This window comes from Pseudovibrio flavus, from assembly GCF_009711345.1.
In the GTDB taxonomy this organism is placed as follows: Bacteria; Pseudomonadota; Alphaproteobacteria; order Rhizobiales; family Stappiaceae; genus Pseudovibrio; species Pseudovibrio flavus.
Window position 1 is genome coordinate 45042 of sequence record NZ_SMMA01000065.1, and the last position, 57671, is coordinate 102712.

Here is a 57671-nt window from a genome sequence, read left to right on the forward strand (position 1 = left end):
TTTCGGTCGCCAGATGGACGGTCGCCGAATGGTTTGCGATCACCAAATGCCTTGCGCTCGCCAAACGGCTTACGATCGCCAAATGGGTTGGAGCGACGCTCTTCGCGCTCGCCGCCAGCAGAGCGCTCTGCTTTATTGAACTTTGCGCGCTTCTGGGAGGAAAGAACAGCTTCAGCGTCTTTCGCGCTCATCCAGCCGCCACCAGCTCCGCCGGTACGCTTCTTACGCTCTTTCTTTACAGGACCTGCATTGTCAGGGTTGGACTGGTGCAGAATAGGTGCGTCGAAATCAAGATCAGCATCGGCAATCAGTTTTTCGCCAAGCTGGTCGCGCAGCACACGGCCACGGATCTCGCGAACTTCACCAATACCAAGGTCACCCAGCTGGAATGGACCGAAGGAAATACGGATCAGGCGGTTCACAGCAAGGCCAAGGTGCTCAAGCAGGCGCTTGACTTCGCGGTTCTTACCTTCACGCAGGCCAATCGTGAGCCAGACGTTCTCGCCCTTTTCGCTGTCCAGTGTCGCTTCAACGCCGCCGTACAGGATGCCGTCAATCGCCACACCGTCTTTCAGGGTGTCGAGCTGAGCTTGGGTCACTTTACCAAATGCGCGTACGCGGTAACGGCGCAGCCAGCCGGTGGCAGGCAATTCGATAACGCGGGAAAGGCCACCATCATTGGTCAGCAGCAGCAGACCTTCGGTGTTGATGTCCAAACGGCCAACAGTCACAACGCGTGGCAGGTCTTTTGGCAGAACTGAAAAGACAGTCTGACGGCCTTCCGGGTCGGAGTTGGTGGTCACAGTGCCTTTAGGCTTGTGGAACAGCCACAGGCGGGTGCGCTCTTTCTGAGGAAGCGCTTCACCATCGACAACAATCTTGTCTTTCGCGGTAACAGTCATGGCAGGGGTGGTCAGCACGGTGCCGTTTACAGCAACGCGGCCAGCTTCAATCCATGCTTCTGCTTCACGACGGGAGCACAGGCCAGCGCGGGCAATTGCCTTGGCAATGCGTTCGCCGGAAACCACTACAGCAGAGTCGTCTGCTTCAACAGCGTCTTTGCGCGGCTTTGCGCTTCTTGCAGGCTTACCTGCGAATTTGGATTTGTTTGGATAAGGTTTTTTTGCGCCGTCTTTGAACGGAGCTGCGGGCTTTTTCGCCATGTGTCTTGCCTACTTCTCAGAGGTAATGCCACGCTTCGAATAAGGGATCAGCGGCCTTGTGGGATCAGTTTGGTCCGCGGTCGTTCGAGCGTTGGTCTTGTTCTTTATAAAATCAAACTTGCCGCGTCATAGCAGAGTAATTCGTTTTAGCAAACGTTCTAGACACGCATTCGCGGAAAAAATAATTTTTCGTGGCTCAAAGAGGTAAATCTCTGCTAACAGCAGGGCCGTTAAACTGATGCCCAAAGCCAGTCTTGAAGGACCTTTATGAAAAAGACCGCCACACGATCCGGCTTCATGGAACTTGCCCTAGAACAAGCGCGTCGCGCTGAAGAACGGGGCGAGGTGCCGATCGGCTGCGTGATCGTAAAAGACGGGCAAGTGCTGGCAGCAGATGGCAACCGCACAATCGAGCTGAACGACCCTACGGCCCACGCAGAAGTGCTCGCCATTCGCCGCGCTGGCGAGGCGCTGGGTTCGCAGCGGCTGGAAGGGTGCGATCTCTATGTAACGCTGGAGCCGTGCCCCATGTGTGCAGCAGCGATTTCCTTCGCCCGCATTCGCCGTCTTTATTATGGGGCAGGAGATGAAAAGGGTGGGGCAGTTGACCACGGTGTCCGGTTTTACTCTTCGCCCACCTGCCACCACGCGCCGGAAGTTTATTCCGGACTGGCAGAACCCGACAGCGTCGCCATGCTGCGCTCCTTCTTTAAAGGAAGGCGCAAGGACTAGAACTGGCTCTCATCCAGTTCTAGACAAGGGCATAGGCAAGAGATCTACGCACAGCGATATATGCACGAGAAAGCAAAGCCAACGGATATAAACACCAAGAGCCAGCTTACGCTAGGCTTAGCTAGGCAACGCATGGTGAGGGGTTTAGCCCTTCGGCAAAGGACGTTCTTCCAATTTAAATTGCAAAGATAAGTGGATACACTTAATTCTGTTCTCTGGGGATTTGGGTGCTCTGACGTTGGTCAGATTACCCGAGCAGCTCGCAAGGAGCTAAAGGAGGTAGGGTCAGGTGTTTCGCTCGTTTTTTGGAAATGTCCGCTGGTTGCATTGGTCGCTGCTTGGGTCTTTGATGATCCTTGGGGTGACGTGGTACAAGGTGCAGCTAGACGTTGATATCAACGAATGGTTCGGCAGCTTTTACGACCTTATCCAGAAAGCCCTCAGCGAGCCGGGCTCTGTCGGCTTTGACGAGTACATGAGCGAGCTGTTCACCTTCGCGGAGATCGCTGGCCTTTACATTGTCATTGCGGTGCTGCTGGACTTCTATATCCAGCACTTCATCTTCCGCTGGCGCACAGCCATGAACGATTACTACATGCAGCACTGGCATCTGGTGCGCCATATCGAAGGCGCTTCCCAGCGTGTGCAGGAAGATACCATGCGCTTTGCCCGCATTATGGAAGGGCTGGGTATCTCGTTCATGCGCTCTATCATGACGCTGATTGCCTTCCTGCCTATTCTCTGGACGCTGTCTGCCGATATTACCGAGCTGCCTTGGATCGGCCACGTTGAGCATGCGCTGGTGTTTGTAGCCATTTTATTTGCGTTGTTTGGCACTGTTCTATTGGCCGTGGTTGGCATCAAGTTGCCGGGCCTGGAGTTCCAGAACCAGAAGGTAGAAGCGGCCTATCGTAAAGAGCTGGTATTTGGCGAGGACCATGAGCACCGTGCTGACCCGAAATCGGTCAAGGAGCTGTTTGGTGATGTGCGCACCAACTACTTCCGCCTGTACCTGCATTACATGTACTTCGGCGTTGCTAAGTGGTCCTACCTGCAGTTCGGTGCAATCGTGCCATACCTTGCACTGGGTCCGACCATTATTTCCGGCGTGATTACCCTTGGCCTGATGCAGCAGATTATCCGTGCGTTCTCTCGCGTGGAAAGCTCGTTCCAGTTCCTCGTCAATTCATGGACGACCATCGTGGAGCTGATGTCGGTCTACAAGCGCCTTCGCGCCTTTGAAAAGAACATCCAGTCCCATCGTCAGGGGCAGGGATCTGTAGAGAGCTACTCGGCTGGCTAATAAAGCACAGCCGGTAACCAGCGGCCTAGAGGGGGGATGATGGCTGGTCGGGCGCAAGGCTTATGGCAATGCGTCCCGACCGGCTGTCGGTTGTCTCTACAACTGCGCAGCCAGCCTCGGCCAATTCCTGCGCTGCACGTATAATCAGCGCATGCTCAACACCAAGCTCTTTCGCGATCCGGCGCGAGTTTCCAGATAAGCCCCCACGCAGCCCGTAAAGAATAAGCAGCGCTAGACCATCAAGCATTGGATACTCTGCTTTAAGCGCAGCCAGAGCCTGTTCAACGTTCTCGTCAATCATGCGGTTTGCGCAGGTTCACTACGGGTGATCGTCACCGGAATGGACTTTGACGTGGGCGTGTAAGAGCCTTCACCGCGTGCATAGAGCGGAACAAGAACGTTCGTTTCTGGATAGTAAGAGGCGACGCAGCCCACCGGAATTTCAAAGGGCGCGATAACGAAGCGGCGGGCGACACGCTCCTGTCCATCTTCGCTCACAGTGCGCATATCCACCAGATCGCCTTTCACAAGGCCAAGGCGCTCCATATCAGCTTCACACATAAACACCACATGCCTCAGGCCTTTCACGCCGCGATAGCGATCATTCATGGCGTAAACGGTAGTGTTGTACTGATCGTGAGAGCGGATCGTCTGAAGCGTAAAGGTTGGCTCTTTGCTGGCAAGTGTGCGCTGATAAACGGTCTGGGCCGGAAGCGCTGCGGCGCAGAACTCTGCTCGCCCGCTGTGTGTTTTCCATTTGCGCTGGGCGGCGCTGTTGCCAAGGTAGAAGCCGCGTGGAACCCGCACCCGCTCATTATAGCCAGCAAAGCCCGGCACGGTCTTTTCAATGAGAACGCGAATATCATCGTAATTGGCGATGAGGCTATCCCAGTCCACCAACTCTGACCCCACTGTCGCTTTGGCGATGCCTGCCACAATGGCTGGCTCTGAAAGCAGGTGCTCGCTAGCCGGTGGATTGATGCCAGCCGAACCATGAACCATGGACATGGAATCTTCCACGCTCACGAGCTGGCGACCGCTGGCTTGTTCGTCAAACTCGGTGCGGCCAAGACACGGCAGAATGTAGGAGGCCTTACCCGTAATCAGGTGACCACGATTAAGTTTGGTGGCGATGTTTACGGTTAGAGCGCAGTTGCGTAGCGCTTTTTCCACGACCGCAGTATCGGGCGTTGCGCGGGCAAAGTTGCCGCCCATACCGATGAACACCTTCGCGGTTCCATCGCGCATCGCTTCAATCGCTTGCACGGTGTTGAGGCCGTGACTACGCGGCGCTTTGAACGGATAGAGCTTTTCAAGATTATCAAGGAACCAACTCGGCGGCTGTTCATTAATGCCGACAGTACGGTCACCCTGCACGTTGGAGTGGCCGCGAACAGGACACGCTCCAGCGCCTTCCTTGCCGATGTTGCCGCGTAGCAGCAGAAGGTTGGCAAGCTCACGAATGGTAACAACAGAATGGGCGTGCTGGGTAATGCCCATAGCCCATGTGAAGATCGTTGCACTGGATTGAACATAGATAAGCGCTGCATCTTCAATCTGCTGTTTAGTAAGACCAGACTGCTCTTCAATGTGCGACCATGTTGTTTGCTCAACGGCGGCTTCATAATCCTCAAAACCATTGGTGTGCTCGGCAATGAAAGCGCGGTCGATGGTGCCGTTCTGCAAAATACGCTCGGCATCCCATGCAAAGATAGCCTTTGCCATGCCGCGCAGCATAGCCATGTCGCCGCCAAGCTTCGGGGTGAAGTAGCTGGTCGCGATAGGGCGGGAGCCACCAGTTAGCATCTCCAACTTGTTTTTAGGATCAGAAAAGCGCTCTAGCCCACGCTCTTTAAGCGGGTTAACCGCCACAATGCGTGCGCCGCGCTCATGTGCTTCACGTAACGATGTAAGCATACGAGGGTGGTTGGTGCCCGGGTTCTGCCCAAAAACAAAGATTGCCTCGGCCTTTTCAAAGTCCTCAAGGCGCACTGTTCCCTTGCCGATGCCAATAGAAGCGCCAAGGGCTACGCCGCTGGCCTCGTGGCACATGTTAGAGCAATCAGGGAAGTTGTTGGTGCCAAAGACACGGCCAAACAATTGGTAAAGGTAGGCGGCCTCATTGGAGGTGCGGCCAGAGGTGTAAAAGAGCGCTTCATCAGGGCTATCCAGCGCTTTGAGGTGCTTGCCGATATCCTCGAAGGCTTTTGCCCAGCTCACCGCTTCATAGTGACCAGAAACAGGATTGTAACGCATCGGCTGGGTTAAACGACCGGCGCTTTCAAGTTCCATATCGGAAAAGCGCAGCAGATCTCTAACGCTATGCTTGGCAAAAAAGGCTGGTGTAACGCGCTTGTCTGTCGCTTCCCATGCAACAGCTTTCACGCCGTTTTCGCAGAACTCGAAGGAAGAGCCATGCTCTGGGTCGCCCCAAGCACAACCTGGACAATCAAACCCGTCCGGCTGATTGGATTTGGAAACGGTATAAGCCCCTGTAACTGGGTTAGTGGTGCGCCATAGTACCTGAGCGCAGCTTTTTAGCGCGCCCCAGCCGCCCGCTGCCCCTTTGTAAGTCTTTAACTGATCACGACTTTGCATGTGATCCTCTCCCTTGAAAAAGACAGCCGTTTCCTACCCTGCAATTATGTTATGCATTGATTTTATTATAGTAAACAAGCGTGCGACCCCGATGGGTCGAAATTAGATTGACCCCGCTCTGCTTGGCAAGCTTAACGGAAAGGTCGCTTGGCATAGCCATAACAACAAGCGCTCCCACACCTGTTACGGCAACCTTTTGCACCAGATCAGCACTGCACCGGCTAGTGGTCATGGCAAATTCGATGGTGCACTGCGCTCGCAAGGCCGCGCCTAATGCCTTGTCCAATGCGTTATGGCGACCAATGTCTTCGCGCAGGTAAATATCGCCATTTAAAGCTTTCACCAGTGCGCAGTGCAGCCCGCCACCATAACGCTTGCTTAGCGTCTGCCCCGCTTCTAATTCGCTTCCCGCTGCCTCGATATGGAGCGGGCTGGGGAGGGGCGAGGTAGTTAGTTGTGGAAGAGGCCTCATAGCTGCAGCAAGGCTATCAACGCCGCAAAGGCCGCATCCAGCCGTTGCTGTCTGCGCTCTCCTGCGTTTCAAGGCCGTAAAGAAATGATCGTCGCTAATTGACAGATCAACGCTGTAACCCAGCTCCCCGTGCTCAACCTGCTTTATTGCAGAAATGGCGGTGAAGTGAGGCACGATACCCTCGCTAACCGCGTAGCCGACGGCAAGGTCTTCAAGGTCCTGCGGGGTTGCCATAAGCACGGCAAAGCCTTCGCCATTCAATGTGATAGCAACAGCTGCTTCCGGTGGCAGCTCACTGGGTGCTACACTCTCTGCAAAGTCTTGCTCGGGTACTTGAACCATAATTCTTTTCTGTATTCCTCTAGGAGGAGGACTTTCCGTCCTTTAGCTTTTCCTCAATGTGCTCGGCGAGCTGACGTTTTACCGCTTCACGCATGGGAGTAGTGGTCGCCAGAATCTCGTCTGTGCGCAGGAAATCCAGAACCTGAAAGTCATCGATAGGAGGACGGATGAGAAGGTCTGGGCTGCGTTCTTTCAGCTTTTCCTGCACGATAGTCTGCATGAGAATTTGCATGGCGCCAAATAAACTATCGGTTGGTGTTGGAAACTGACGTCCGTCCCGCTGTGTTGGTATGCCCACAACATCAACGGCAATAACTATATCACATTCTTCCGGCAGACGGTCGAAGGGCAGCGGGTTTACTACGCCGCCATCGATCAGCAGCTTCTCTCCGCGAACAACAGGCCTGAACAGGAACGGGATCGCGATACTTCCCGCAATCGCGCTAAGAAGCGGGCCAGTGGTTAAATCCACCTCGCTGGCGGTGTAATAGTCTGCTGCAATGGCTGTGAACGGGATCTTCATCTGGGTAAAGGACGCAGGCAGGACCTCTCCTGCAAAAATCTCCAGAACCTCCTGCGAATCCAGCTGCACAGGATTGGGAACAAACAGGTCCGAGAATTTGCGTGGACGCAATTGCCAGAGCTTGCCCAGCACCTGATTTCGCTTTCCGAAGGTTGCGCTTACGTATTCACGGATGTCGTTTCCACTCATGCCGCCGCAGTATCCAGCGCCGATTAAAGAGCCGATGGATGTGCCGGTTACAGCGTAGGGTGTAATCCCCAACTCATCGAGAGCTTCAAGCACCGGAATATGGGAAAGGCCACGGGCTCCACCGCCCCCTAGGGCAACACCGACTCGGATTTCGCTCATGAATGTATCCCCGTTTTACCTTTGATCGGGTGCCTTAGAATAGGTTTATGTCCTTTTAAAAACAAAGCTATCGCTATTTTACGGCAATGCTTGGTTGCAAACTGCCTTTGGTAACTATTACATTAATTTTACCTACGGGATTTTAAGTATCAAGGTGGTGGGAGCGGAAACGTTTGGTTGGGCTGGTAACAAGCTGGGCAGGGAAGGGTGCACATTTGGAGCATTTCGAGCTTGCCGAGTTCTTTGCCAGTAACCCCACTGCCGAGAGTGCCTTCAACAAATATCGACAGCTGCTGAACCGCTTCGACTTTTGGGGCGGCATGTACGGACTTGCACCGGAAAAAAGCCCCGGCAGTACTGAGGAGGCCATGCGCCTCCTGAGCAACTACTCCGAGAGCTTTATGAGGGAATACGTCCATTATGAGTTACTCGTCACTGATCCGCTGGCGCAGCACTGTATCGCTGGGCGAACGACGCCTCTCTCATGGTGTATCGAAGGGTTCCGGCCAGAAGGAAAACAGCAGGATATTCTCGCAGATCTGATGAAAGCAGAAGGGGAGCTGAATTCTGAAGGTCAGGTGCGGGGTGTTGCCTTTTCGGTGGGGCCTCCAGACCAATACGGGCTGGGCGGTGTTTCGCTCATGTCAGCGGCCAAGACACAAGAGGAGCTAAACCGGCAGCTTGAGGCATCTTGGGAGCAAGTCCAAGGGCTCGCTAACATGCTTCATGCCTACATGATCCAGCCTTCTATCACCCAGTCTCTTGTCGGTCTGACTACAAGAGAGCTGGAATGCCTGCATTGGCTTGCCGCTGGTATGAACGTTCAACAGATTGCAGACCGGCTAGGGCGGGCTGATGCAACCATACAGAACCATATTGCTACTGCCTCTCGTAAACTAAGGGCAAACAACCGCACACAAGCTGTTTCAAGAGCAATGCTCTTGGGGCTGATAAATTTGTAAAATGACAATAAAGGTGAAGAAACACGCATGGATGACCAACTGCTCGGCAAAGAAAACCGTCTTGATCTCACGATGGATAAGCCCATGGACCTTCATCAGGTCTGGCAGCAGTTTTGTACTCATCTAGACTATTATGGCTTCAACTATGTGGCTTACGGCGTTCTTCCGCCCAGCGATCGCAACGCAAACTCGCGCTCCGGTTTTTGGCTTTCCACGTTCCCTGAAGCATGGGTCAGCGGCTACGTGGAGCAGCGCGTCTTCGCAAGTGATCCGATTATGGACTACTGGGCAGGGCCGCTGCTCACGCCCTATCTGTGGGACTTTAATCAAAAGAACCTGAGTAATCCGGATATAGCAAAGTTCCGCACTCAGGCGGCAGATTATGGCATGCGCTTTGGCATATCGCTCAAGCTTGGCTGGCTACGGGGCGGCATAAAGTCAACGCTGATACTGGCCTTTGACCAAATGGACGAGGAAGCGTTCCAGCAGCATCTGCGCCTTAACCTTGAACGCGTCGAAGCGTTGGCCGAACAATTTTACACTACGATCACAAGGCCCGGCATGCTCAACCAGCTTGTAAGGTTAACTGCAAGAGAAATGGATTGTTTGAAAGGTGCAGCGCTAGGCCATTCAAGCGAGCAGATTGGCAAGATCCTTGGTATCTCCAAAAAAACTGCTGAACGGCATTTGTTGAGCGCCTCTCAAAAACTGAAGGCATCAACCCGCACCAATGCGGTAGCCAAGGCAATTCAGATGCGCCTCATAAATCCATAGGTGGACGAAAGTCTAAGATTGACTGGTTGAAATTGCCTAGTTGCACAATTGCCCTAACGGACGTTTGATAGGGCGTGGATTTCGAGGGTCGAGATGCTTGAAACGCCATATATCGCGGCATACTCAAGGCGATAGTATTCCTGCATCATTATTTTTGAGATGCGTAATGGGTTTTTAAAGAAACTTGCCCAACCCCTCCAGCAAGTCTGGAGGGGTCTTTTTTTGGGGCAAATTACTCGCCGTCGCGAGCCAGAGCGCGCCACGCAATATCTTTGCGGCAGAAACCTTCCGGCCAGTCGATCTTGTCAATCGCAGCATAGGCTTTCTCGCGTGCTTCACGCACTGTATTGCCGCGAGCGGTGATGTTCAATACGCGGCCACCATTGGCAACCAGCTGACCATCCACCATCTTGGTGCCGGCGTGGAAAATCTCAACGTCCGGATCGCTTGCAGCTTCTTCCAAGCCGTTAATCGCGCTGCCTTTTTTATAGTCGCCCGGGTAACCGTTTGCGGCCATCACAACAGTTAGAGCAGGCTGGTCGTGCCACTCAACTTCCAACTGATCGAGGTTACCTTCAGCGGTTGCCAGCAGAACAGGTAGTACATCGCTCTTCAGGCGCAGCATGAGAACCTGACACTCGGGATCGCCAAAGCGCACGTTGTATTCGATCAGCTTTGGACCACTGCTGGTGATCATGAGACCGGCATAAAGCACGCCCTTGAACGGGTAGCCCTGCGCCTTCATGTCTGCAACGGTTGGCTTGATGATCTCTTCCATCACCTGCGCAATGATTGCATCGGTCATAACAGGGGCAGGGGAGTAAGCACCCATACCGCCGGTGTTAGGGCCTTCGTCACCATCAAACGCACGTTTGTGGTCTTGTGCTGTTGCCAGAGGCAGAACGTTCTCGCCATCGGAAAGTACAAAGAAGCTGGCTTCCTCACCTTCCATGAATTCTTCAATCACAACCTCTGCACCGGCATCACCAAATGCACCGTCAAAGCACTGGTCGATAGCAGACAGAGCGTCTTCTTCGGTCATGGCAATGAACACGCCTTTACCGGCTGCAAGGCCGTCTGCCTTAACAACAATCGGCGCACCGGTTTTCGCAATGTAGGCTTTTGCAGCAGCAGCATTATCAAAACGGCCATAAGCAGCGGTTGGAACGCCAGCGCGGGTGCACATTTCTTTGGTAAAGGCCTTGGAGCCTTCCAGCTGTGCAGCAGCGGCAGATGGGCCGAATGCACGCAGACCAGCAAGCGCCAGAGCATCGGCAAGACCATCTACAAGCGGAGCCTCTGGACCGATGACAACGAAGACAATGCCTTTTTCTTCGCAAAAGTCGATAACCGCGCGGTGGTCGCTCACATCAAGAGCTACGCATTCGGCAACAGCAGCCATGCCCGCGTTACCCGGAGCAACGTAAAGCTTGTTCAAGCTAGGAGACTGGGAAAGCGCCCATGCCAGCGCGTGTTCGCGTCCGCCGGATCCGATCAAAAGTACGTTCATTGGTTACGACCCTTAAGGTGGAAGAGGGTGACAGAGTGGGTGACAGAGCGTCCTCACTTTTGTGGAGCCTCTTACAGGAAAGGGGCGCAGGCGTAAACGCCAAACGCGAAAGGAATGGCACGAATGCAATCTGTATCACCCAGTGTTGTGGCGGTTAATCCAATGCAGATGGAACGCTTTCTGGCGACAGTGAAACTTCTGCGAGATCTTGGTGGTGATCCGCTGGAAGAAGAGCAATTGGAGGCACTGCGATCTCTCCTTGTGGATGCTTCATTAGGGCAGGCTTGGTTGGTAGAATTGGGGCTGGGAAACATCGGCTATGCAGTGGCCAGTTTCATGCAGGATATTGAGGCTGGTGGTCGCATCGCACTGGTTACCAACATTCAGGTGCTCGCCGAGTACGCCAGTGTGGAGCTGTTTCGCCTCATCATTGCCGGTATTGAGCGGGACCTGTCCGCCTATGCCATTAAAGCGGTGGGAACGGCACTTTTTGAGCCGCAAAAAGAGCTTATGCAGGTTTTTGCGGAGCAGGGCTTCTTGACGGACTGCGGCTTCTTTACGAAAAAGACCATAAGCTCGAATTGGAAAATCCCAGGTTTATAACGAAAGCGAAGGCAGCATGTTCAAGGCGCATGATACCGGCCCTGTCGCCGATGCGGTGAAAAAGCATTGGGTGGACACCAAGCTTCCATCAGGTCTGCGCCCTTATGCAAGGCTTGCCCGCTGGGAACGGCCTATCGGCTGGTGGCTGCTTTTGTGGCCATGCTGGTGGTCTGTCGGCCTTGCAACAGTTGCCAGTGGCGCAGTCGTGCCTAACCTTTGGTACCTGTTCCTGTTCTTCGTCGGCGCAGTTGCTATGCGCGGGGCGGGCTGTACTTATAACGATCTGGTTGATGTCGATATCGACGCGCAGGTGGAACGTACACGTTCGCGTCCGATTCCATCGGGACAGGTTACCCGCTTTCAGGCAAAGTTCTTCCTGATCCTGCAAGCACTGGCGGGGCTTTTGGTGCTGCTTCAGTTCAACACCTTTGCCATTTTGCTTGGTGTCGGTTCCTTAGGCGTGGTGGCGGCTTATCCATTTATGAAGCGTATCACCAACTGGCCTCAGCTTGTTCTTGGACTGGCGTTCTCTTGGGGCGCGCTTATGGGCTGGGCGGCGGTGTTTGGCTCGCTCTCCCTTGCTCCACTGCTGCTCTATGTGGGTGGGATTCTCTGGACCATCGGCTACGACACGATCTATGCCCATCAGGATAAAGAGGATGATGCCATTGTCGGCATTGGCTCAACGGCGCAACTCTTTGCTGGCCGCACCAAGCAGGCGCTTGTCATTTTGTATGGCGGGGCGATAGCACTATTTGCGGCAGCGATGTTTGCGGCAGGGGCGGTAGGGCCAGCTTATATCGGGGCTTTGCTGGCTGCTGCGCACATGGGCTGGCAAATCAAGACCATTGATATCGACAATCCAGACCAGTGTCTGGCGTTGTTCAAGTCCAACACCAAAGTGGGCTGGCTGATCTTCCTTGGCCTCGTGGCAGATGCAGCGCTTCAAGCGCTCATCTAAAACACGAAGGGATTAACGAGCGCAGGCACTGCGGTGAACGGTGTTGGCCAGTTCAAGATTGCCGCTGCTTCTCTTTACGAGAAAGCGTGGACGGCGGCCTGTAAGCGAAGCCATTTTACGGCGCGGTGCAGGATTGCCGATAATCACCTCATTTGGCGCACTGCCTACCTTCTTCAAAGGGCCATGAGCCTCTTTGATGAAAAGGGGAAGACCAAGCTGACGCGACCATAAAAGCCACTCTGCAACGATGTTGTCGAGGTTATCGGCCGTATGCAGGCAAACACAGTAATTTGGGTTTTCGTGGGATAGCTGAAGCGTCGCACGGCATTCACCGCTCGTTTCGTCTTCAGTCGCACTGGCCACAACACCGGTAAACTCTGAAAGTGGAATTGGAGTGTGGTAGCGAACGCCGCAAACACTACGCTCTACAACCAGTACACCCTTGGATTTAACCAGTCGCGCAGTTGGAGTGCGAAGAATACCCTTCTTCGAATCTATATGACCTTCTGCCGCTTTGCTGGTTTGACTTCCGGCAGAGGTGCGAACCCGATCCGCACCTCTGTGTCCGGAAGGACAAAGATTTTGACGCCCTGACATGTTGCCCCGTTATTTCAAGTTGCAGTCATTTTTGACCGCCTTTGTTATGGGTAAATGTCTATCAGCGGGCTATGGGGATTCACTTAAGAAATAGAGTTAAATTTCTGTTGTTTTTAAGAGGGTTAGCAAATGGTAAGCGAGGCGTTGACGATTTGGTAAACATGACGCCCGCACTGCCCTTTCGTTAACGGCGATACTTAGGAAATTTGAAAGCTCGCTGCGTAGTAAAGCTTGCCCCGCACCTAGATACCTCTTACATCCTAAACTGTGATTTTATGGAGAAGTAGCTGTGACCACTGAAACCTACGACAAGTCCAAGCTGGAAGAACGGGCACTCCGGCTTGTTGAAGCGGCCAAAAAAGCAGGCGCAGATGCTGCAGATGCTGTAGCGGTGACCGGCTCTTCCCTGTCTGTCTCTGTTCGTGAAGGTAAGGTGGAAGACACCGAGCGCTCTGAAGGTGAAGACTTCACCCTGCGCGTGTTCCTTGGCAAAAAGGTCGCCAGCATCTCCACCAACTCCTTTGAGGATGTTGAGGCACTGGCAGAGCGCGCCGTTGCCATGGCAAAGGTTATTCCCGAAGACCCATATGCGGGCCTTGCCGATGAAGACCTGCTTCTCAAGAAAATTCCAGAACTTGATCTGCTCGACCCGCGCATCGTGCTGGCAGATGAGCTTAAAGACTTAGCGCTGGAAGCTGAAGAAGCGGCAATGGCCGTTGAAGGCGTTACCAAATCTGGCGGCGCAGGTGCCAGTTGGGGGCAGTCCGGCCTCGTACTGGCGACCAGTCACGGTTTTGTAGGCGCTTATAGCCGTTCCCGTTCCGGCTTCTCCGTTACCGCAATTGCGGGCGAAGGTACCAATATGGAGCGCGACTACGAGTTCGATTCCCGCACATATTGGGATGAGCTGTCCAGTGCCAAAGAAGTAGGCCGCAAAGCCGGTGAGCGCACCGTTATGCGCATGAACCCGCAGCAGCTCAGCACCCGTAAAGCGATGGTGCTTTATGAACCTCGCGCGGCTCGCTCCATCGTTGGCCATCTGGCAGGCGCAATCAATGGCGCAAGCATTGCCCGCGGCACCAGCTTCTTGAAAGACAAGATGGGCCAGCAGATCTTTGCAGATGGCATTGTAATCTCTGATGATCCGTTCAAGCCAAAAGGCGGCGGCACTTCTCCGTTCGACGGCGAGGGCGTTGCAGCCCAGTATCTTGAACTGGTCTCCAATGGTATATTGAGCCACTGGTTGCTTGATTGTGCATCGGCTCGCGAGCTTGGCCTTGTAACCAATGGCCGCGCACGCCGCTCCGGTTCTACGACCTCTCCGGGCACAACCAACCTCACACTCCATGCTGGCGAGAAGTCACTTGAGGACATGCTCTCCGAAATGGGCGAGGGCCTTTGGGTAACCGACCTTATCGGCCACGGCGCAAACGGTATTACCGGCGACTATTCACGCGGTGCAGCTGGTTTCTGGATTGAAAACGGCAAGATTGCCTATCCAGTGAGCGAAATCACCATTGCTGGTAATATGAAGGACATGTTCATGAACCTCACTCCGGCCAGTGATCTGGATGACCGGTATGCGGTTGCTACTCCAACACTTGCCATTGAAGGGCTGACGATTGCCGGAAGTTGATCAAAAACAACAACAAGAAGATATCGACTTAATGCAGCGTGCCGCCCTTGAGGGCGGGCGCATTGCAATGTCCTTCTTTAAAAACAATCCAGACAACTGGATGAAAGAAGGGGACTCGCCTGTTTCCGAGGCTGATCTGGCTGTCGATAATTATCTGAAATCGACACTCATGGGATCGCGCCCCGATTACGGCTGGTTGTCAGAGGAAAGCGAAGACGATCCGGTTCGGCTGGAAAAGTCCCGCGTCTTCATCGTTGATCCTATCGACGGTACCCGCGCCTATCTGGAACAGCGCACAGAATGGTGCCTTTCCCTTGCCGTGGTGGAAAACGGCCTGCCGGTTGCCGGTGTTATCTATGCTCCGGCCCGTGAGGAACTCTTTACCGCTTTGAAAGGGCAGGGAGCCTTCTTGAACGGCGAGCGTATTTATGTTTCCGATCAGGAAGAGCTGAAGGGTACGCGGATCATTGGCCCTATCGGCTACTATTCACGGCCGGAAGCGCAGGCGGAAGGTGTGATCGATATTCCTTACCTGCGTTCCCTTGCATATCGTTTTGCAATGGTAGCGTGTGGCCGCATTGATGCTTCTGTCGCAAGGGCACGCGCTCGCGACTGGGACCTCGCCGCAGTGGACCTGATTATTTCAGAGGCTGGCGGACAGCTGGTATCTGTGGAAGGGCATTCACTTTCCTATAATAATTTGTCTACAAAGCACCCTGCACTGGTGGCATCTCCTGCAAGACTCTTTAAAAAACTACAGAGAATCACGAAGGTGTAATCCACGCATCGTGGTTCCCGTGGAGCGAGTACTCCGCCAGAGATTTGCTCGCGGAAATTTGTCAAAGGCAATTCTGGAGACTTTCAAGTGAGTGGGCAGGAAAATAACAAACAACTTCTTCACCTCGTATTTGGTGGGGAGCTGGACAATCCAAACTCTGTAGAATTCCGGGATTTGGAAAAGCTCGACATTGTTGGCATTTATCCAAACTATGCGACCGCGCATGCTGCTTGGAAATCCAAAGCTCAAAGCACGGTAGATAACGCACATATGCGATACTTTATCGTGCATATGCACCGCCTACTGGACCCTCAGGCAGAATAAGGGTATCAAGCGCCGTTGATGGCGCGGTGCGCCCAGATCTCAAAGGGTGAGACTTATAAAAAATGTTTAAAAAATTGGGCCGCCATCCTTTAACCATCAAGTTCATCGGCAACTCTTTAGCGTGGTATTTGCGCTTCGTACGCCGAACAAGCAAGTTTACGATTGATCCGCCCGACTTCTTCAGCAGTGGCCGGGTGGAAGCGCCATATATTGTTAGTATGTGGCACGGTCAGCACTTCATGATGCCGTTTGCCCGCCCAGATGGCTGGGACGTACGCGTTATGATCTCCCGTAGTGCTGATGGTGAAATCAACGCGATCGCTGCGGAAAAACTCGGCCTTGGGCTGGTGCGTGCATCAGGCTCCCAGCAGGGCCGTCAGATTTCCAAGCGCGGTGGCATGCGCGGTTTTATTGAAGCCCTACGCTGCCTGAAAGAAGGCGCAACCTTTGCAATGACCGCCGACGTACCGAAAGGTCCTGCGCGAAAGTCGGGTAAAGGTATCATCCAGCTGGCAAAATACTCCGGCCGTCCGATCATTCCAGTTGCTATGGCAACAAGCCGTCACTACGATTTTAATAGTTGGGACAAGGCGAGTCTTAACCTGCCTTTCAGCCATCTATGCCTATGCATGGGTGAGCCGATTTATGTCTCCGAGGATGCAAGTGATGAGGAAATCGACGCGCTGCGTGAACAGCTGGACACTGCCATGAACGCTGTAACCGACAGAGCCTACGGAATTGCAAAAGGGCGTATCAAGTAAATGCCTTCAATTTTGCTGGCTCTTTACCGCGGATTGGGCGAAGTCTCCAATCCGCTTTTGAATGCTATTCATTCGCGCCGTGTTCAGCGTGGAAAGGAAGACCCTTCCCGCAAGAACGAGCGGTTTGGAAGAGCCGATATCGCACGTCCTGATGGAGCGCTCATCTGGATTCACGCCGCAAGCGTTGGCGAAACCATGACGGTGCTGCCCCTTGCGCAAAACGTTCTCGGCCAAGGCTACAAGGTGCTGCTGACAACCGGCACACTGACCTCTGCCGATACGGTTGCCCGTGCTGGCATTGAGGGGCTGATCCACCAGTTTGTACCTTACGATACCGCCCCATGCGTGCGCCGTTTCCTCGACCATTGGAAGCCGGACCTTGCGATTACCGTAGAATCCGAAATCTGGCCAGTTATCTTCTCTGAATTGAAAAACAGGGAAATTCCGCTCGCTATTATCAATGGCCGGATTTCCAAAAAGACTTTCAAGGGTTGGAAACGACTGCCGCCGTTTACAAAAGCGGTGCTTGGCGGCGTTCGTGTTGTGCTTGCCCAGTCGGCCCGCGATGGTGCGCGTTTCAAATCTCTCGGAGTTCCTCATGTTCGCTCGGTAGGCAACATCAAGTTTGATGGTGCCAGCCTTGATGTGAACGAGAAGATGCTTGGCGAATTCCAGTCCGGCATTGGTGAACGTCCTGTTTGGTTGGCAGCAAGCACGCATCCGGGCGAAGAAGAACTCGTGATGCAGGCCCATCTTGCATTGAAGCAGAAATACCCTGACTTGCTGACTATCATCGTCCCGCGCCATCCGGCACGCGGCGCTCTTTTGCGCAGCGAGATTGAGGATAAGGGCGTAACAGTTGCACAACGCTCCAAGGGCGAAGCCATCAGTGACGATATCGGCGTTTACCTTGCCGATACTCTTGGCGAACTGGGTGTCTTCTTCAAGCTATGCTCAATCGTGTTTATGGGTGGCTCTCTGGTTCCCGTCGGTGGCCATAACATTTTGGAGCCTGCCCAGTTTGACTGTGCAATCTTGAGTGGACGCGAAGTCGCCAACAATGCCGCGCTTTTCAAGGCTTTTGAAAACGCCGAGGCAATTGTTATGGTCGACGATGCAGGTGAGCTGTCTCGGGAAGTGGACGAGCTTCTCTCAAATCCCGAGAGCGTTAAGGCTTATGCAAGCTCTGCGCGTAAACTGTTTGATGCTGGTCGCGGTGCACTGGCCCGTACCTGTGACGCGCTTGCGCCGTATCTGCCCAAGCTCGATGCTTGAAGTCTATGCCCGTAACGGCTGGAAGGTCGTTGCAGGCGGGACCATAAAGGCTCTGTAATAAACGAGGCATGTGGACATGAAGGCACCTGACTTCTGGTGGACACCAAAGCTGGAATGGCAATCGGCACTGCTGGCGCCCGTTGGGGCTGTCTATGGCTTTGTCTCGGCCTTCAGAATGGCACGTCCTGCCCGTTATAGCTCCAAGCTTCCGGTTATCTGTATCGGCAACTTCACAGTTGGCGGCACTGGTAAGACGCCGTTTGCCATCGCCCTGTTCCAGCAGATGAAAGAGCGTGGCTATAAGCCATCCTTCCTCCTTCGCGGTTACGGCGGAACCATTCGCGGCCCTGTTCGCGTTGATCCAGATAAGCACCGTGCGGAACTGGTTGGCGATGAGGCGATGTTGCTTGCCCGTGTTGGCCCGACTGTCGTTTGTGCAGATCGTCCCGCTGGTGCCAAACTGCTTGAGAGCCAAGAGGATGTAGACCTCATTCTCATGGACGATGGCTTCCAGAACCCGTCCTTGCGAAAGGACTTCTCCATTGTTCTTGTTGATGCCGCGGTTGGCACAGGCAACAACCACTGTCTGCCTGCAGGACCACTACGTGCTCCGCTTGCTCCGCAGGCCAGTAAAGCCGATGCAATCGTTCTGGTAGGTGAGGGCAATCAGGCTGTTGAAGCGCTGCGTGTGGCGTCCTCCTACGGACTAACAGCTCATAAGGCGCATATAGAACCGCTCTTCGCTGACAGCATTGAAGGCGAGCGTGTGATCGCTTTTGCCGGAATTGGCCGTCCGCAGAAGTTCTTTGCATCTGTGCGCATGTCAGGGGCCGAGTTGGTTGAAGCGCTGCCGTTCCCTGACCATCACCCATTTACGAGTGAAGAAGCAGATCAAATTCTCAAGACCGCTGAGTTGAAAGACCTGATGCCGGTAACCACCGCCAAGGACTTTGTTCGCCTTAAAGGGCACAAGGACAGAACACTGCAAGAGCTTGCCAGCAAGTCAGCAGTGCTTGATGTCTTTATGCAGCTGGATGAGCCTGACGATCTTATCGAGGAAATAGAAAAGGCCCTTGGAAGACATCACACCGGCAAATAACTTGCCAAACGTGGTGATGCCTCAGGGCCTTTAAATCTCTAAGCTTTGAAAGCTGGTAAGCAGCGAGTTACGCCTGCTTGTCGTTGCGCACGTATGCTTCGTGAGCAGCAGCTGCATCCACATAAGCTTCCTGACGCGATACGCTCCAGTACTTCAAATCATCCAGCTGAATGGTCTGGCCGGTTACAGCACACCGAACGAAAGTACCCGGTACATCAACGTGATAGTCACCATCCAGGTAAACGATCTTGGCTTCTCTAGGCAATTGCGTGTTGTCAAAACGGTTCATTGTTATAGTTCCGGTTCCGGTTGGTGTTCCGTGCTAATAAAGGGGGATGCCCCAAAAAGCCAGCAATTGTTTAACGAGCGGTATCCAACGGTCCTAAGAGCCTTTTGCAGCTGGTTGCGCTTCCGCTGTCATCAGCGAACTCTCGCTATCAACTGGCTGACCGGCTCTGTCTGCCATGGATCGCAGCGTCACCCTTATCACCACAAGCGCTGCAATACCAAACACTATACCGCCGATTGCTTGGCCTGCAAGAACACCATTAGCACCGAAATAGTGACCGCCAACCCATGTGAACGGGATGGTGCCAAGCGTTGCCCGTGCCCAGTTGAAGGCGGTGGAATAAAGCGGATAGCCCAGATTGTTGAAGGCCGCATTTGAAACAAACAGTGCGCCGTTGAAGATAAAACCGGCAGCAGCAAAAGTGCAGAAGAAGGCGATCAGAGAGCGGCTGTCGCCTTCAGCATTGAAGACGGCGGCAATCGGGTCTTGCAGTATGGCAAGCAGTCCCCATGCGAGGAGCGAGTATGCGAGCACGAAGATGATGGAGTCGCGCATGGTTCTGGAAAGGCGCGTGTAAAGGCCCGCACCAAGGTTCTGCCCCAGAATTGGGCCAACCGCACCTGAGAGCGCAAACAGAGCACAAAACGCCACCGGAATGATGCGGCCTACAACGGCCCAGCCGGCAACAGCTTCATCCCCAAATGCGGCGATTTCTGAGGTGACCCACGCATTGCCAACCGGTGTTGATATGTTGGTTAGAACGGCAGGAACTGCCACGTAGAGCAAGGCCCGCCCGTCTGTCCAGACGTTTGCAAGCGAAGGCATTGCAACCATCTTGTGCACAGCAAAGCAGGCATAGACGCCCATACCAGCCATAATGAAACGGGCGAGAACCGAGGCGATGGCTGCTCCGTTGATGCCCATGTCCAACCAGAAGATAAATATTGGATCAAGCACTGCCGTCGCCGCGCCCGCCACCAAAGTAAGGGTCATTGCTCGCCGTGCATCACCCTTTGCTCGCAAAAGAGCAGACATTGCCATACCAAGACACATAAGCGGCAACGACGGCATTACGATCTGAAGAAACTCCAGAGCATAGCGGTGTGTGTCGCCGTAGGCGCCAAGTGCGGATAGCAGCCCGCCAAGGAACGGGAAGACACAGGCGACGAATATGCCAGAGAGGAAGAAGGAGACGAGCAGGGCAAGACCAGCCATTTGCTTCGCGCTATGCCCTTCGCCTGCACCAATGCGGCGCGATACAGTCGCACTTGCTGCAATAGAAAGGCCGATGCCAATAGCGGTGTTGAAGAAGATAATCGTGCCTGCATACCCGATTGCAGCTGCCAGCTCCTGCGTGCCAAGCTGGGAAATGTAAAACAGGTTTGCGAAGTCCACGAGGAAGACCGAAATCAGCCCGATCGTGCCTGTAGAGGTCATTACCAAGACATGACGCATTGTCGAGCCTTGGGTGAACTTTGCCGAATGGGCCGGTTTTGCGGTCATTTACGTCCTATCTGCTTTTTGTCTGCCGTCGCCGCTAAAGCGGGATGATCCGTATTCAGCGCTTCTAGTACGCGGCAGTCATGTACGTGCCCCTCGCATGCTTGCTCCAGCACACTCTTCAGCTCATCCCGTAATACGGTGAGGCGGCGGATCTGGTCTTCAATTTTGGCCAGATGCTCGCGGGCGATGTTATCGGCGCTGGCGCAAAATGCACCGGGCTCGGCGCTAAGCTGCAACAGGCTTTGAATTTTCTGCAGCGAGAAACCCATGTCACGGCTATGGCGAATGAATGTGAGCTGCTTGAGATGGGTTTCGTCATAACGACGCTGCCCACCCTCGGTACGAGGTGGAGCGGCTATGAGGCCCTTTTCCTCGTAGTGACGAATAGTCTGCACACTTGTGCCAGTCCGCTTTGCAAGATCACCAATCGAATAGTCGTGGGACATTTCTAACCTCGGTCCAAACGTAGAGCGGATGAATAGCGCCTACGCTATTCCAAGTGCAACAAAAAGCACAGCATCTAAGATGGTGTGTTTTCGTCGTCCTCAGTACGAGGGGTGATCTTGTGCAAGGTTTCTGTGCCGGCAAAGAAGTCCCCTTCAAGCTGCATTGCCAGTCGCTTGCTGTCGCGCTCGCGCACATCCGCCTCGATTGCGTCAATACGGTCTTGCGGTAGTCCCAGATGTTCTAGGGCGGTGCGGCCAAACACAACACTACTTTCGAATGTCTCACGGATCTGGAAGTCAACGCCCATGCGAGTTAGATCCAGCGCGTGCGCTCGGTCTGTTGCGCGGCAGAACAGAGCAACATCAGGGAGCTCCTGCCTGATCTGCGAAATTGCCGCCTTCATAACGCTATCATTTTCGATGCAAAGGGCGATGAGAGCAGCATTGCCAGCCCCAGCGGCTTTCAAAACATCAGGGCGGGTTGCATCACCAAAGTAGATTTTGAAACCGAGCTTTTTGGCATAGGCGATACGGTCTGGCCGGTTGTCGAGAGCGGTTACAGAAACGCCTTCGGAGGTCAGCATCTGCGCGACCATCATACCAAAGCGGCCAAAGCCCACGATGAGAACACTTGGTGTTACATCTTCAAAAGAGTCGATCTGATCAGAAGGGACACCCGCCTTTTTCATCTTTGCAGCAAGCCATTCAAGGATGTTGCCTGCAACTGGAGTTAGCAGCATGGTGATGATGACGGTGGCGCTCAAAATGTTTGCGGTAAGCTCTGGCAGAATGCCGAGCGCCAATGCAGCAGTAAACAGCACAAAGGCGAACTCGCCGCCTTGCGGCAAGGTAACGGCAACACGAAGACTGTCGGAGTTGGAAGAGCCAAACGCTCTCGCCAAAGCCCACAAGATCGCGCCTTTAGTGAACATCAACACGATGACCGCAAGAAGGACGGTCTGCCAGTTGTCCCAGATAAGATCAAACTGCAGGGCCATGCCAACGGCCATGAAGAACAGACCCATCAGCAGAGAGCGGAACGGCTCGATATCTGCTTCAAGGGTATGGCGATAGCTGGATTCAGCCAGCATCACGCCGGAAAGGAACGCCCCAAGCGCCATTGAAAGGCCAACAACGGACATAAGACCGGCACTGCCAAGCGCAACGAGTAGGGCTGCAGCCAGCATAACTTCGCGTGCGCGTGTCGCTGCCAGAATTTGGAAAAGCGGAGAGATGAGATAGCGGCCAGCGACGATAACCGAGGCAACGGCGCCAACAACCAGCGCGACTTCGTAGATAACATCGAGCGTTGTACGGGCACTCTCACCAGGTGCCATCAAACCTACGATGGCAAGAAGCGGCACAATGGCAATGTCCTGAAACAGCAAGATGCCAAAGGAGCGCTGACCGTAGTTGGTACCCAGATGGCCGCGTTCCTGCAAAAGCTGAAGGGCAAAGGCGGTTGATGACAACGCAAGGCCAAAACCTGCCACAAAGGCTACCTGAGTGCTTAGGCCAACGTAAAGGCCAATACCGGTAAGAACCGCGCCGGAAATAAGAACCTGACTGGAGCCAAGGCCGAAGATATCCCGCTTCATCGTCCAGAGCTTGCGCGGGTCGAGCTCAAGACCGATGATGAAGAGCAAAAGCACTACGCCCAGCTCCGCAAAGCCGAGAATTTGTTCTGGTTCGGAAAAGAAATTCAGCACATACGGGCCAAGAATGATACCGGCTGCAAGATAGCCGACGACAGAGCCCAACCCGATGCGTTTGAAAAGTGGAACGGCAAGAACTGCTGCTGCAAGCAGCATAATAAGCTCGGCGAAAAACGGCGGCAGGTGGGGCTCAGGCATGTAGTTTCCCGTAGGTGGATCTTAGGGTTGTTTAAACGATTCCACATGAAGCGCAAATTGCATCATATGGCGAACGCACCAAGGCGCCCAAGCATTGCAAAAAGGGCACAGTATCGCTCTGTGCCCTGTTCTTTACAGCTCTAGTCCCAGTTCCTTTATCGCAGCCTTTAGCCCTGCTGCACTTTGGAAGACATGACCGGAAAGACTTGCTGAAATAGCGCCTTCAACGTTCTCAGCCAGATCGTCAATGAAAAGGCAGCGCTCTGGGGCGTGTCCATAGCGTTCGCATAGGACGCGGTAAATTTCAGGGTTTGGCTTGGCAAGCCCGAGCTCTGCAGAAATGTGTAGGTTCTCGCCAAAAATCTCGACTGCTTCAGGCGCGCATAGCTCCCAATGGTCCTGCAAGATAATGCAGTTATTGGTAAGGATCGCCGTATCAACGATCTCGCTGAGCTGGGAGGCGATGGAAAGCACACTCGGGCGAGGGCGCATCATAGAGCGGCGGATCTGCCCCCACTGCAAGGAGGTAATCGGATAGCCGAGATGCTCGCTATAGCCTTTGAGGTAATCTTCTGTGTTATCCGGCTTGCCTTCATCGGCGCCTTCTTCAAAACCACCTGCGGCATAGATAGCCTGATGAACTTCATCAGGTGTTTTGCCGCTTAGTTTGGAAAGCGCTTGCAAGCGCACAGGACGGTTAAAGTCGTAAAGGACATCGTCCATATCGAAGATTACAAAATCAATAGCCATAGTTCTTGTCCGTCGAACCTGTTTCACACGGTCCGTTGCATTCAAAAGATAAAGAAGGGGCCCGAGTGTTCCTTGGGCCCCTAAAAAATTCGGTTTCGGGCGGTTGCCTTATCAGGTTGCTGTGCCGCCAACTGTCATTGCGTTAATGCGCATGGAAGGCTGACCAACGCCAACAGGAACGCCCTGACCGGCCTTGCCGCAAGTTCCGATGCCCGGATCAAGCTTCAAATCGTTACCGATCATGCTCACACGGGTTAGGGCGTCTGGACCATTGCCAATAAGCATAGCGCCCTTAACCGGAGCGCCAACCTTGCCGTTCTCAACGCGGTACGCCTCGGTGCAGGAGAACACGAACTTGCCAGAGGTGATATCAACCTGACCACCGCCAAAGGAAACAGCGTAGATACCGTCTTTGACGCTCTCCAGAATTTCTTGCGGGTCCTTGTCGCCGTTCTCCATGATCGTATTGGTCATGCGCGGCATTGGCTGATGTGCGAAAGACTCGCGGCGACCGTTGCCGGTCGGCTTCATGCCCATCAGGCGAGCGTTCTGGCGGTCCTGCATGTAGCCCACAAGAATACCGTCTTCGATAAGCGGTGTGCGGTTGGTCGGGGTGCCTTCATCGTCAACGGAAAGGGAACCACGACGATCAGCAATCGTGCCGTCATCAACGATGGTCACGCCCTTTGCTGCAACGCGCTCACCCATAAGGCCAGCGAAAGCAGAGGTCTTTTTGCGGTTGAAGTCACCTTCAAGGCCATGGCCAACAGCTTCGTGAAGCAGAATGCCCGGCCAGCCAGCGCCCAGCACGATATCGAACGTACCAGCAGGAGCCGGAACCGCGTCAAGATTCACAAGGGCCTGTCGTAAAGCCTCATCCGCTGCGGCTTGCCATGTGGTTTCGGCAACAAACTCGCCAAAACCCTCACGGCCGCCCATGCCATGGCTGCCCGATTCCTGACGATCGCCTGAACCGGCCACGATAGAAACGTTGAGGCGAACCAGTGGGCGCACATCTTTAATACGGTGTCCGTTGGCGCGAAGGATATCGACAACCTTCCAGCTACCAACGATGGAAACGGATACCTGCTTAACACGCGGGTCTTTTGCGCGGGCATAAGCGTCAATCTTCTGGAGAAGCTGAACCTTCTCTTCAAAGCTAGGGCTGCCGATTGGATTTTCGTCGGTGTAGAGTTTGCGGTTAGTGCGCTGTGGAGCTTCAGCATAAGTGCCGGTGTGGCCGCTTTTTACAGAAGACACGGCATCAACGGCGCGGCGCAAGGAGCCTTCGGAAATCTCGCCGGAGTGAGCATAGCCGGTTGCTTCACCAACTACGGTGCGCAGGCCAAAGCCCTGACCACTGTTGAAGCTGGAGCTTTTCAGACGGCCGTTATCAAAGACCAGTCCTTCGCTCTCGGAATATTCCAGATACAACTCGCCGTCGTCTGCTCCTTGAAACGCCTCGGAGATGATGGAGCGGGCTTTTTCTTCACCCAATCCGCTGGTTTCAAGAAGATCTACGGGCTGTTGTGTCATCTTGTTTCTAGCTCCTGTGAGGCGCACGCCCCGCGCTGTCCTGCGAGGATTCGGGCTTCCGCAAATGATTAGTCACCCTGTCATGTGCAACTTTGATCAGGTGAATGCAAGTAGCATAGTGGCAGCAGCAATGAGCACAACACCACTAATTTTTTGAAGGATATGGGCAGTTTGCCCATCTTCTGCAAGGCTACGAGCACTTGCGCTAGCTAGGGCCATTACACTGTCGATGCAAAACGCTAGGGCAAGGTACGTTACCGCCAGAATGGTGAGTTGCGGCTCAGCCGGAAGGGAAGTTGTCATAAATTGCGGAAAGAGTGCTGCGAGAAAAATAAGTGTCTTGGGGTTTGAAAGACCCACGAGAAACCCACCAGCAAAATGGCGTGAGCCAGACAGAGCGGGCTTCTGAATACTCTGCTTCTTCAAGAGTGCAGTGATGCCAAGATAGAGCAGGTAGGCCGCCCCGCCGTACCGTATAGCTTCAAAAACAAGGGGCGCTTGCTGAACAACCCAACCAAGGCCAAGCGTTACGACGATGATCTGCAACAACTGCGCGATTGTGGCACCAACAACAGTGAGAAGGCCCGCGCTAAACCCGTGGGAGAGGGATTGGCCGATGATGAGGATCATATTCGGTCCCGGCGTGATCATCAGCAGGCTAACGGCCAGAACAAACGCAAGATAGAGCCCGATATCAATCACAGTAGCCTCACCAAGGGTAAAGCGTCAGTTTTGTAGATGCCTTCAGATTCGACAACTCAAAAGGCAATAAAAAAGGGCCGGAAACCCGACCCTTTCAAAACTCTTGGAGGCTTGAGCGCTTATTTCAGCTGCGCATAGCCTTCTTTAAAGCCTTCAAGTGCAATCGGAATGCCGATGCCTTCTTCCGGTGTCTGGAAGATGATGAAGGTCGCAAGCTTGCCGGTGGTCAGGTGGGTGAGCAGGTCATCCTGCATCATCACTTCTGCTACACAGCCGTTTGGCAGACAGCGCACAAAGGCAGCGCGGCCGATATCCTTGTCGTCAATGCGAAGGCCAAGGCCGGATGGCAGCAGCACACCGAGCGGAGCCAGAACACGCATAATGTCTGCCTGCTTGTCGGCTGTTTTCAGCACGATAACGGTAAGGCCAACGTTGTCACGGTCTTCTGCAGTCACGTTTTGGATAAGTGCGCACTGTTCTGATGGCGCGCCTGGAGGTGTGTCGCAACGTAGCTGCCAGTCATTATAGACGGAACGAACCTCACCCTGCGCCATTGCTGGGAAGGTGATGCCAACGCTCAAAACCGCTGTTGTTGCAAGTGCCACGACAAGGCGTGAGAAGCGGGTAACTAGATCCAAACGAACTTCCTCCGTTCGACGCTCAACCTGTGAATGCCAAGCAATGACGAATCAATAGGGATTAGTAAATGATTGTGCCCGCGAGCTTTCCAGCTTCCGTTGAAAATGGAAAGTCGCATTTACACCTTAACGACATAATTCCATCAACATGGGTTTTTAAGCGAAAAATCTCCCTATCCCGTGAAAAGTATCCTTAAGTTTCGTGGATTGTTGCGCTGCGCATGCGTGAAAGTACCTTAGGTAGCATTGCTAGCGTGGCCAACTTGTGGTTTCTCTCCAGAACATTGATACATATCAAAATAACGTGCGACCAAACGTCGCTTCGACCTACGTGGAATCGCGTATTTCCCGTATGTGAGCTAGAGTGTCGCAGGGTTAAATTTGATCTTGGCCGTCGTGTCGCGCGTAGCGGGACGCAAGAAATCCGTGAAGTCGGCGAGTAGTTCGCCGCTACCAGCGGCCTAAAAAACGGAATGAGGGAGCGCAAAAGTGACGAAGCTCTGGGAACGTCACATGAGAACACTAGCAACAGTCTTTGGGCTTGTTGGCGCGCTTGTGTTTTCTGCTGGCATTGCATCAGCTGCACAGCCGGAACCTTGGCAGATGGGCTTTCAGCCTGCTGCAACCGAGGTGATGGAATTTGTTCACTGGTTCAATAATTTTACATTGATCATTATCACCGCCGTAACGCTGTTTGTTCTGGCGCTGCTTATTTATTGTGTGGTGCGCTTCTCCAAGCGTAACAACCCGGAGGCTTCTAAAACCTCCCATAACACCATGATTGAGGTTGTGTGGACTGTCGTTCCAATCCTCATTCTGGTGGTTATTGCAGTTCCGTCCTTCCGCTTGCTGTTCATGCAGCAGGTCATCCCGCAGTACGACATGGTTATCAAGGCTACTGGTTACCAGTGGTACTGGGGCTATGAGTACGTTGACGAGGGCATGGAAGATGTCGCGTTTGACGCGATCATGCTGTCCGACGAAGAGCGTGCCGAGAAGATGGCCTCTGAAGGCCTGACTGAAAAAGACGTGCCGCGCCTTCTGGCGACCGATTACAACATGGTCGTGCCAGTTGATACCACCGTTCTGGTTCAGGTTACTGCTGGCGACGTAATCCACGCATTCGCAATGCCTGCCTTTGGTGTGAAGATTGATGCTGTTCCGGGCCGTTTGAACCAGACTTGGTTCCGCGCCGAGCGCACCGGCATCTACTACGGCCAGTGTTCTGAGCTCTGCGGTAAAGACCACGCCTTCATGCCAATCGCTGTTCAGGTTGTAACCAAAGAGCAGTACGCGGTTTGGGCAGAAGCAGCCAAATCCGACGTTGACGAAGCAAACGCCAAGCTTGCAGCCCTGATCAAGAAAGAGAAGGTCGCAGCAGCTAAGGGTGCGGACGACACCCTGACCGTGGCGGCTTCCAACTAACTGGCATTACCGAATTGCTGCGCCGGGTCCAAATGGGGCCGATCCGGCGCACCTTTGAAATTTGATGAGGGAGTAAAGCAATGGCCGCGTCTGACGCCCATGCACATGACCACCCGACAGGCTGGACACGGTGGGTCTATTCCACCAACCACAAGGATATCGGCATCCTTTACCTGATCTTCGCGATCATGGCCGGTATCATCGGTGGTGCTCTATCTGTTGGTATTCGTATGGAACTTCAGGATCCGGGGATGCAGTTCTTCTCCGATCCGCACATGTTCAACGTATTCACCACCTCGCACGCGCTTATCATGATCTTCTTCATGGTTATGCCTGCGCTTATCGGTGGCTTCGCGAACTACTTTGTTCCGATCATGATCGGTGCGCCTGATATGGCGTTCCCGCGCATGAACAACATTTCCTTCTGGCTTCTGCCGCCAGCGTTCATCCTGTTGCTGATGTCCCTGTTCGTACCGGGTCCTCCAGGTGCAAACGGTGTTGGTGGTGGCTGGACGATTTATCCGCCGCTGTCCACCTCCGGTCAGCCTGGTCCGGCTATGGACTTTGCAATCCTGTCTCTTCACGTTGCAGGTGCATCCTCCATTCTTGGCGCGATCAACTTCATCACCACCATCTTCAACATGCGTGCGCCGGGTATGACCCTGCACAAGATGCCTCTGTTCGTATGGTCAGTTCTGGTTACTGTGTTCCTGCTACTGCTCTCCCTGCCTGTTCTGGCTGGCGCGATCACCATGCTGCTCACAGACCGTAACTTCGGCACCACCTTCTTTGAAGCTGCTGGTGGCGGTGACCCTATTCTGTTCCAGCACCTGTTCTGGTTCTTCGGTCACCCTGAAGTGTACATCCTGATCCTGCCAGCATTCGGCATCATCTCGCACATCATCTCCACCTTCTCCAATAAGCCTGTGTTTGGTTACATCGGCATGGCATACGCAATGGTTGCCATTGGTGTTGTTGGCTTTGTTGTGTGGGCGCACCACATGTTCACCGTTGGTCTTTCCGTTGAAACACAGGCGTACTTCCTGTTCGCTACTATGGTGATTGCGGTTCCGACAGGGGTGAAGATCTTCTCTTGGATCGCGACCATGTGGGGAGGTTCCATTTCCTTTACCACGCCAATGATCTGGGCAATCGGCTTCATCTTCCTGTTCACCGTTGGTGGTGTAACCGGTGTGCAGCTGGCAAATGCTGGTCTCGACCGCGCTCTGCATGACACATACTACGTGGTAGCTCACTTCCACTACGTTCTGTCTCTGGGTGCTGTGTTCGCGATTTTTGCGGCTTGGTACTACTGGTTCCCTAAGTTCTCTGGCTACATGTACTCCCAGTGGCTGGGCAACCTGCACTTCTTCGTAACCTTCATCGGTGTGAACCTCGTGTTCTTCCCTCAGCACTTCCTGGGTCTTGCTGGCATGCCACGCCGCTATGCTGACTACCCAGATGCTTACTGGGGCTGGAACTACGTTTCCTCCATCGGTTCTTACATCTCCGCATTCGCTGTCTTCATCTTCCTCTACTGCGTACTGGAAGCCTTCATGAAGAAGCGCGTTGCTGGCGATAACCCATGGGGCGTTGGTGCGAACACTCTGGAGTGGACCTTGAGCTCTCCTCCTCCGTTCCACCAATTCGAGACACTGCCGAAGATCAAGTAAGCAAAGTTTGACGGAACAAGAGGAAGGCGCATCCGGTGCCTTCCTCCAATAAGAGCGAAAACGCCGAGCAAGCAAAAATGAGAACCTGCCACCGAAGGCAAGGTCACAGCTCCAATCAGGGAAGGGGCTGAAAGAGTTGAGGGGACGCACATGACGCTCATGGAGCAAACAGAAACAATTGCTGAAACCGGCGGGCACGGTGAAGTACGCGATTACATCGCGCTGTTAAAACCGCGTGTCATGTCGCTTGTCATCTTTACCGCTCTTGTGGGCGTGGTGCTTGCACCAACAACACAGCACCCTGTTCTGTCTTTCGTTGCGCTTCTGTGCATTGCTATTGGCGCTGGTGCATCGGGTGCGCTGAATATGTGGTGGGATGCTGACATCGACCGCATTATGAGTCGCACGCAAAATCGCCCGATCCCTGCAGGCAAAGTTACACCGCAAGAAGCCCTTGCGTTTGGCCTTACTCTCTCCGGCGGATCAGTCGTTACGCTTGGTCTTGCAACCAATTGGGTTGCCGCAGGCTTGTTGGCCTTCACTATTTTCTTCTACGTGGTCATCTACACCATGTGGCTTAAGCGCAGCACGCCGCAGAACATCGTTATCGGTGGTGCCGCTGGCGCGCTTCCTCCCGTTGTTGGCTGGGCAGCTGTTACCGGCACCGTCAGCATCGAGAGCATCGCACTCTTTATGATCATCTTCGCATGGACGCCGCCTCACTTCTGGGCGCTGGCTCTGTTCAAGAACGATGACTACAAGGCCGCGAAAATTCCTATGCTTCCGGTGGCTGCTGGCGAGACAGCGACGCGCCACCAGATCCTACTTTATTCTGTAATTTTGATGCCTATTGGCGTGTCTCCATACCTGCTCGGTTATGCGGGTATTGGATACGGGGTTCTTTCCACCGTCGCTGGCCTAGGCTTCCTCTATTACGCCGTGCAGGTGTGGCGCACCCGTGAAGGTGATGCAGCCCACAAGGCAGCAGTGAAGCTCTTCAAGTTCTCTCTGCTTTATCTGTCCGGCTTGTTCGCAGCTCTTCTTATCGAGCACCTCTTGGGACTGGGAGTTTAATAATGACAACTGAGAAAAACGTTCTCTCACAAGACCAGATTAAAAAGCGCCGTGGCCGTTCTATGGCGATTGCCATCAGCCTCGGCCTGCTTGTCGCTCTGTTCTACTTGGTGACCATCATCAAGCTGGGTCCGGGCATTATGGACCGTCCGCTTTAATCGTGACGAATGGACTTGATGGAACACCATGAGCAGCACTAGCAACAACCAGCAGAACAAAAACGGCAAAGTCGCGCTTATTTGCGTTGGCATCTTTGCTGGTATGCTGGGCGCGGCCTTCGCCGCCGTGCCGCTTTATGATTTGTTCTGCCGTGTTACCGGTTACGGTGGCACGACCCAGCGCGCTGATGAGGCATCGCAGACCATTTTGGACCGCGAGATCATCGTGCGCTTTGATGCGAACACCAACAGCGATCTACCTTGGGACTTTGGCCCAAAGCAGAAGGTTGTGCGCGTCAAACTAGGGCAGATGGCAGAGGTTGCTTACGAGGCCCGCAATTTAGCGAGCGCCAAGACCACCGGCACCTCTACGTTTAATGTTTCGCCTAGTGAAATGGGCGGTTATTTCAACAAGATCGACTGCTTCTGCTTCACCGAGCAGCCTTTGGCCTCTGGTGAATCAATAGACATGCCGGTCCTGTTTTTTATCGATCCTGAGATGGATAAGGACGAAGACCTTCGTCACATTAAGGAAGTCACGCTTTCCTATACATTTTTTAAAGTCGACGCAGAAGAACAGACCGCCGCTGTAGAAGCGCCGGACGCATCATCTGCGCCAAACAAGCTTTAGGTTTTTCTTCAGGCGGAAAAACCCCAGAGGATTTGGGAGCAATTGAATGGCCGAGGCACATAAAAAGAACCACGATTACCATATTATAGATCCGAGCCCCTGGCCGTTTCTCGGATCAATGGGCGCACTTGTACTTGCAATCGGTTCGATCGCGTTCATGCGTTCGTCCAACGGCGATAGCCTAGGCTTCTTTCCATACGTGAACGAAGCTGGCGAAAGCGTCTATGGTATCGACCTGACCGGTTGGGGCCTGTTTGCGATTGGCCTTGCCATCGTGCTTTACACCATGTTCTGCTGGTGGCGCGATACCGTTAAGGAATCCCGCGAAGGGCATCACACCCGCGTTGTTTCTTTGCACCTGCGCTATGGCATGCTGCTGTTCATCGCTTCTGAAGTGATGTTCTTCGTTGCGTGGTTCTGGGCGTTCTTTGATGCATCCCTGTTCGCAGGTGAGGCTATTCAGGTAGACCGTGTTGCCCACACAGGCGGCGTATGGCCTCCGCAAGGCGTTGAGACCTTTGATCCTTGGCACCTGCCGCTGCTCAACACCCTTATCCTGCTTCTGTCCGGTACTGCTGTAACTTGGGCGCACCATGCTCTCATTCACAATGACCGTGAAGGTTTGAAGTGGGGTCTGATCGCAACCGTTGCCTTGGGTATTATCTTCTCTGCACTGCAGGCCTACGAATACTCCCACGCCGCGTTTGGTTTCTCTGAAAACATCTACGGCGCGACCTTCTTTATGGCCACCGGCTTCCACGGCTTCCACGTAATCGTAGGTACCATCTTCCTGTTCGTCTGCTTTATGCGCGTGCTTGCAGGCCACTTCTCGCCAAACAAACACTTCGGTTTTGAGGCAGCAGCTTGGTACTGGCACTTCGTTGATGTTGTATGGCTGTTCCTGTTTGCCGCTGTTTACATCTGGGGTGGCTAAGCACTAGTTGCTTGGATTTACACAGAAACTACAGGTAAAGGCGGCGCGTGCCGCCTTTATTGTTTCAAGATTGTTTCTTTCCAAAAACAAGAACTCTGGGTTGTTCGCAGAGTGCCAATAGAATGCGAGAGATGGAAAAGAATAACGAGATGTCACTGGCCCGAATTGTTGGCATTGGTCTACGCGGAAAATGTCCTTTCTGCGGGCAAAGCTCCATATTCAAAGGTTATTTGACGTTGCGTTCTCATTGCCCTAGCTGCGGGTCATCGCTAGAGAGTGCCGATCCGGGCGATGGCCCAGCCGTATTCATTATTATGTTCCTTGGCTTTGTCATCGTTGGCGGCGTGCTGTTGGTTGAAATGGCCTATCAGCCGCCGATGTGGCTGCATCTGGTCATTTGGCTTCCGCTTACAATCATTTTGTCATTGGTAGTTTTACGCCCTTTAAAGGGATTAATTATTGCCCTCCAATTCTTTAACAAGGCGTCTGAGGGGAAACGCGATGAGTGAAAACAAAGAAACACCCGATCGTGAAGAGAACGATACTCCTGAACATGACGATAACGTTCAAGTGGAGTTTGATCCTACAAAACAGCTAGACGATCTAGAGTTTCAGGAAGCGATAGAAGCCGATTTTGCCGGAAAAGATACGGATGAGGACGCTGAAGCCTCTGAGGGTGAAAAGCCCGTGCCTTTCTGGAGAAAGCACCTGATCCTCAATATTTGCGTTCTGGTTTCCTTCGCGTTTCTTACGAGCCTCGGTATTTGGCAACTCCAGCGCCTTGCATGGAAGAACCAGCTTGTCGAGTTTGCAACCACTCGCGCTGTCCAGCCGCCTGTAGCACCGCCTGCTCCCGATGAGTGGGAGGGCCTCTCCAACGAAGATATCGACTACTTGCCGGTTAAAGTCACCGGCCAGTTCCTCATGGGTGAGCTTTTCTATTTCGACACGCTGGTAAAGCCGAAAGGGCCGCTTGGCGGGCAGGGATACTTCCTCTTCCAACCGTTTGTGACGGAAGATCATTGGATCTTGATGGTGAACCGCGGCTTCATTCCGCTGGATCGGCGGGAGTTCAAAACCCGCCTTGGTTCGCATCCGCCTAAGGAAACCGTAACGATCACGGGCCTTGCGCGTAGGGCGGAAGTGCCAAGCATGTTTACGCCTGAGCCAAACAACAAGACAGGTGAATGGTACGCCCGCGAACCGGTTAAGATGGGTAGTGCTCTGGGTTTTCAGGAATTCCCGATTGCGCCTTACTCCGTTGATCTCACGGAGAACCTGAATGAGTCTGGCGGCCTGCCGCAGGCCGGTGAAACGCGCATGACGTTCCGCAATAATCACCTGCAATATGCTGCTACTTGGTTCGGTCTCGCGCTAACGCTTCTAGCCGTTTACATCGCTTACATTCTTACCCTGCGCAAAGCCGCACGGCAGGAAGCTGGTGAAGAAGATGACGATGACGAAGACTTTGATGATGATGAAGAATACGCAGACCCACGTCTGACACCTCCGCCGGATTATGAGGATGATGATCCAAAGGGTGCCAAGCGTAAAAGCTAGCTCTAAGAGCAATCAGGGTGTGCATGCATTTTAAGGCAGATCACCCAAATAGAACCAGCGAGTTTGATGGCAGGGGCAAGCCCCTGCCATTTTTTTGTCAGGCCTTACAGAGCCTTGAGAATTTCGTCAGCGCCGGAAACTTCCATAACAGATGGATTTTCTTCGACGTTGAGCACCTTCACGGTGCCGTTGTCCAGCAGCATGGAATAGCGCTTGGAGCGTACACCTAGACCGACTGCGGAGATGTCGATGTCTAGGCCAACAGCCTTGGTCAGTTCTCCGTTCGCGTCGGAAAGGAACTTGATCTTGCCTTTGGTATCACTGGATTCTTCCCACGCGTGCATAACAAACGGGTCGTTTACAGATACCACCGCAATCATATCAACGCCTTTGGCGAGGATTTCGTCAGCATGGTCGCGATAAGACGGAACGTGGCTCGCGCTACAGGTCGGCGTAAACGCGCCGGGAACCGCGAAAAGAACAACCTTCTTGCCTGCGAAAAGATCGGAGCTACTCACAGCCTCCGGTCCACTGGAACCCAGCACAAAAAGGGTTGCTGATGGAAGCGTTTCTCCAACTTTAATCGTCATGGAATACTCCTGAATTGAATGGGGGTGCTGGTTTGGGAGCACCGAAAAACCACACTCTTACGATTCCAGAGATTACGTAGATCGGCGTAAAGAGGAAGGGGTAAAATAAAAAAAGGGAGGCTAAAGAGCCTCCGCAAATCCTTTCGGTAGGGTAATTTCCTGCGTTTCCTCAAAGGTTCTCTGCCCGCTTACCAAGGTCATAACAAGGTCTAGCGTGTTACCTTCATGGGCAAGGCCGTTCATTGGAAGCTGCCATGTGGCAACGTCGCCCTTAACGCCCTTGAGTTTGGGAACGCCGTGATAGGACATTGGTGGCCCTTCAACAAACAGGGCAGGGTCGGTGTCACCCTCTTGCACCTTGCTGGTGAACTCCAGAACAGGTTCCTTGCCGTTTTTGGAAAGGCTGACCGTAATCTGGTTGTCTCCCGCTTCATGGGCTTGAGGAATACTCTTTAGCGCATCGTAAAACAGGGCATCAGAAGCTGTATCCTTCTTTCCTGCGGATGGAAGGGTAGTTGATAGCTCCGTTGATACGGGCACGCAGACCTTCTCGCAGATGCCAAAATCCATTTTGGCAACAACAACCGCTGGCCGCTTGTCGCTCTTGCGCTCTATGCGAACAGGGAGGGTCACTTTGTCCTTGTAGACGATGCTGCGGGAAAAACCGTCGAAGTACTCCTGCGGTGCAGGGAACATAAGCTGCGCATCTGTCAGATTGGTCGATGAGGAAAAATCCACCTCAGTCGGCACACCAGCTTCACCGGGGTAACGCCAGTACATGTGCCAGCCCGGTTTTAGCTCGAACTGGAATGCGGCTAGATAGCTACCATCGGCCTCTGGAGCACTGGCGCGGACAAGGCGAACCTGACCACCTTCAATAGGGGTCCAGTCTGTGCCAAATGTTTCCACAGCCTGCGCTTGGGTGGCGAGGGGAAGTGCAATGATCGCAAAAAGTGCTGTTTTGAGTGGATTTATCATCCTCTTTCCATAGACCAAACCACCAATACTCCAAAATGACATTCTGCCGCGTGGCTTCACAACTTCGAGAGGGACACAGAATTTACCTTGTATGTGTGCATCTTCCTAAAATCTCTGAAGTTCATTTGCAATGTGCTGTCAGGTAGGTAGGCTATAGCAAAGTTCGCTAAGTGCCACAGGAGAGATCGCCGCATGGATAATGGCGACCCAACTACCTACATGGACGGGCAATATCTGATAGCGATGCCGACGATGGAAGACGGGCGCTTCGCGCACACGGTCGTCTATCTGTGCGCCCACTCCGAAGAGGGGGCCATGGGCATTGTGCTGAACCAGAAAGCCACCAACATCACTTTCGATCAACTGTTGGAACAGCTTAACCTCCTACCCGAGGACGATCCGTTAATTCTGCCGCTAAACCTCCGCCAGATGGAAGTCCATCGCGGTGGGCCGGTGGATACGGGTCGGGGCTTTGTTCTGCATTCCGATGATTTCTATCTGGAAAGTTCCTCGCTCCCGATCCGTGATGGTGTTTGCTTAACTGCGACTGTCGAGATCCTGAGGGCGCTTGCAGAAGGGCGCGGTCCTGCTCAGGCTATGCTGGCGCTTGGCTATGCAGGTTGGGCACCGGGACAGTTGGAGGCGGAGATACAGGCAAACGGCTGGCTCACTTGTGAAGCTGACCCCACTTTGATCTTCGATAGCGATATTGAGAACAAGTGGTCAAAAGCCCTAGGCATCCTTGGTATCGATCCGGGCATGCTATCGTCGCAAGCTGGTCACGCTTGATCTGCGAAACTCACCCTCCATACGTTGAAAGCCCGTAGAGGCGCACGCAATAGGGCATAATTGAGCCAATTAGTAGCCTTTGGCCTGTAAAAGAACAGGTATTGCGGGCGTTCAATCCCTTGCAACAAAGGGCGCAGACGTTTAGTTTGCGCTCACTTAATTACGGGCGGATTTGCGCCCGAAAGACACCTTCATCAAAAGGGTTATTGCAAGTGAGATACGTAAGTACGCGAGGCGAAGCACCAGAACTGAACTTTTCAGAGGTTCTGCTCACAGGTCTAGCGCGCGATGGTGGCCTGTATGTACCAAAAGAGTGGCCACAGCTTTCTAAAGACCAGATCGCATCTATGGCTGGCAAAAGCTATGCCGAGATTGCTTTTGAGGTAATTTCTCCATTCGTTGGCGATGCAATTCCTGAAACTGCGCTGAAAACAATGATCGGCGAGGCCTACGCGACCTTTGCACACGATGCGGTTACACCGCTTGTGCAGACGGGCGCGAATACCTTTGTGCTGGAACTGTTCCACGGCCCGACCCTTGCGTTTAAAGACGTTGCAATGCAGCTGCTTGGCCGCTTGATGGACTATGTGCTGGCAGAGCAGGGCAAACGCGCAACCATCGTTGGCGCGACCTCCGGTGATACCGGCGGCGCTGCTATCGAGGCATTCCGTGGCCGCGAGCGGACTGATGTTGTAATTCTCTTCCCAGAAGGGCGCGTATCTCCGGTGCAGCAGCACCAGATGACCACCTGCAAGGAAGAAAACATTCACGCACTGGCCCTCAAAGGCAACTTTGATGATTGTCAGGCGATCCTGAAAGACCTGTTCAACAACTTCCCGTTCCGCGAGAAGGTGGCTCTGGCTGGTGTTAACTCCATCAACTGGGCTCGCATCGTGGCGCAGGTGGTTTACTACTTCACCTCCGCGACTGCTCTTGGCGCGCCGCACCGTGAAGTATCCTTCACCGTTCCAACCGGTAACTTCGGCGACATCTTTGCAGGCTATGTAGCCTACAAGATGGGCCTTCCTATCAAGAAGCTGGTTATCGCAACCAACACCAACGACATTCTCGCCCGCACCATGGAAAGCGGCCGTTATGAAACACGTGGTGTAGTGCCAACCATCTCTCCATCCATGGACATTCAGGTTTCTTCCAACTTCGAACGCCTTCTGTTCGAAGCGCAGGACCGTGATGGCGAAACTGTACGCCGCCAGATGGATAGCCTGAAGCAGTCCGGCTCCTTCGATATTCCTGAAAAGGCTTTGGCAGACATTAAGCTGATGTTCGGCGCAGGTCGCTGTGACGAAGAGCAGACCTCTGCAACCATTAAGGAAACGCTGGCTGAAACCGGCTACCTGTTGGACCCGCACACAGCAACTGCTGTTAAGGTTGCCAAGGAAAACGAAGAGCAGGGCGTGCCGATGATCGTTCTGTCTACCGCTCATCCTGCTAAGTTCCCTGATGCAGTGGAAGCGGCAAGCGGCATTCGTCCGGCTCTGCCTCTGCACCTTGCAGACCTTCTTGACCGTGAAGAGCGTTTCACCGTTCTACCGGCAGAAACCAAGGCAGTTGAAGAATACGTGGAAGCCAATGCCCGTGCTGTAAAGGCAGGCGCATAACATGGCAGTAAAAACAACGGTTCTCGAAAACGGCCTGACTGTCGTCACTGATCATATGGAGCACCTGAAGACCTCCGCGCTCGGCGTGTGGGTGAAAGCGGGTTCTCGTTCGGAAGGGGTGAGCCAGAACGGCGTCACCCATCTTCTGGAGCATATGGCTTTCAAGGGCACCAAGACCCGCAGTGCGCCGCAGATCGCAGAAGAAATCGAGGCCGTTGGCGGCGAAATGAACGCTTCGACCAGCATTGAGCACACCAACTACTACGTGCGAACGCTGGCCGAGGACGTGCCTCTTGGCTTGGATATCCTTGCTGACATCTTGCAGGAAAGTGTCTTCGATCCGGAAGAACTGGCCCGCGAGAAGAATGTTATCATTCAGGAAATCGGCGCGGCCAATGATACGCCTGAAGATCAGGCATTCGATCTTCTGCTCGCTACAGCTTGGCCGGATCAGGCAATCGGTCGTCCTATTTTGGGTACGCCTGAAACTGTAAACAGCTTCAGCCCAGACGCTATCCGCGAATATATGGCAGATCACTACCGCGCATCCTGCATGGTGGTAGCAGCTGCAGGCGCTGTTGATCATGATGAGCTTGTAAAGCTGGCGAGCGAGCGGTTCTGCAGCCTTCCAGTGGGTGAGGGGCAGGCGTATCCTGCCGCTACTTACCACGGCGGTTCTTGCTCAATCGAAAAAGACCTTCAGGAAGTGCAGGTTATTCTGGGCTTTGAAGGTCTGCCGTACCATCACGAAGACTATTATGCAGCGCAGATCCTTGCTTCTGTGCTGGGCGGTGGCATGTCCTCCCGCCTGTTTCAGGAAGTGCGTGAAACGCGCGGCCTTTGCTATTCGATCTATTCGTTCCACTGGGCGTTTGCTGACAACGGCTTGTTCGCAATTCATGCAGCCACGGGTCCAGAAAACACAAGCGAGCTTATGCCGGTTGTGCTGGAAGAGCTGAAAAAGATTTCTGCCTCTGTCAATGACAAGGAAGTCCAGCGCGCTCAGGCGCAGATCAAGGCAAGCCTACTCATGGCACTGGAGAGCCCGACAGCTCGCGCAGGCCAGATTGCCCGCCAGATGATGATCCACGGCCGCATTATTTCCGTTGAAGAACTGACAGAACGCGTTAACGCCGTGACGAGTGAGCAAATTCGCCGTGTTGCTGCAAAAATGTTCTCCTCAGGTGCTCCAACACTGGTTCACGTCGGGCCGAAATCGGATATTCTGACCCACGAGCAAGTTAAAGAGGTCTTGAGTTCCATTAGCGCGTGAAACGCAGAAGATGGAACAGAAGGAGCGTGAGCAGTGATATCCAGGATCTGGAGCAGGCAAACGCACGATGACATTTTGGTTGGCGAAGGTGTCTACCTTCGCCCGCCCGTTCATGCTGACTATGCAGAGTGGCGTGAACTGAGAGAGGAGAGCCGCTCCTTTCTTCAGCCGTGGGAGCCGAAGTGGACCGATACCGAACTGAGTAAGTCCGCGTTCCGCTATCGTCTTCGCCGTTATTCGGCAGAGCGCCGCGCAGGTACCAGCTTTCCCTACTTTCTCTTCAACGGGCTAACCCATCAACTGCTTGGCGGCATCAATATCACCCACGTTCGACGTGGTGTAAGTCAAGCCGCTTCCATGGGCTACTGGATGGGGCAGCGTTATGCTGGCTGCGGCTACATGCGCCGTGGAACCCAACGCCTTTTGCGCCATATGTTCGAGCATGAAAAGCTCCACCGCGTGGAAGCAGCGTGCTTGCCAAGCAATGAAGTATCCATCGGACTACTGAAACGGGTCGGTTTTCATGAGATCGGTTATGCCCGTGATTACCTCCACATCAACGGAAGGTGGCAAGATCATGTGTTGTTCGCGTGTTTAAGTGAGGATCTCCGTATTATTGACACGATATCGCCATCAATAGAGGTGAGTGGGGATAAATCGCCTCTTAAAGGCGAAGGAGACGTGAAACACGCTCTGTGACACGGTACACAGGGTCTGGCCATTTTTAGGGTCATCGGGAATTCTCGGTCTCAATGACCGCTGGGGAGTGTGCAGGTGCACTTTATAAGACTATTCATAGCCCTTTGGTTTAGCGCGTTTTTTGCGCTTTCAGTCAATCAGGCAACGGCGCTGGAAGCGATTGCGGTTCCCGGCGATGTTGATGCCGTGGATCTGACGGAGATCATCTCCATTTATCCTGAGGCAGGGCCAAGTCTTCAAGTCTCCACCGCTCCGGGTAAAGACGGTATTGTGCGCCGTATCGAGGTGCGCTCCGCCGCGAACAACCACTCCTCGTGGGCCGTGTTTGCGTTGTCCAACCCCGGTGATCAGCAAATTGAACGCTTGCTCGTTGCGCCATACTACAAGATGGCAGGCGCGGGTATCTTCAATCCTGACCTTGGCGAGCGCCGCATTATTTCCGTGACCCCTAGCCAAGGTGTTGCGCCTACCCGCGAAAGCTCCGCACAGGCTGACGTATTCCGTATCACGCTGGACCCTGGCGCGGTCGTGACCTTCGTTGCGGAAATGAAGGGACCGGAGCTTCCTGAGCTTCGCCTCTGGACGCCGGATGCCTACAAGGACAGCACCAACGCTTACACCCTTTATAAGGGGATCGTGCTTGGTATTGCGGGTCTGCTTGCACTCTTCCTAACCATCCTGTTCGTGGTTAAGGGTACTGTTCTGTTTCCAGCAACTGCCGCTCTTGCTTGGGCCGTTATGGCCTACTTGTGTATCGACTTCGGCTTCTGGAACCTCATTTTCGGGGCAACACTTGGAGAAGATCAGTTCTATCGCTCTGTCGCTGAAATCAGCTTGACGGCGTCTCTGATCGTTTTCCTCTACGCCTATTTGAACCTCAACCGCTGGCACATCCATTATTCGCACCTTGGCCTTGCAATGGGCTTGATGGTGCTGGGTCTGATCGCCGTCGCTCTTTGGGACCCTAACGTTGCTGCGGGCATCTCCCGTATCTTCTTTGGTTCGTTTGCGGTTCTCGGTTTCCTGACCATTCTCGGCTTGGCGTTCAAAGGGTATGAGCGCGCTATCATGCTCATCCCATCATGGTTCTTGCTTTTGGCATGGATGGTGGGCGCTGCTGTTACGACCTCCGGCAACATCAACAACGACCTTGTTCAGCCTGCTCTGGCTGGTGGTCTCGTTCTTATTGTTCTGCTGATCGGTTTTACCGTTATGCAGCACGCGTTTGCATCCGGCGGTATTTCGCAGGGCATCGTAACGGACGTAGAGCGTAAGGCTCTGGCGCTGACCGGTTCCGGCGACATCATCTGGGACTGGGACGTTGATCGCGACCGCATTACGACCAGCAGTGAACTGGAAGAAGCCCTCGGCCTCAAGCTGGGCGAGTTGGCTGGTCCTGCACGCGATTGGCTGAACTACCTGCACCCGCAGGACCGTGATTTGTTCCGTGGCACACTGGATGCAGTCATCGACCAGCGTCGTGGCCGAGTGAACCAGATTTTCCGCCTGCGGGGTGAAGACAGCCATTACCTCTGGCTCAAGCTGCGTGCCCGCCCAATTCTGGGCAGCGACGGCGAAGTGATCCGTTGTGTTGGCACTCTGCTTGATGTGACATCCCAGAAGACCGCAGAAGAGCGTTTGATGCACGACGCGGTGCACGACAACCTGACCGGCTTGCCCAACCGTGAAATCTTCATGGACCGCTTGCAGGCAGCCATCGTTCGTAGTCAGACCGAAGGTGCAGCGCATCCTTCCGTGATCCTTCTGGATCTGGATCGCTTCCGTCAGGTAAATGGTTCTATCGGACAGTCTGCGGGCGACACTATGCTGCTCACAGCGGCACGTCGTTTGTCCCGTTTGATGAAGCCGCAGGATTCCCTTTCTCGCATTTCGGCTGATACCTTTGGCGTTCTGGTTATCTCAGAGCAGGCGGCAGACCGCATTGCTGAACTGGCTGAAGAGCTTCGTAAAGCGCTGCGTGTACCTGTAACCTTTGGCGATCAGGAAGTCTTCCTGACTGCGTCTTTGGGTGTTGCTATTCTCGAAGATGAAAAGGCAAAGGCGTCCACGCTTTATGCCGATGCAGAGATCGCTCTCAATCACGCCAAGCGCGTTGGCGGTGATCGCGTTGAGATCTTCCGCCCAACTCTGCGTCCGGTCTCACAGAATATTCTGGCGATGGACAATGACCTGCGTGCAGCTCTTGAGAAGAAGCAGATCAAGGTTTTCTATCAGCCTGTTATTCGACTTGCTGATAAGTCTATCGCTGGTTTTGAGGCTCTTGCCCGTTGGGAACATCCGACACGCGGCATGATCCCTCCATCCGAGTTTATTCCTCTGGCAGAAGAAACCGGTGTGATCAATGAGCTTGGTCTGTTCATTCTGGAGCAAAGCGCAAAGCAGCTTGCCCAGTGGCAGCGCCAGTATCGCTTTGCAGCACCGCTCTCTGTTTCGGTCAATATCTCATCTCGTCAGTTGTTGAAACATGATCTCATCAACGATGTGAAGGCGGTGCTTTCCCGCTCAGCAGTGGCTCCGGGCACTTTGAAGCTGGAACTGACTGAGTCCCTCGTCATGCAGAACCCTGAGTTCTCCGTGAAGGTTCTAGAGCGTCTGCGCGGATTGGGTGCAGGTCTGTCTCTCGATGATTTCGGCACTGGTTACTCGTCGCTCAGCTATCTGCAGCGTTTCCAGTTCGATACGATCAAGGTGGATCAGTCCTTCGTGCGGTCCAACGGCCAGAGTGCACGTCCTGTTATCCTGCGTTCCATTGTGGCGCTGGGGCATGACCTTGGTATGGAAGTGGTCGCTGAAGGTGCGGAAACGGAGTCTGATGTTCTTGAGCTTTATCAGCTGGGCTGTGAGTACGTGCAGGGCTACCTCTATGGCCAGCCGATGACACTCACCGAAGCGAACAAGATGCTGAAAGAACAGCTTGCAGATGCTCGCTCTCATCAGGCACAGCAGCAAGCAGCAGCTTATACCCCAGCATCGGGTGAGGCTCTTTCCTAAGAGCCTAAAAGCATCAATTAGAAACGATTTTGCCGCCGCGTGTAGCTAGTCTGCTCGCGGCGCAATTACAGGTAGGGTAGAGCTGGTGCTTTCCAGCACAAGCGGCGTGCCGCCAAAAGGCTCACCATCAATCTGGACGGCAGCAGAGCGGTAAGACTCAATATAGGCCTGCTCTGCCTTGATAATCTCGACATCCGGCGCGCTGTGGAAACGGCGCAGCCATAGGCGTAGCAACAGGCTGCATAAGAAGCCGAGGTTGTCTTTCTTGATCAAGACAAGATGATAACCGCGCTCAAAAACCGATCCCTCAGGTGTAATCAGGTTCTTGCCAGCGTAGTACTTGCCTTTAATGGCAAGAACCATAGCGCAGTCGTGGCTAGAGTTATTGACACGAACGCGGAACTGGCTGGAACGGCGGGTTAAACCCAGATGGATCGCTTTGATAAAGAACGCAAACTTGCCAAGCTGACGTTTCAGCCGATAGGGCAGAACATGCACCACTTCAGCGTCAAACCCTGCGGAGGCGCAAGTATAAAACGGCCTGCCATTCGCGAGGGAATGGGTCAGCTTTCTAACGCTTTTCTTGAGGATGAGTTCTGCCAGTTTTTCCGGTTCTTTCGGCAGCCCGATTTCAGCGGCGAGGACGTTGGCAGTACCGAAGGGGAGGATAGCAAGAGCGGGTTTTAAAGAGCGCTCTTGCAACGCTTGGGCGGCCTCGTTCACCGATCCATCACCACCTGCAATAACAACAACGTCGGCGGTGAGTTCTGAAGAGGCGCAGGTGTCAGCTATTTCGCCAACACGGCGGGTGAGCTTGACTTCCACCTCCACATCATTGCGTTCGAGTTCTTTTACAAATCGCTTGATGTCATCGGGGCGGAAATGGCTGGCAGTGGGGTTTGCCAGCACAAAAACTTTTAGTGCAGCAGATCGTTGGGTCGCCGTATCAGAAAGAACGGCAGACTGTACGGTGCTATCCATCGTTCGGCAGAGGCTCTTTTTTATTGGGCTGGAAGGGCTTCATTCCGCGGCGAGCCAACTCATCGGCGCGCTCGTTTTCTTCGTGTCCAGCGTGGCCCTTCACCCAATGCCATGCTACATCATGGCGCTTGGCTGCCTCATCAAGGGCTTGCCAAAGATCGGCATTCTTTACCGGCGAGTTGGAAGCTGTGCGCCAACCCTTCCGTTTCCAGTTATGCATCCACTGGGTAATGCCGTTTTTCACGTAGGTACTGTCGGTATAGATATCGAGCGATACTCTGCGGGTCAGCGCCTCAAGAGCGTTGATTGCAGCGGTCAGTTCCATCCGGTTATTGGTGGTTTCCTGCTCGCCGCCGCATAGTTCTTTCTCATGCTCGCCATAACGCAGCAGAACACCCCAGCCACCCGGGCCCGGGTTACCGGAGCACGCTCCGTCCGTCCATGCCTGCACGCGTTTTTCATCGCTCATCGATCAAGACCGTATGCTGTTGCGCTCGTTACCCCGCGATGGAACCGCAATTTTGCAAGATACTCAAGCGGGTTTTTCGGCGTAACCAATGCGCCTTCAGGAACGCTTAGCCAGTCATAAAGGCGGGTGAGCAAGAAGCGCAGGGCAGCGCCGCGGCAAAGCAGAGGCAGTGCATCAAACTCTTCCTGAGAGAACGGACGTACACTCTGGTAGCCGTTCAACAGGGCGCGGGCCTTGGTAACGTTGAACGCACCATCATCTTCAAAGCACCACGCGTTCAGGCAGATAGCCACATCGTAGGCAAAGAAGTCGTTGCACGCGAAATAGAAGTCGATCAGACCGGAAAGCTTTTCACCAAGGAAGAACACGTTGTCCGGGAAGAGGTCTGCATGGATCACGCCCGCAGGCAGCTCATGCGGCCAAGTCGCCTCCAACTCGTCCAGCTCTTCGCGCAGGTTCTCATAGAGACCGGCTTTAACTTCGTGAGCGCGTTCGCGGCTTGCTTCCAGAAGTGGGGACCAGCCATCAACGGAAAGGCTGTTCTTACGCTTAATGGCAAAGTCAGCGCCAGCCAGATGCATGCGTGCAAGGCCCTTACCCAATTCAGTGCAATGGGTCAGCTTTGGTCTACGCACAGACATACCGTCCAAGAACGTAACCATCGCAGCAGGACGGCCAGCAAGCTCGCCAAGCATCTCGCCATTGTCAGCGATAAGTGGAGTAGGGCAGTTAAGACCAGAGGCAGCCAAATGTTGCATCAACCCGAGGAAGAACGGCAGTTCTGCAGGGTTCACGCGCTTTTCATAGAGTGTGAGAATGAAGTTGCCAGCTTCTGTGTGAACGAAGAAGTTGGAGTTCTCAACACCCTCGGCAATGCCTTTGTAAGAAAGCAACTTGCCAATGTCATAGCGTTCAACGAAAGCGGAAAGCTCGTCGTCGGAAACCTCGGTATATACGGCCATTATTTACTCTGCAGCGCTGGTAGCGGTTCTAAGCTCGCGGGGAAGATTGAAGGCGATGTCTTCGTGGGCTGTTCTAACGGTTTCGAGGGTCACATCAAAACGCAACCGGAAAGCGTCAACAACTTCTTCGACAAGAACTTCTGGCGCAGACGCACCAGCTGTAATGCCAAGCGTTGTGATGCCTGAAAGCTCATCCCAGTTCAGCTCACTTGCACGTTGGATCAAGAACGCTTTGGATGCGCCCGAACGCAGTGCAACTTCACGAAGGCGCTTGGAGTTGGAGGAGTTCGGAGCACCTACTACAACGACTGCCTCACACTTAGGGGCAATCGCTTTAACAGCTTCCTGACGGTTCGTCGTCGCATAGCAGATATCGTCCTTATGCGGCGCGACAATATCAGGGAAGCGTTCAGTCAGCTCCGCAACAATTGCCTTTGTGTCGTCGACAGATAGGGTTGTCTGCGAAATCCATGCAAGCGTCTTGTCGCTTTTTGGCGTGTAGGTGCGTGCATCCTCGACAGTCTCGATCAGGTTCACAGTGCCTTCTGGCAACTGGCCCATGGTGCCAACCACTTCAGGGTGACCTGCGTGACCAATAAGGAGGATCTCGCGGCCGCGCTTTTCATGCAGAATTGCTTCCTTATGAACTTTGGAGACCAGCGGGCAAGTCGCATCCAGATAGAACAAATTGCGCTGTGTTGCAGCTTCAGGAACGGATTTCGGTACGCCGTGGGCAGAGAAGATCACCGGACGGTCATCGGACAGGATTTCGTCCAACTCTTCCACAAACACAGCCCCTTTGGCGCGCAGCGAATCTACAACGTACTTATTGTGTACGATTTCATGGCGCACATAGACAGGCGCACCGTATTTTTCGAGCGCCAGCTCTACGATTTGAATGGCGCGATCAACACCGGCACAAAAGCCGCGCGGCGCAGCAATGTAGATTTTCAAAGGTTCCATAGAACAGTCAGACCTGCCTTCATATCCAAACATCGTCTTTAGATGCCTATTGAAAGGTTAGGAGCCTGCCTGTCAAGTTGACACTACGTTTTTGATTGGTGCTAGGTCGTTGTGGGAGGAAGGGTAGCAGACGGTCCACCACTAAAACGCCCCACGTCAACTCAATGGGGCCGCTTGGCTCGCCAACGACCTATGACCTTGCTATAACAGCGCAAACTCAAGGAAACCAATGAGATTCGTATGGTGGGTAACCGTAGCTTGGAGATGCTCCTTTCCTCTATGAAAAATGGAGCGGTAATTTTGGCAGTAACTCTGCCTATCGCAGCTTGTGGTTCTGTGTCTTCTTTGATGGGCTCAGATGATGCCGAGTTGGAAACAACGGCGCAGCCACAGCAGGCAACCCCTGAACTTGCTGCTGTTGCCAAGCAGGCGACCAGCGGTCCAGCGGGCGTTCCAATCTCCTGCCCAGCTGTTGAGCAGCTACCGGATACCAACCTGGTAACCAAGTACACACGCCGCGGGCAGGATGACCCTGCCGAGCTTCTTTATCAGGCAAACACCACCAACTCTTCTGCTTCTTGTGTGACTGCTGCAAACGGTATTTCCATGAATATCGGCGTTGCAGGTCGCATTACGCCGGGTCCAAAGTGGAATGGTGGAGAAGCTTTCTTGCCGATCCGTATTGCCGTGGTTCCGCGTGATGGCGATAACCCAAAACCTATTTCATCCAAACTGGTTACAGTGCCTGTGACTTTGGGTGAGGGCTCCCCAAGTGCCGCTTGGGCAGTTGTTGAGGAAGGCATAGTTATACCCAATGATCGTCGCGTAAAGGTTTTATTTGGATTCGACGACAAGTAAAAAAACGGGTAATTAGGGCAAGATTCATCCGGTGAACCATCTACGTGGTTCTATGGAATAAAGAAGGGTCGGGGTTTATGTTGTACCCCAACCCTTTGTAGCCTTACGTGGCTGCAAGCCCGAATATGGCACGGGAGAGAACGTCGCCAATAGGTGATGTCGCCGAAGGAGCAACCGCCCCGGAAACTCTCAGGCAAAAGGACCGTGTCGTATCACAGCACTCTGGAAAGAAGCGGCTGCATTGAGCTGGCCGCTCACCGAAGGAGTAACCGCCTAACCGGACAGACCGGTTGAAAGGGCGGGAATCTCTCAGGTTCTCAGGACAGAGGGGGCGCGATCATCTCTTTCAGGGAAGAGATGTGAGGATTCGCGCACCAACTCCGGGAGGACCACATGGCTGATACCGCCGCCACTGATCTGGCAAAAACCCCACTTTACGATCTTCACGTCGAGCTTGGCGCCCGTATGGTGCCGTTTGCGGGCTACTCCATGCCGGTTCAATACAAAGACGGCATCATGAAAGAGCATCTGCACACTCGTGAAGCTGCTGGCCTGTTTGACGTATCCCACATGGGGCAGGCGGCTCTTATCGGCCCTGACCATGAAACAACCGCTGCATTCCTTGAAAGCCTCGTTCCATCGAACATGAAGGAACTGAAGCCGGGTAAGCAGCGCTACACCGTTCTTCTCAACGCTGAGGGCGGCGTGATTGATGACCTTATGGTCTCCCGTCCGGCAAACCCAGCTCAAGATGGCACCCTGTTCCTCGTTGTAAACGCAGCTCGCAAAGACGTGGACTATGAGGTTATCCGTGGCGCACTGCCGGAAGGTATCGCACTGGAAACCTATGAGGACCGTGCACTGCTTGCGCTACAAGGGCCGAAGGCGGCAGAAGTGCTTGCTGCCCACGCGCCGGAGTGCGCAGAGATGGGCTTTATGTCTGCCCAGCCGCTTGAGTTTGACGGCATTACCATCCACGCATCCCGTTCCGGTTACACCGGAGAAGACGGCTACGAGCTTTCCGTACCCGCTGGCGCTGCCGATGCAATTGCTCGTGCATTGCTTGCAGATGAACGTGTGAAGCCGATCGGTCTTGGCGCACGCGATAGCCTTCGCCTTGAAGCGGGCCTGTGCCTCTATGGTCACGACATGGACGAGAGCAACTCGCCGGTTGAAGCCAACATCACCTTCTGCATGCAAAAGCGTCGCCGTGAAGCTGGAGACTTTCCGGGCGGTGCGCGAGTGCTGAAGGAGCTGGCTGAGGGGCCATCCAAAATTCGCATTGGTTTGAAACTTGAAGGCCGCGCACCTGCCCGCGAAGGTGCGCAGATTTGCCTGCCGGGTGAAGCAACGCCAATTGGTGTGGTGACCTCAGGCGGTTTTGCGCCGACCATGCAGGCGCCAATCGCTATGGGCTATGTGCCGCTGGATTACAGCAAGACAGGCACCCAGCTTTCCATCGTGGTACGCGGCAAAGAATTGCCTGCGGTTGTCGCTGACATGCCATTTGTAGAGCAGCGCTACTATCGCAAGCCGAAATAATTCCAAAATTTTGCAGGATCCAAGAGGGGATAGATCATGACTACTTATTTCACCAAGGACCACGAATGGTTGAAAGTCGAGGGTGACGTCGCAACTGTTGGCATTACCGAATACGCGCAGTCCCAGCTAGGCGACGTTGTATTCGTAGAGCTGCCAGAAACCGGCAAAGCCTTGGCGCAGGGCGATGAAGCCGCTGTTGTGGAATCCGTGAAAGCGGCAAGTGAAGTATACGCTCCTGTAGACGGTGAAATCGTTGACGGTAACGCTGACCTTGAAGGTGAGCCAGCAAAGGTCAACGAAGACCCTGAAAACAGCGCATGGTTCTTCAAAATGAAGCTCTCCAACGCTGGTCAGCTGGAAGAGCTGATGAACGAAGCGGACTACAAAGCCTACGTTGAGAGCCTCTAAGGCCCTTTTTTGACGAAGTTAATCCGCCGCGCAGCGACCTTGCGGCGGCGGATCGCCCCAAGCCCAAGACACCGGAGAAGTGAACATGCGGTATCTTCCGCTTTCAAATAACGACCGGGCCGACATGCTGGGACGCGTTGGCGTTGATAGCATTGACGCTCTGTTTGCCGATATTCCTGCAAATATGCAGATCGAGGACCTTGAAAACCTGCCACGTCGCAAAAGCGAAATGGAAGTGGAACGCGTCCTCTCTCGTATGGCGTCCAAAAACGTATCTGCCAGCTCAGTTCCATTTTTCGTTGGGGCCGGTGCTTATAAGCATCACGTACCAGCAACAGTTGATCACCTGATCCAGCGTTCTGAATTTCTGACCAGCTACACCCCGTATCAGCCAGAAATTACGCAAGGCACCTTGCAGGCGTTGTTCGAGTTCCAGACGCAGGTAGCTAACCTGACTGGCATGGAAGTCGCCAATGCCTCCATGTATGACGGCTCTACCGGTGCTGCGGAAGCTGTGCTTATGGCGCACCGCATTACCAAGAAGAAAAAGGCTGTCCTTTCCGGTGGTCTACACCCGCAGTATCGTGAGGTGATTGAAGGCATTACGCATCAGTTGCCGGGTGGCTCTGTCGTCTCCATGCCTGCTGATCCAATGGGCACTGAGGATATTCTGGCGCAGATTGACGATGAAACGTCTTGCGTTGTTGTTCAGTCGCCTTCCTTCTACGGTCAGCTTATTGATCTGAAGCCGATTGCAGACAAAGCGCATGAACACAAAGCGCTGTTGATCGCTGTGTTCACCGAAGTGATCTCCCTTGGTCTTGTAGAAAGTCCGGGTGCTCAGGGCGCTGATATCGTCGTTGGTGAAGGCCAGTCTCTTGGCAATCCGTTGACATTCGGCGGCCCTTACGTCGGCCTATTCGCTACCCGTCAGAAGTACGTCCGCAACATGCCGGGCCGTGTGTGCGGTGAGACGAAGGATGCGGAAGGCAAGCGTGGCTTCGTACTAACGCTCTCCACCCGTGAGCAGCACATCCGCCGTGATAAAGCTACCTCCAACATCTGCACCAACTCCGGTTTGTGCTGTCTGGCGTTCTCCATTCACATGACCTTGCTGGGCGAGACAGGCTTGAAAAAGCTGGCGCGTATCAACCACACAAACGCAATCAAACTGGCTGACATGCTGGCGGGTATTGAAGGCGTGGAAGTGCTGAACGACAGCTTCTTCAACGAGTTCACCATCCGCGTTCCCGCAAATGCTGACGATGTGATCGAAGCATTGGCTGTAAACGGCGTCCTTGGCGGCCTTCCGGTTTCTCGTCTGGAGCCGGGTAAAGACGGCGTTCAAGACTTGATCGTTGTCGCGGCAACTGAGGTCAACACAGATGAAGACCGCGCGGCATTTGTAAGCGCGCTCAAGGAGGTGCTGGCATGAGCATGAACACGCAAGGGCGTCCAACCTCTGCGGGCGAAGCAGCAGCAACCGCCCACAAAACCTTCACCGGCAATAAAGCGCTGGATATGGAAGAGCCGCTGATCTTCGAGATTGGCCGCACTGACATTTGTGGTGTTGATCTGGACGAGGTCGAAGACTTCCAGCCGCGTCTTGGCAAGCATGAGCGTAAGAGCGAAATCGGCCTCGTCGGACTTTCCGAGCCAGAGACCATGCGCCACTATGTGCGCCTGTCCCGTAACAACTATGCAATTGATGCTGGCCTTTATCCGCTAGGCTCCTGCACCATGAAGCATAACCCGCGCCTCAATGAGAAGATGGCGCGTCTGCCGGGCTTTGGTGATATTCACCCACTTCAGCCGATCTCCACGACAGCTGGTGCTTTCGAGCTTATCGACGAGCTTGCTCGCTGGCTGATGGAAACCACAGGCACAAGCGCTGTTGCCATGAGCCCGAAAGCGGGTGCGCATGGTGAACAGTGTGGCATGATGGCGATTAAGAAGGCACTGGAAGCACGTGGTGAGCCGCGCTCTATCGTATTGGTTCCAGAAAGTGCGCACGGCACCAACCCTGCAACCGCAGCGCTTCTTGGCTACAAGGTAGTTGCAATTCCTGCCCGTGAAGACGGTACAGTGGACGTATCTGCTGTTCAGGAAAAGCTGGACCTCTACAAGGGTGAAGTTGCGGCATTGATGCTGACAAACCCGAACACCTGCGGCCTCTTCGAGCCTCAGGTTGTTGAGATTGCAAAAGCGATCCATGACGCTGGCGCTTACTTCTACTGTGATGGTGCTAACTTCAACGCTATCGTCGGTAAGGCCCGTCCGGGTGATCTTGGCATCGATGCCATGCACATCAACCTGCACAAAACCTTCTCCACCCCACACGGTGGCGGTGGCCCAGGTTCCGGTCCGGTTGTGCTTTCTGATCGCTTGGCACCTTTCGCGCCGCTGCCATTCATTCGTAAGAATGGCAGTGAGCTGGAAGTGATCGAAACCCGCGATCAGCTTGTAGAGGGTGAAGATCCGTTCGGCCGCATGACGGCGTTCCACGGTCAGATGGGCATGTTCGTTCGTGCGCTCAGCTACATGCTCTCACACGGCAGCGATGGCCTTAAGCAGGCATCGGAAGACGCGGTTCTCAACGCGAACTATGTCCGCGTCGGCCTTCAGGACCTCATGACGCTGCCGTACGGCGAAAAGCCATGCATGCACGAAGTTCTGTTCGACGACACCTTCCTTGATGGAACGGGGGTAACCACACTCGACTTCGCAAAGGCGATGATCGACGAGGGCTACCACCCGATGACTATGTACTTCCCGCTGGTGGTGCATGGTGCGATGTTGATCGAGCCGACAGAGTCGGAAAGCCGCGCGTCGCTCGATCTGTTCGTTGCAACTCTGCGTGATCTGGTTATGAGTGCCAAGAGCGGTGAAACCGAGCGCTTTGCTGGTGCTCCGTATCATGCTCCGCGTCGCCGTCTGGATGAAACCAGTGCCGCACGTAAGCCGATCCTGAAATGGACACCACCTGCACCTGCGCAAGTGGAGCCACTGGTTCCAGCAGAATAGGACGCTGAAGCGTAACTACAAAAGCCTCCGCTGGTAAAACTGCGGGGGCTTTTTTGTTTCCAAGCGAAACAGAAGTTTATTGGCTATGGTCGCTATGAAATGGCAGGGTGCCAGAGCAAAAAGGGAGGCATCTATGGCGTACGAACTGGTGATTTGGGATTGCGACGGCTGTTTGATCGACAGCGAGTACATTGCCTGTAAGTTGGACGCCGAGATTTATACAGAAGCTGGCTATCCCATTACGACTGATGAAGTATGCGAGCGCTTTATCGGAGTGCGTGAGGAAGATGTCTTCGCGATCATCAAGCAGGAAATAAACCGAGACCTGCGAGAGCATCCTGCATTCGACAACTATGCTTCCCGCCTGAACGATGTCTTTACTCGGGAGCTAAAGCCCATTGAAGGCGTGAAGCAGGTTCTGGCACAACTTGATGTACCCGTTTGCATCGCGTCAGGAAGCTCGCCGGAGCGCCTACAAATGTCTCTCGGCGTTACCGGACTGCTGGATCATTTCGAGGGTAAAATCTATTCTGCAGTGGAAGTGGAGAAGGGTAAACCTGCACCTGATATCTTCCTCTATGCGGCCTCCAAAATGGGTGTAGCACCGGAAAAGTGTCTGGTGATTGAGGATAGTCCAGCGGGCATTCAGGGCGCTAAAGCTGCGGGCATGGATGTCTTCGGTTTTACCGGAGCAAGCCACATTTCACCGCGTGTCATCGACATGATCGAGCAGGGAAAGCCAAAGAAAATTTTCTCTCATATGGGTCAAATAATTGATTTAATGAAATAAAATGAAATGAGTTGGGTGAGGGTTGTCCCGTATATTTAAGTCGCTTGACATTCGCTTTCTTTTTCCGGCATACACTGAGCCCATGAGCAAGAACCTGAACATCACCAGTTTTGTATATTATTACGTGGCGCACATATCGGCGGCACGTGTTTCAGTATGCTCTTAAAAGATTTTTAGAGAAACGAACAAAAAGCCGCCGCTCAGGCGGCTTTGTTCTTTCTAGCTCCTGATGCGGCGGCGGGAGTAAAAAGATGAACCAGACCGTCGTAAACACCACCAACGCGTTCCGTCCTAAATCCGAAGCTCTGCAGCTTCTGATTGATCGCGGCTTCATGCACCAAACCACCGACCTTGAGGCGCTGGACGCCAAAATGGTGGAAGGTCCAATCACAGCATACGCTGGTTTTGATGCCACTGCAGACAGTCTGCACGTAGGCCATCTGCTGCCGCTAATGGCAATGCGCTGGATGCAGAAGCTCGGCCATAAACCGATCCTTCTCGTCGGCGGTGGCACCACCCGTATTGGTGACCCGAGCTTCAGAACCGAGAGCCGTCCGATGCTGGACGATACACAGATTGCTCACAACCTTGCAGGCATCAGCAAAACCGTAGAGCGCCTCTTTGACCTTTCCGAAGGCGAGGGCCGTATCGTCAACAACGCCGAATGGCTGGATGAATTCCGCTTTCTTGAGTTCCTGCGCGACTTCGGTAGCAATTTTACCGTTAACCGTATGCTGACCTTTGATAGTGTGCGCTCCCGTTTGGAAGCCCAGCAGCCACTGACCGTGCTAGAGTTCTGCTACATGATGCTTCAGGCGGTTGACTTCGTTGAGCTGTCCAAGCGCTTCGACTGTTCGCTCCAGATCGGCGGATCTGACCAGTGGGGCAACATCGTCAACGGTGTAGACCTTGGTCGCCGTGCTGGTAAACAGCTGTTCGGCCTCACACTCCCACTGCTCACCACCGCAGGTGGCAGTAAAATGGGTAAGACCGCACAAGGCGCTGTCTGGCTTAACTCTGACCGTCTGACGGTCTTCGGCTTCTGGCAGTTCTGGCGCAATACCGCAGACGCTGACGTTGCCCGCTTCATGAAGCTGTTTACCGATCTTCCGCTGTCCGAGATTAATCGTCTTGCGGAATTGAAGGGAGCCGAGATGAACGAAGCCAAGAAAATTCTCGCAACGCAGGTTACCGGCATTGTGCACGGTCTCGATGCTGCCCAATCTGCGATGGAGCAGGGTGAAGCGCTGTTCGCTGGCAATGTGGAAAGCAGCGAGCCAACCCACGTTATGCCACTCGCCCGTTTGGCAACACGTATCGGCCTGCTGGAGTTGATGGTTGATACCGGCTTTGCAAACAGCAACAGCGAAGCGCGCCGGTTGGTACGCTCTGGCGCAGTGCGTATCAACAATACGCTAGTGATGGAAGAAGACCGTGCGATTTCCGAAGGCGATATCAGCGCTGGTGATCGCCTCGTTATTGCCGTTGGTAAACGCCGTAAGGCTTTGATCGCCTTTAAGTAATTAGTGATTATGCAAAAAAATACCCCGCTCCAAGGAGCGGGGTAGTCAGGGTCAGGAAATAGGCCGCAGTTAACGCGGCATATTCGATCGGATGATGGAGCGCAGGCAGTCCACTGGTTCCAGTGCCTTTCCGCGCTTTACATGCCAATAGGTCCAGCCGTTACAGGCTTGCTGTCCTTGCACCAAAGCACCGACCTTATGGATCGAGCCCGAGTGCTCACCGCAGATCAAAGAGCCATCAGCGCGAACGGTTGCTTTGTACTTACCGTTCGCATCCTGTAGCTCGGCTCCCGGCTTAAGCAGGCCTGCTTCAAGCAAATTGCCAAACGGAACACGAGGCAGGGCGCGTTTGCCCTGTGTCATTTGCAGGTCGTCATCGTTTGCAGGGGTTACCCGATCAATGCGCTCGGAAGCGGCTTTGATGTAGGTGTCTTCCCGCTCGATGCCCACAAAGTGACGGCCAAGCTTTTTGGCAACGGCACCGGTGGTTCCGGTTCCAAAAAATGGATCAAGAATGACATCGCCCTTGTTGGACGTAGACAAAAGCACGCGGTAAAGCAGGCTTTCCGGCTTCTGGGTCGGGTGGACCTTGTCGCCGTTGTCGTCCTTCAAACGCTCATGGCCGGTGCACAAAGGCAATACCCAGTCAGAGCGCATCTGAAGGTCGTCGTTAAACGTCTTCATGGCGTCATAATTGAAGGTTGGCTTGGATTCACGAGAAGGCGTGGCCCAGATAAGGGTCTCATGCGCATTCGTAAAACGTTTGCCGCGGAAGTTAGGCATCGGATTGGTCTTAAGCCACACAACATCGTTATTGATCCAGTAGCCGAGATCCTGAAGGATCGCGCCAACACGGAAGATGTTGTGATAGGAGCCAATCACCCAGATGGAACCATTCGGTTTCAAGACACGGCGCACAGCAGTTAGCCAAGCACGTGTAAACGCATCATAGGCTTCAAAGCTGGCGAACTGGTCCCAGTGATCGTCACAGGCATCCACTTTGGAATGATCTGGACGATGCAGGTCCCCACCGAGCTGCAGATTGTACGGCGGGTCCGCAAATACCAAGTCTACGGAGTTTGCAGGTAGCTTGTTCAACGCAGCTACGCAATCACCCTTGATAATTGTGTCAAGCCATTGAGGCTTAGTGAAAATGTGGGGTGCCACAGCGGACACCCCGTTACGCTGTACTCTCATTGCGACGCATTACCTCACGCAAATTCGAGGCTTATGGTTACCGGATATGGTAAATTGAATGTTAATGGCGTGAAGGTTTTATTCTTTTAGAATCAATAGTTTATTTACGCACTGTGAAATTTAAACCAATGTTAACGGCAATTAATATTTGCCCCAAGGTTTCCCTTGGTCAGTCATTGACAGAGGGTTAACCGGATTGGTGAGTGGGTAAGAATTGTAAAAAGAAAAAATTTTCGCCGGACTCTGCAAAGCGCGAAATTGTAAATATCAACAGCGGTGAAATTAATAGGATGCCGCATGGTCACAAAAACGAAGCACCTTTTCCTTATATGGCGAGACTACCGGAAAATGTTGCGTGAGCCGCTTCGCCAGAGCGCTGAATACAATCACAGCTGGTGAAAACTTTTGCGATACGTGTAAATATTTCCACTTATTGAGTGTGCTCTCTTGACCTTCCGGTAAAGCCCTGTCAAAGAATAGGGGACACGAATAAGGAGTTTATTTCAGTGTCGACTATATCCGGTAGCGACGTTCTCGCAGATTTTTCCGAAATTTTAACACCAGAGCCAGTTGCCGTGGCCAGCTTTACTGACGCCACCGCCGCAACGGACTATCTCATTTATCTTTTTGAGCGTAACACCAAGTTTCTCCGCAAGGCTTTTAAGAAGGCAAGTGCAGGTGAGGGGCCAGCGGGCCGCGTTCGCGCATTCTATCCAGAAATGAGGATGGAGCTTTCAAGCCACTCCCGAGCAGACAGCCGCCTTTCCTATGGCTTTGTCGCCGGACCTGGCCGATATGCAACCACTGTTACGCGCCCGGACCTGTTCCGCGGTTACCTCATTCACCAGATCGAACAGTTGCTGCGCAATCACGGCGGAACTGTAGAGGTGGGTGAAAGCACGACACCAATTCCACTGCACTTTGCGTTCTATCATGGTGCCCATGTAGAAGGCGCGTTCGCAGATAGTCCTGAACGACCACTGCGCGACATCTTTGATGTGCCAGATTTGGCCGTAATGGATGATGCGATCGCCAATGGCACCTATGAGGCAGGGGACGGACCAGAGCCGCTGGCACCGTTTACCGCGCCGCGCGTTGATTACTCGTTACACCGCTTGCAGCACTACACCGCGACTGCTCCGGAGCATTTCCAGAACTTCGTTCTCTTTACCAACTATCAGTTCTATATCGACGGCTTTGCCCAGATGGCAAAGGAGTTGATGGCTGATCCATCAAGCGGTTACACAGCCTATGTGGAGCCGGGCAATCTGATCACCAACGCTGGTGAAACCGCGCCGAGTGAAGGTGTGGCACCACCACGGTTGCCTCAGATGCCTGCCTATCACCTGAAACGGGCTGATAACAGCGGCATCACCATGGTCAACATTGGTGTGGGCCCATCTAACGCCAAGACGATCACAGACCACATTGCGGTCCTACGCCCGCACGCATGGTTGATGCTTGGTCACTGCGCTGGCTTGCGCAACAGTCAGCAGCTGGGTGACTATGTTCTGGCCCATGGCTATGTGCGTGAAGATAAAGTGCTTGACGCAGACCTGCCAACATGGGTTCCAATTCCACCGCTTGCGGAGGTGCAGGTAGCACTTGAGGAAGCGGTAGAAGAAGTGACTGGCTATAAGGGCTATGACCTGAAACGCGTTATGCGTACCGGCACAGTAGCATCGATTGATAACCGTAACTGGGAGCTACGTGATCACCGTGAGCCAGTACAGCGGTTCTCCCAATCCCGTGCAATCGCCTTGGATATGGAATCTGCCACCATTGCGGCAAATGGTTTCCGCTTCCGTGTGCCTTACGGAACACTGCTTTGCGTCTCTGATAAGCCATTGCACGGTGAGTTGAAGCTGCCGGGTATGGCGACCGATTTTTATCGCCGTCAGGTGGCTCAGCATTTGGAAATCGGCATAAAGACAATGGAAGCTCTAAGGTCTATGCCTTTGGAAAGCCTCCATTCCCGCAAGCTCCGCAGCTTCGCGGAAACAGCCTTCCAGTAGTATTGTCAGTTGCTTTCGTGAAGCTGTTCAGTTTCACGAAAGCGAT

Annotated in this window: 55 protein-coding genes and 1 riboswitch; of the genes, 33 read left to right on the forward strand and 22 right to left on the reverse strand. The window is 53.7% G+C overall.

Annotated features, from left to right (window positions below; translation table 11 throughout):
- Window positions 1–1163: pseudouridine synthase (locus E1162_RS15350; RefSeq protein WP_155133746.1), on the reverse strand; the 1163-nt coding region annotated here is incomplete at its 3' end.
- Window positions 1164–1430: 267 nt separating this feature from the next.
- Between E1162_RS15350 and E1162_RS15355 the strand changes: the two genes are divergently transcribed.
- A complete protein-coding gene (locus E1162_RS15355) occupies window positions 1431–1895 on the forward strand; it encodes a nucleoside deaminase (RefSeq protein WP_257099041.1) in 465 nt (154 codons plus the stop codon).
- Window positions 1896–2184: 289 nt separating this feature from the next.
- Window positions 2185–3198: a peptide antibiotic transporter SbmA gene (gene sbmA, locus E1162_RS15360; protein ID WP_371311970.1), complete on the forward strand. Its 1014-nt coding sequence runs from the start codon at window positions 2185–2187 to the stop codon at window positions 3196–3198.
- 25 nt (window positions 3199–3223) lie between these two features.
- On the opposite strand, the gene E1162_RS15365 is transcribed toward sbmA, so the two are convergent.
- From E1162_RS15365 to E1162_RS15380, 4 genes are read right to left on the reverse strand one after another with little or no spacing between them, the layout of a single operon-like run.
- Window positions 3224–3499: a hypothetical protein gene (locus E1162_RS15365; RefSeq protein WP_155132863.1), complete on the reverse strand. Its 276-nt coding sequence runs from the start codon at window positions 3497–3499 to the stop codon at window positions 3224–3226.
- The gene (locus tag E1162_RS15370; protein ID WP_155132866.1) at window positions 3496–5796 is read right to left on the reverse strand and encodes an FdhF/YdeP family oxidoreductase; all 2301 of its coding nucleotides are present in this window, start codon (window positions 5794–5796) and stop codon (window positions 3496–3498) included. Before E1162_RS15370 ends, E1162_RS15365 begins: the two co-directional genes overlap by 4 nt.
- A 49-nt stretch (window positions 5797–5845) precedes the next feature.
- Complete coding sequence (locus tag E1162_RS15375) at window positions 5846–6610, reverse strand: formate dehydrogenase accessory sulfurtransferase FdhD (protein WP_155132869.1); 765 nt, start codon at window positions 6608–6610, stop codon at window positions 5846–5848.
- Window positions 6611–6629: 19 nt separating this feature from the next.
- The gene (locus E1162_RS15380) at window positions 6630–7481 is read right to left on the reverse strand and encodes a patatin-like phospholipase family protein (protein WP_155132872.1); all 852 of its coding nucleotides are present in this window, start codon (window positions 7479–7481) and stop codon (window positions 6630–6632) included.
- A gap of 173 nt (window positions 7482–7654) precedes the next feature.
- On the opposite strand from E1162_RS15380, the gene E1162_RS15385 reads away from it, so the two are divergent.
- Together E1162_RS15385 and E1162_RS15390 are read left to right on the forward strand one after the other, a co-directional pair.
- The gene (locus tag E1162_RS15385; RefSeq protein ID WP_155132875.1) at window positions 7655–8443 is read left to right on the forward strand and encodes a helix-turn-helix transcriptional regulator; all 789 of its coding nucleotides are present in this window, start codon (window positions 7655–7657) and stop codon (window positions 8441–8443) included.
- A 27-nt stretch (window positions 8444–8470) separates the two neighbouring features.
- Complete coding sequence (locus tag E1162_RS15390) at window positions 8471–9217, forward strand: LuxR family transcriptional regulator (RefSeq protein WP_155132878.1); 747 nt, start codon at window positions 8471–8473, stop codon at window positions 9215–9217.
- Between the two features lie 232 nt (window positions 9218–9449).
- Here E1162_RS15390 and purD read toward each other — a convergent pair whose 3' ends face one another.
- The gene (purD, locus tag E1162_RS15395; protein ID WP_155132882.1) at window positions 9450–10727 is read right to left on the reverse strand and encodes a phosphoribosylamine--glycine ligase; all 1278 of its coding nucleotides are present in this window, start codon (window positions 10725–10727) and stop codon (window positions 9450–9452) included.
- A 123-nt stretch (window positions 10728–10850) separates the two neighbouring features.
- Between purD and E1162_RS15400 the strand changes: the two genes are divergently transcribed.
- A complete protein-coding gene (locus tag E1162_RS15400) occupies window positions 10851–11330 on the forward strand; it encodes a hypothetical protein (protein ID WP_155132885.1) in 480 nt (159 codons plus the stop codon).
- Window positions 11331–11346: 16 nt separating this feature from the next.
- Window positions 11347–12291, forward strand: coding sequence for a 4-hydroxybenzoate octaprenyltransferase (ubiA, locus tag E1162_RS15405; RefSeq protein ID WP_155132888.1), 945 nt, complete (start codon window positions 11347–11349; stop codon window positions 12289–12291).
- 12 nt (window positions 12292–12303) lie between these two features.
- Here the strand turns inward: ubiA and E1162_RS15410 are convergent, their stop codons facing one another.
- Window positions 12304–12888, reverse strand: a complete 585-nt coding sequence (locus E1162_RS15410) for a DUF6101 family protein (RefSeq protein ID WP_155132891.1) — start codon at window positions 12886–12888, stop codon at window positions 12304–12306.
- A gap of 289 nt (window positions 12889–13177) precedes the next feature.
- Between E1162_RS15410 and E1162_RS15415 the strand changes: the two genes are divergently transcribed.
- From E1162_RS15415 to lpxK, 6 genes are all read left to right on the forward strand, one after another.
- Window positions 13178–14524, forward strand: coding sequence for a TldD/PmbA family protein (locus E1162_RS15415; protein ID WP_371311971.1), 1347 nt, complete (start codon window positions 13178–13180; stop codon window positions 14522–14524).
- Between the two features lie 31 nt (window positions 14525–14555).
- A complete protein-coding gene (locus tag E1162_RS15420; protein WP_155132894.1) occupies window positions 14556–15302 on the forward strand; it encodes a 3'(2'),5'-bisphosphate nucleotidase CysQ in 747 nt (248 codons plus the stop codon).
- Window positions 15303–15389: 87 nt separating this feature from the next.
- Window positions 15390–15626: a DUF4170 domain-containing protein gene (locus tag E1162_RS15425; RefSeq protein ID WP_371311972.1), complete on the forward strand. Its 237-nt coding sequence runs from the start codon at window positions 15390–15392 to the stop codon at window positions 15624–15626.
- 62 nt (window positions 15627–15688) lie between these two features.
- Window positions 15689–16387, forward strand: a complete 699-nt coding sequence (locus E1162_RS15430; RefSeq protein ID WP_155132897.1) for a lysophospholipid acyltransferase family protein — start codon at window positions 15689–15691, stop codon at window positions 16385–16387.
- A complete protein-coding gene (locus E1162_RS15435; RefSeq protein WP_155132900.1) occupies window positions 16388–17662 on the forward strand; it encodes a 3-deoxy-D-manno-octulosonic acid transferase in 1275 nt (424 codons plus the stop codon).
- Between the two features lie 76 nt (window positions 17663–17738).
- The gene (gene lpxK / locus E1162_RS15440; RefSeq protein WP_155132903.1) at window positions 17739–18761 is read left to right on the forward strand and encodes a tetraacyldisaccharide 4'-kinase; all 1023 of its coding nucleotides are present in this window, start codon (window positions 17739–17741) and stop codon (window positions 18759–18761) included.
- Window positions 18762–18828: 67 nt separating this feature from the next.
- On the opposite strand, the gene E1162_RS15445 is transcribed toward lpxK, so the two are convergent.
- From E1162_RS15445 to E1162_RS15480, 8 genes are all read right to left on the reverse strand, one after another.
- Window positions 18829–19050 carry a DUF2093 domain-containing protein gene (locus E1162_RS15445; RefSeq protein ID WP_155132906.1) on the reverse strand — a complete coding sequence of 74 codons (222 nt, stop codon included), beginning with the start codon at window positions 19048–19050 and terminating at the stop codon, window positions 18829–18831.
- 93 nt (window positions 19051–19143) lie between these two features.
- Window positions 19144–20553, reverse strand: a complete 1410-nt coding sequence (locus tag E1162_RS15450; protein ID WP_257099042.1) for an MATE family efflux transporter — start codon at window positions 20551–20553, stop codon at window positions 19144–19146.
- Complete coding sequence (locus E1162_RS15455) at window positions 20550–20999, reverse strand: MerR family transcriptional regulator (protein ID WP_155132909.1); 450 nt, start codon at window positions 20997–20999, stop codon at window positions 20550–20552. Before E1162_RS15455 ends, E1162_RS15450 begins: the two co-directional genes overlap by 4 nt.
- Window positions 21000–21073: 74 nt before the next feature.
- Window positions 21074–22852, reverse strand: coding sequence for a monovalent cation:proton antiporter-2 (CPA2) family protein (locus E1162_RS15460; RefSeq protein ID WP_155132912.1), 1779 nt, complete (start codon window positions 22850–22852; stop codon window positions 21074–21076).
- Window positions 22853–22984: 132 nt separating this feature from the next.
- Window positions 22985–23602, reverse strand: a complete 618-nt coding sequence (locus tag E1162_RS15465; RefSeq protein ID WP_155132915.1) for an HAD family hydrolase — start codon at window positions 23600–23602, stop codon at window positions 22985–22987.
- 111 nt (window positions 23603–23713) lie between these two features.
- Window positions 23714–25138, reverse strand: a complete 1425-nt coding sequence (gene tldD / locus E1162_RS15470) for a metalloprotease TldD (RefSeq protein ID WP_155132918.1) — start codon at window positions 25136–25138, stop codon at window positions 23714–23716.
- 96 nt (window positions 25139–25234) lie between these two features.
- Window positions 25235–25840: a LysE family translocator gene (locus tag E1162_RS15475; RefSeq protein ID WP_155132921.1), complete on the reverse strand. Its 606-nt coding sequence runs from the start codon at window positions 25838–25840 to the stop codon at window positions 25235–25237.
- 119 nt (window positions 25841–25959) lie between these two features.
- Window positions 25960–26478, reverse strand: coding sequence for an invasion associated locus B family protein (locus E1162_RS15480; protein WP_371311973.1), 519 nt, complete (start codon window positions 26476–26478; stop codon window positions 25960–25962).
- 513 nt (window positions 26479–26991) lie between these two features.
- Between E1162_RS15480 and coxB the strand changes: the two genes are divergently transcribed.
- The 8 genes from coxB (at window position 26992) to E1162_RS15515 (ending at window position 33933) form a co-directional block, all read left to right on the forward strand.
- Entirely contained in the window at window positions 26992–27903 is a 912-nt protein-coding gene (coxB, locus tag E1162_RS15485) for a cytochrome c oxidase subunit II (protein WP_155132924.1), read from the forward strand.
- Window positions 27904–27983: 80 nt separating this feature from the next.
- A complete protein-coding gene (gene ctaD / locus E1162_RS15490) occupies window positions 27984–29576 on the forward strand; it encodes a cytochrome c oxidase subunit I (RefSeq protein ID WP_155132927.1) in 1593 nt (530 codons plus the stop codon).
- A gap of 150 nt (window positions 29577–29726) precedes the next feature.
- Entirely contained in the window at window positions 29727–30650 is a 924-nt protein-coding gene (cyoE, locus tag E1162_RS15495) for a heme o synthase (protein ID WP_155132930.1), read from the forward strand.
- 2 nt (window positions 30651–30652) lie between these two features.
- Window positions 30653–30808, forward strand: coding sequence for a cytochrome c oxidase system small membrane protein (locus tag E1162_RS19600; protein WP_257099043.1), 156 nt, complete (start codon window positions 30653–30655; stop codon window positions 30806–30808).
- A gap of 28 nt (window positions 30809–30836) precedes the next feature.
- Window positions 30837–31439 carry a cytochrome c oxidase assembly protein gene (locus tag E1162_RS15500; protein ID WP_155132933.1) on the forward strand — a complete coding sequence of 201 codons (603 nt, stop codon included), beginning with the start codon at window positions 30837–30839 and terminating at the stop codon, window positions 31437–31439.
- Window positions 31440–31485: 46 nt separating this feature from the next.
- Entirely contained in the window at window positions 31486–32373 is an 888-nt protein-coding gene (locus E1162_RS15505) for a cytochrome c oxidase subunit 3 (protein ID WP_155132936.1), read from the forward strand.
- 131 nt (window positions 32374–32504) lie between these two features.
- Window positions 32505–32882 carry a DUF983 domain-containing protein gene (locus tag E1162_RS15510; protein ID WP_155132939.1) on the forward strand — a complete coding sequence of 126 codons (378 nt, stop codon included), beginning with the start codon at window positions 32505–32507 and terminating at the stop codon, window positions 32880–32882.
- Entirely contained in the window at window positions 32875–33933 is a 1059-nt protein-coding gene (locus E1162_RS15515; protein WP_155132942.1) for an SURF1 family protein, read from the forward strand. The genes E1162_RS15510 and E1162_RS15515 overlap by 8 nt, the downstream gene beginning before the upstream one ends.
- 104 nt (window positions 33934–34037) lie before the next feature.
- Here E1162_RS15515 and E1162_RS15520 read toward each other — a convergent pair whose 3' ends face one another.
- Window positions 34038–34523 carry a peroxiredoxin gene (locus E1162_RS15520; RefSeq protein ID WP_155132945.1) on the reverse strand — a complete coding sequence of 162 codons (486 nt, stop codon included), beginning with the start codon at window positions 34521–34523 and terminating at the stop codon, window positions 34038–34040.
- A 120-nt stretch (window positions 34524–34643) separates the two neighbouring features.
- Window positions 34644–35501, reverse strand: coding sequence for a protein-disulfide reductase DsbD domain-containing protein (locus tag E1162_RS15525; RefSeq protein ID WP_257099044.1), 858 nt, complete (start codon window positions 35499–35501; stop codon window positions 34644–34646).
- 192 nt (window positions 35502–35693) lie between these two features.
- Between E1162_RS15525 and E1162_RS15530 the strand changes: the two genes are divergently transcribed.
- The 5 genes from E1162_RS15530 (at window position 35694) to E1162_RS15550 (ending at window position 42893) form a co-directional block, all read left to right on the forward strand.
- A complete protein-coding gene (locus tag E1162_RS15530; protein WP_155132951.1) occupies window positions 35694–36290 on the forward strand; it encodes a YqgE/AlgH family protein in 597 nt (198 codons plus the stop codon).
- A gap of 212 nt (window positions 36291–36502) precedes the next feature.
- Complete coding sequence (thrC, locus tag E1162_RS15535) at window positions 36503–37909, forward strand: threonine synthase (RefSeq protein ID WP_371311974.1); 1407 nt, start codon at window positions 36503–36505, stop codon at window positions 37907–37909.
- 1 nt (window position 37910) lies between these two features.
- On the forward strand, window positions 37911–39182 hold the full coding sequence (locus E1162_RS15540) for a M16 family metallopeptidase (protein ID WP_155132957.1): 1272 nt from the start codon (window positions 37911–37913) through the stop codon (window positions 39180–39182).
- Window positions 39183–39215: 33 nt separating this feature from the next.
- Window positions 39216–39881: a GNAT family N-acetyltransferase gene (locus E1162_RS15545; protein ID WP_371311975.1), complete on the forward strand. Its 666-nt coding sequence runs from the start codon at window positions 39216–39218 to the stop codon at window positions 39879–39881.
- 75 nt (window positions 39882–39956) lie between these two features.
- On the forward strand, window positions 39957–42893 hold the full coding sequence (locus tag E1162_RS15550) for an EAL domain-containing protein (protein ID WP_371311976.1): 2937 nt from the start codon (window positions 39957–39959) through the stop codon (window positions 42891–42893).
- A 45-nt stretch (window positions 42894–42938) separates the two neighbouring features.
- On the opposite strand, the gene E1162_RS15555 is transcribed toward E1162_RS15550, so the two are convergent.
- Genes E1162_RS15555 through ispH form a run of 4 tightly spaced genes read right to left on the reverse strand, consistent with a single transcriptional unit; the run spans window position 42939 to window position 46268 of the window.
- Window positions 42939–43874, reverse strand: a complete 936-nt coding sequence (locus tag E1162_RS15555) for a diacylglycerol/lipid kinase family protein (protein ID WP_155132964.1) — start codon at window positions 43872–43874, stop codon at window positions 42939–42941.
- Window positions 43867–44343 (reverse strand): ribonuclease HI, encoded by a 477-nt coding sequence (rnhA, locus tag E1162_RS15560; protein WP_155132967.1) that lies wholly within the window; start codon window positions 44341–44343, stop codon window positions 43867–43869. Before rnhA ends, E1162_RS15555 begins: the two co-directional genes overlap by 8 nt.
- A complete protein-coding gene (locus tag E1162_RS15565; RefSeq protein ID WP_155132970.1) occupies window positions 44340–45305 on the reverse strand; it encodes a homoserine kinase in 966 nt (321 codons plus the stop codon). Before E1162_RS15565 ends, rnhA begins: the two co-directional genes overlap by 4 nt.
- 3 nt (window positions 45306–45308) lie before the next feature.
- Window positions 45309–46268: a 4-hydroxy-3-methylbut-2-enyl diphosphate reductase gene (ispH, locus tag E1162_RS15570; RefSeq protein WP_257099045.1), complete on the reverse strand. Its 960-nt coding sequence runs from the start codon at window positions 46266–46268 to the stop codon at window positions 45309–45311.
- 240 nt (window positions 46269–46508) lie between these two features.
- On the opposite strand from ispH, the gene E1162_RS15575 reads away from it, so the two are divergent.
- The 7 genes from E1162_RS15575 (at window position 46509) to tyrS (ending at window position 54413) form a co-directional block, all read left to right on the forward strand.
- Window positions 46509–47126: a hypothetical protein gene (locus tag E1162_RS15575; RefSeq protein WP_155132976.1), complete on the forward strand. Its 618-nt coding sequence runs from the start codon at window positions 46509–46511 to the stop codon at window positions 47124–47126.
- Between the two features lie 121 nt (window positions 47127–47247).
- Window positions 47248–47341: riboswitch (glycine riboswitch) on the forward strand.
- 178 nt (window positions 47342–47519) lie between these two features.
- Window positions 47520–48668, forward strand: coding sequence for a glycine cleavage system aminomethyltransferase GcvT (gene gcvT / locus E1162_RS15580; RefSeq protein WP_155132979.1), 1149 nt, complete (start codon window positions 47520–47522; stop codon window positions 48666–48668).
- A 36-nt stretch (window positions 48669–48704) separates the two neighbouring features.
- Complete coding sequence (gcvH, locus tag E1162_RS15585; RefSeq protein WP_155132982.1) at window positions 48705–49076, forward strand: glycine cleavage system protein GcvH; 372 nt, start codon at window positions 48705–48707, stop codon at window positions 49074–49076.
- Between the two features lie 85 nt (window positions 49077–49161).
- Window positions 49162–50511: an aminomethyl-transferring glycine dehydrogenase subunit GcvPA gene (gene gcvPA, locus E1162_RS15590; protein WP_155132985.1), complete on the forward strand. Its 1350-nt coding sequence runs from the start codon at window positions 49162–49164 to the stop codon at window positions 50509–50511.
- Window positions 50508–52100: an aminomethyl-transferring glycine dehydrogenase subunit GcvPB gene (gene gcvPB / locus E1162_RS15595; protein ID WP_155132988.1), complete on the forward strand. Its 1593-nt coding sequence runs from the start codon at window positions 50508–50510 to the stop codon at window positions 52098–52100. The genes gcvPA and gcvPB overlap by 4 nt, the downstream gene beginning before the upstream one ends.
- Window positions 52101–52233: 133 nt before the next feature.
- A complete protein-coding gene (locus tag E1162_RS15600) occupies window positions 52234–52890 on the forward strand; it encodes an HAD family hydrolase (RefSeq protein ID WP_155132991.1) in 657 nt (218 codons plus the stop codon).
- 251 nt (window positions 52891–53141) lie between these two features.
- On the forward strand, window positions 53142–54413 hold the full coding sequence (gene tyrS / locus E1162_RS15605; protein ID WP_155132994.1) for a tyrosine--tRNA ligase: 1272 nt from the start codon (window positions 53142–53144) through the stop codon (window positions 54411–54413).
- Window positions 54414–54482: 69 nt separating this feature from the next.
- Here the strand turns inward: tyrS and E1162_RS15610 are convergent, their stop codons facing one another.
- On the reverse strand, window positions 54483–55610 hold the full coding sequence (locus tag E1162_RS15610; RefSeq protein ID WP_155132997.1) for a site-specific DNA-methyltransferase: 1128 nt from the start codon (window positions 55608–55610) through the stop codon (window positions 54483–54485).
- Window positions 55611–56116: 506 nt separating this feature from the next.
- Between E1162_RS15610 and E1162_RS15615 the strand changes: the two genes are divergently transcribed.
- Window positions 56117–57625 carry an AMP nucleosidase gene (locus E1162_RS15615; RefSeq protein WP_371311977.1) on the forward strand — a complete coding sequence of 503 codons (1509 nt, stop codon included), beginning with the start codon at window positions 56117–56119 and terminating at the stop codon, window positions 57623–57625.
- Window positions 57626–57671 lie beyond the last annotated feature (46 nt).

Bases quoted from the DNA above. Each gene is read 5' to 3' on its own strand.
- E1162_RS15390 (WP_155132878.1), top strand. From the start codon at position 8,471: ATGGATGACCAACTGCTCGGCAAAGAAAACCGTCTTGATCTCACGATG.
- E1162_RS15505 (WP_155132936.1), top strand. From the start codon at position 31,486: ATGGCCGAGGCACATAAAAAGAACCACGATTACCATATTATAGATCCG.
- E1162_RS15610 (WP_155132997.1), bottom strand. From the start codon at position 55,610: ATGAGAGTACAGCGTAACGGGGTGTCCGCTGTGGCACCCCACATTTTC.
- gcvPB (WP_155132988.1), top strand. From the start codon at position 50,508: ATGAGCATGAACACGCAAGGGCGTCCAACCTCTGCGGGCGAAGCAGCA.
- E1162_RS15375 (WP_155132869.1), bottom strand. From the start codon at position 6,610: ATGGTTCAAGTACCCGAGCAAGACTTTGCAGAGAGTGTAGCACCCAGT.
- E1162_RS15355 (WP_257099041.1), top strand. From the start codon at position 1,431: ATGAAAAAGACCGCCACACGATCCGGCTTCATGGAACTTGCCCTAGAA.
- ispH (WP_257099045.1), bottom strand. From the start codon at position 46,268: ATGGAACCTTTGAAAATCTACATTGCTGCGCCGCGCGGCTTTTGTGCC.
- ubiA (WP_155132888.1), top strand. From the start codon at position 11,347: ATGTTCAAGGCGCATGATACCGGCCCTGTCGCCGATGCGGTGAAAAAG.
- E1162_RS15575 (WP_155132976.1), top strand. From the start codon at position 46,509: ATGGTGGGTAACCGTAGCTTGGAGATGCTCCTTTCCTCTATGAAAAAT.
- E1162_RS15510 (WP_155132939.1), top strand. From the start codon at position 32,505: ATGGAAAAGAATAACGAGATGTCACTGGCCCGAATTGTTGGCATTGGT.
- E1162_RS15500 (WP_155132933.1), top strand. From the start codon at position 30,837: ATGAGCAGCACTAGCAACAACCAGCAGAACAAAAACGGCAAAGTCGCG.
- purD (WP_155132882.1), bottom strand. From the start codon at position 10,727: ATGAACGTACTTTTGATCGGATCCGGCGGACGCGAACACGCGCTGGCA.
- E1162_RS15465 (WP_155132915.1), bottom strand. From the start codon at position 23,602: ATGGCTATTGATTTTGTAATCTTCGATATGGACGATGTCCTTTACGAC.
- E1162_RS15365 (WP_155132863.1), bottom strand. From the start codon at position 3,499: ATGATTGACGAGAACGTTGAACAGGCTCTGGCTGCGCTTAAAGCAGAG.
- gcvT (WP_155132979.1), top strand. From the start codon at position 47,520: ATGGCTGATACCGCCGCCACTGATCTGGCAAAAACCCCACTTTACGAT.
- E1162_RS15520 (WP_155132945.1), bottom strand. From the start codon at position 34,523: ATGACGATTAAAGTTGGAGAAACGCTTCCATCAGCAACCCTTTTTGTG.
- E1162_RS15515 (WP_155132942.1), top strand. From the start codon at position 32,875: ATGAGTGAAAACAAAGAAACACCCGATCGTGAAGAGAACGATACTCCT.
- E1162_RS15430 (WP_155132897.1), top strand. From the start codon at position 15,689: ATGTTTAAAAAATTGGGCCGCCATCCTTTAACCATCAAGTTCATCGGC.
- E1162_RS15530 (WP_155132951.1), top strand. From the start codon at position 35,694: ATGGATAATGGCGACCCAACTACCTACATGGACGGGCAATATCTGATA.
- E1162_RS15370 (WP_155132866.1), bottom strand. From the start codon at position 5,796: ATGCAAAGTCGTGATCAGTTAAAGACTTACAAAGGGGCAGCGGGCGGC.
- tldD (WP_155132918.1), bottom strand. From the start codon at position 25,138: ATGACACAACAGCCCGTAGATCTTCTTGAAACCAGCGGATTGGGTGAA.
- gcvPA (WP_155132985.1), top strand. From the start codon at position 49,162: ATGCGGTATCTTCCGCTTTCAAATAACGACCGGGCCGACATGCTGGGA.
- E1162_RS15445 (WP_155132906.1), bottom strand. From the start codon at position 19,050: ATGAACCGTTTTGACAACACGCAATTGCCTAGAGAAGCCAAGATCGTT.
- E1162_RS15540 (WP_155132957.1), top strand. From the start codon at position 37,911: ATGGCAGTAAAAACAACGGTTCTCGAAAACGGCCTGACTGTCGTCACT.
- E1162_RS15455 (WP_155132909.1), bottom strand. From the start codon at position 20,999: ATGTCCCACGACTATTCGATTGGTGATCTTGCAAAGCGGACTGGCACA.
- coxB (WP_155132924.1), top strand. From the start codon at position 26,992: ATGAGAACACTAGCAACAGTCTTTGGGCTTGTTGGCGCGCTTGTGTTT.
- E1162_RS15410 (WP_155132891.1), bottom strand. From the start codon at position 12,888: ATGTCAGGGCGTCAAAATCTTTGTCCTTCCGGACACAGAGGTGCGGAT.
- E1162_RS15400 (WP_155132885.1), top strand. From the start codon at position 10,851: ATGCAATCTGTATCACCCAGTGTTGTGGCGGTTAATCCAATGCAGATG.
- E1162_RS15435 (WP_155132900.1), top strand. From the start codon at position 16,388: ATGCCTTCAATTTTGCTGGCTCTTTACCGCGGATTGGGCGAAGTCTCC.
- gcvH (WP_155132982.1), top strand. From the start codon at position 48,705: ATGACTACTTATTTCACCAAGGACCACGAATGGTTGAAAGTCGAGGGT.
- ctaD (WP_155132927.1), top strand. From the start codon at position 27,984: ATGGCCGCGTCTGACGCCCATGCACATGACCACCCGACAGGCTGGACA.
- E1162_RS15420 (WP_155132894.1), top strand. From the start codon at position 14,556: ATGCAGCGTGCCGCCCTTGAGGGCGGGCGCATTGCAATGTCCTTCTTT.
- E1162_RS15450 (WP_257099042.1), bottom strand. From the start codon at position 20,553: ATGACCGCAAAACCGGCCCATTCGGCAAAGTTCACCCAAGGCTCGACA.
- cyoE (WP_155132930.1), top strand. From the start codon at position 29,727: ATGACGCTCATGGAGCAAACAGAAACAATTGCTGAAACCGGCGGGCAC.
- rnhA (WP_155132967.1), bottom strand. From the start codon at position 44,343: ATGAGCGATGAAAAACGCGTGCAGGCATGGACGGACGGAGCGTGCTCC.
- E1162_RS15600 (WP_155132991.1), top strand. From the start codon at position 52,234: ATGGCGTACGAACTGGTGATTTGGGATTGCGACGGCTGTTTGATCGAC.
- E1162_RS19600 (WP_257099043.1), top strand. From the start codon at position 30,653: ATGACAACTGAGAAAAACGTTCTCTCACAAGACCAGATTAAAAAGCGC.
- E1162_RS15380 (WP_155132872.1), bottom strand. From the start codon at position 7,481: ATGAGCGAAATCCGAGTCGGTGTTGCCCTAGGGGGCGGTGGAGCCCGT.
- E1162_RS15565 (WP_155132970.1), bottom strand. From the start codon at position 45,305: ATGGCCGTATATACCGAGGTTTCCGACGACGAGCTTTCCGCTTTCGTT.
- tyrS (WP_155132994.1), top strand. From the start codon at position 53,142: ATGAACCAGACCGTCGTAAACACCACCAACGCGTTCCGTCCTAAATCC.
- E1162_RS15525 (WP_257099044.1), bottom strand. From the start codon at position 35,501: ATGATAAATCCACTCAAAACAGCACTTTTTGCGATCATTGCACTTCCC.
- E1162_RS15555 (WP_155132964.1), bottom strand. From the start codon at position 43,874: ATGGATAGCACCGTACAGTCTGCCGTTCTTTCTGATACGGCGACCCAA.
- E1162_RS15460 (WP_155132912.1), bottom strand. From the start codon at position 22,852: ATGCCTGAGCCCCACCTGCCGCCGTTTTTCGCCGAGCTTATTATGCTG.
- lpxK (WP_155132903.1), top strand. From the start codon at position 17,739: ATGAAGGCACCTGACTTCTGGTGGACACCAAAGCTGGAATGGCAATCG.